The following is a 56,533-nucleotide window of genomic DNA, read 5'->3' on the forward strand; positions in this document are numbered from 1 at the left end:
GCCGCTCGCGGTTGGCGCGTGAGCTTGCTGGAGCGGCACGCCGCGCTGGCCCAGGAAGCCTCGGGCAACCCGCAGGGCGTGCTGTACCTCAAGCTGTCGGCGCATGGCACAGCGCTGTCGCAACTGATACTCAGCGGCTTCGGCCATACCCGGCGCCTGCTGGAGCACTTGCAGCGCGGCGTTGACTGGGACGGTTGCGGCGTCCTGCAACTGGCGTTTGACGCCAAGGAAGCCCAACGCCAGGCGCAACTGGCCGAGGCCTTTGCACCGGATCTGTTGCACGTACTGAACCAGGACCAGGCCCAACAACAGGCCGGCATAGCATTGGCCCAGGGCGGGCTGTTTTTTCCGGAAGGTGGCTGGGTGCATCCACCGGCGCTGTGCCAATGGCAAGCCACGCAGCCGCTTATAAAGGTGCTCACCCATCACGAGGCGCTGGAGCTGCACCGCGTCGACGACCAGTGGCAAGCCCGTGACGGCGACGACGTACTGGCCAGCGCCAGCGTGGTAGTGCTGGCCGGTGCAGCCGAAATCAAGCGCTTCGCGCTCAGTGCGGATTTGCCGCTCAAGCGTATTCGCGGGCAGATCACGCGTTTGGCGCAAACTCCCGCGAGTGCGGCATTGGCCACCGTGGTGTGCGCCGAAGGTTATGTGGCACCGGCGCGCCTTGGCGAACACACCCTGGGCGCCAGTTTTGATTTCAACAATGAAGACCTGACACCCACCGTTGCCGAACACACCGGCAACCTCGCGATGCTGCGCGAGATTTCCGAAGACCTGCTGCTGCGTCTTGGCGCTGACTCACTGAACGCCGAACACTTGGAAGGCCGCGCCGCATTTCGCTGCACCAGCCCTGACTACCTGCCAATCGTCGGCCCCTTGGCCGATAGCGCTGCGTTCCAACAGGCTTACGCCGTACTGCGCAAAGACGCCCGTCAAGTCCCGGATACGCCCTGCCCCTGGTTGCCGGGCCTGTATATCAACAGCGGTCACGGTTCACGCGGGCTGATCACCGCGCCACTGTGCGGCGAACTGCTGGCCGCCTGGTTGAGCGACGAACCGCTGCCGGTACCGGCCAGTGTGGCCGAAGCCTGCCACCCGAACCGGTTTGCGTTGCGCGCGCTGGTGCGAGGAAAACCCGCAACACGCTGATCACCCTGAGGGATGAAATAACGCCGTTACGAGCATCGCGGCTATTTGCCTTATAACTTATCGGTCTAAAACTCCACGCATAGCACTGGGTCAGTTTCTGGGTACGCGCCCCGTCGGGCGTATTGAGTATTGCCCTCCCCAACGGAAAAACCGGTAAGGAATTTATGTGTGGACTAGCTGGCGAGTTACGCTTTGATCATCAACCTGCCGACCTGGCAGCCGTAGAACGCATCACCCATCACCTTGCCCCGCGAGGCCCCGATGCCTGGGGCTTCCATGCCCAAGGGCCGATTGCCCTGGGCCACCGCCGCCTGAAGATCATGGACCTGTCGGACGGCTCCGCCCAACCGATGGTCGACGCCCAGCTTGGGCTGTCGTTGGCATTCAACGGCGCGATTTACAACTTCCCGGAATTACGTGAAGAGCTGGAAGCCCTGGGCTACGCCTTCTATTCCGGCGGTGACACCGAAGTGCTGCTCAAGGGCTATCACGCCTGGGGCGAAGCCTTGCTGCCCAAGCTCAATGGCATGTTTGCCTTTGCCATCTGGGAGCGTGACGCCCAGCGCCTGTTCATCGCCCGTGACCGTCTGGGTGTGAAGCCGCTCTACCTGTCGCGCACCGGCCAGCGCCTGCGTTTTGCCTCAGCGCTGCCGGCGCTGCTCAAGGGCGGCGATATCAACCCGATTCTGGATCCGGTTGCGCTCAACCATTACCTGAACTTCCACGCCGTGGTGCCTGCACCGCGTACCTTGCTGGCGGGTATTGAAAAACTGCCGCCGGCAAGCTGGCTGCGCATCGACGCCAACGGCACCACCGAGCAGAAAACCTGGTGGACCCTGCCCTACGGCCCGCATGAGGATGAAAAAAACCTCAGCCTCGAAGACTGGACCGACCGCGTGCTCGACAGCACCCGCGAAGCTGTGGCGATCCGCCAACGTGCCGCCGTGGATGTCGGCGTGCTGCTCTCCGGCGGTGTCGATTCGAGCATGCTCGTGGGCCTGCTGCGTGAAGTCGGCGTGCAGGACTTGTCGACCTTCTCCATCGGCTTCGAAGATGCCGGCGGCGAGGCTGGCAACGAGTTTCAATACTCGGACCTGATCGCCAAGCACTACGGCACCCGTCACCACCAATTGCGCATCGCCGAAAGCGAAATCATCGAGCAACTGCCGGCAGCCTTCCGCGCCATGAGCGAGCCGATGGTCAGCCATGACTGCATCGCCTTCTACCTGCTGTCGCGGGAAGTGGCCAAGCATTGCAAAGTGGTGCAGAGCGGACAGGGCGCCGACGAGCTGTTCGCCGGCTACCACTGGTACCCGCAAGTCGATGGCGCCAGCGACCCGTATGCCGCCTACCGCGACGCTTTTTTTGACCGCAGCTACGACGACTACGCCGCCACCGTTGCGCCCAAATGGCTGACCGCCAACGACGCCGCCGGCGACTTTGTGCGCGAGCATTTCGCCATGCCCGGCGCCGATGCTGCCGTGGACAAGGCCTTGCGCCTGGACAGCACGGTGATGCTGGTGGACGACCCGGTCAAACGCGTCGACAACATGACCATGGCCTGGGGCCTGGAGGCGCGCACGCCGTTCCTGGACTATCGCCTGGTAGAACTGTCGGCCCGCGTGCCGGGCAAATTCAAATTGCCCGATGGCGGCAAACAGGTGCTCAAAGAAGCCGCGCGCCGAGTCATCCCCAGCGAAGTCATCGACCGCAAGAAGGGCTACTTCCCCGTGCCCGGCCTCAAGCATTTGCAAGGCGACACCTTGAACTGGGTGCGCGATTTGCTGATGGACCCAAGCCAGGATCGCGGCCTGTTCAACCCGGCCATGCTCGACCGCCTGCTGACCGACCCGCAAGGCCAACTGACGCCGCTGCGCGGCTCCAAACTGTGGCAACTGGCGGCGCTGAACCTGTGGCTCAGCGAACAAGGAATCTGATTGATGAAACCTCTTGCAGCGGCTTACAGCCAACGCTTGCTCAAGGGCCAGGCGCCGACTTACGAACGCCTGCAGGCGCGCCTGGCCGAAGACGGCAGCCCACTGGCCGCCGAGCCGATTGCCGTGCATTGCGGCTGGGGCCGATTGTTGATCGGGCACACCTTCCCGGACCCGGCCAGCCTGGCGCAGGAACTGCTCAATGAGCAGGCGGGCGAGCGCGACATTGCGCTGTACGTGGCAGCGCCCCAGCAGATCCTCGGGATTGACCCGCAGCAGTTGTTCCTCGACCCCTCCGACACCTTGCGCCTGTGGTTCAGCGATTACCGCCCCGCTACGCGGGTATTTCGCGGCTTTCGCATTCGCCGTGTGCAGAGCGAGGCCGATTGGCAGGCGGTCAACCAGCTGTATCAAGGCCGCGGCATGCTGCCCGTCGACGCCGAGCGCCTGACACCACGCCACCAAGGCGGCCCGGTGTATTGGCTGGCCGAGGATGAAGACAGCGGCGCGGTGATCGGCAGCGTGATGGGCCTGAACCATCAAAAAGCCTTCCACGACCCGGAAAACGGTTGCAGCCTGTGGTGCCTGGCGGTCGACCCGCAATGCACGCGCCCAGGTGTGGGCGAGGTGCTGGTGCGCCACTTGGTGGAGCACTTTATGAGCCGTGGCCTGAGCTACCTTGACCTGTCGGTGCTGCACGATAACCGTCAGGCCAAGAGCCTCTACGCCAAGCTCGGTTTCCGTGCGCTGACCACCTTTGCGATCAAGCGCAAGAACGGCATCAACCAGCCGCTGTTTCTGGGCCCCGGCCCGCAGGCAGGCTTTAACCCGTATGCACGCATCATCGTCGAAGAAGCCCATCGACGTGGCATTGATGTGCAGGTGGATGACGCCGACGCCGGCCTGTTCACCCTCAGCCACGGCGGGCGCCGTGTGCGTTGCCGCGAGTCGTTGAGCGACCTGACCAGCGCCATCAGCATGACCCTGTGCCAGGACAAGAGTCTGACCCACAAGACGCTCAGCGCAGCCGGGTTGAAATTGCCGTCGCAACAACTGGCCGGCAGTGCCGACGACAACCTGGAGTTTCTCGATGAGCATCAGCGCATTGTGGTCAAGCCGCTGGATGGCGAGCAAGGCCAGGGCGTGGCGGTGGATCTGCAGACCATTGAGGAGGTGCAAAAAGCCATCGAGACTGCGCGTCAATTTGACAGCCGCGTGTTGCTTGAAAGCTTCCACGAAGGCCTCGACCTGCGCATCCTGGTGATCGGCTTTGAAGTGGTCGCCGCCGCCATTCGGCGGCCTGCCGAGGTGACCGGCGATGGCCAGCATTCCATCGGCGCCTTGATCGAGGCCCAGAGCCGTCGCCGCCAGGCGGCCACCGACGGCGAAAGCAAAATCCCGCTGGACGCCGAAACCCAACGCACGCTGCACGCCGCCGGTTACGACTACAGCAGCATCTTGCCCCGTGGCCAAACCTTGGCCGTGCGCCGTACCGCCAACTTGCATACCGGTGGTTGCCTGGAAGATGTCACCGCGATTCTGCACCCGACACTGGTAGACGCCGCCGTGCGCGCAGCCCGTGCACTGGACATTCCCATGGTCGGCCTGGACCTGATGGTGCCCGCCGCCGACCAACCCGAGTACGTGTTTATCGAAGCCAACGAACGCGCCGGGTTGGCTAATCATGAACCGCAACCGACAGCGGAGAAGTTTGTGGATTTGTTGTTTCCGCACAGTCAACCGACTGCCTGACCACTGATCGTTCCCACGCTCCGCGTGGGAATGCAGCCGGTGACGCTCCGCGTCACAAGAGCGGACGCAGAGCGTCCAGTGAGGCATTCCTTTGCTGCGCGTGGGAACGATCGCCCTCAACTCATCAGGAGTTTCCATGACCCGAACCATCCCCGAACCGGATCTCAACTACCTGCAAAAAGTGCTGCTGGAAATGCTCGCCATTCCCAGCCCCACCGGGTTTACCGACACCATCGTGCGCTATGTCGCCGAGCGCCTGGAAGAACTTGGCATTCCCTTTGAAATGACCCGGCGCGGCACCATCCGCGCCACGCTAAAGGGCCAGAAAAACAGCCCCGACCGCGCCGTCTCCGCGCACTTGGACACCATCGGCGCCGCCGTGCGGGCGATCAAGGACAACGGCCGCCTGACGCTCGCGCCGGTGGGCTGCTGGTCCAGCCGGTTTGCCGAAGGCAGCCGCGTCAGCCTGTTTACCGACAACGGCGTGATCCGTGGCAGCGTGCTGCCGTTGATGGCCTCCGGGCACGCGTTCAACACCGCCGTAGATGAAATGCCGGTGAGCTGGGACCACGTGGAACTGCGCCTGGATGCCTACTGCGCGACCCGCGCCGATTGCGACTCGTTAGGCATCAGCATCGGTGACTATGTAGCGTTCGACCCACTGCCCGAGTTCACCGAGAGCGGGCATATCAGCGCCCGCCACCTGGACGATAAAGCCGGTGTGGCCGCTCTGCTCGCCGCACTCAAGGCCATTGTCGACAGCGGCGAACCGTTATTGATCGACTGCCACCCGCTGTTCACCATCACCGAAGAAACCGGCAGTGGTGCGGCCGCCGCCCTGCCGTGGGATGTCAGTGAATTTGTCGGTATCGACATCGCTCCGGTCGCGCCCGGCCAGCATTCCAGCGAACACGCGGTGAGTGTGGCCATGCAGGATTCCGGCGGGCCGTATGACTATCACCTGTCCCGTCACCTGCTGCGCCTGGCCTCGGAGAATGAATTGCCGGTGCGCCGCGATCTGTTTCGCTATTACTTCAGCGACGCCCACTCGGCGGTCACCGCCGGCCATGACATTCGCACCGCGCTGCTGGCGTTCGGCTGCGATGCAACCCATGGCTATGAGCGCACGCACATTGACAGCCTGGCCGCGCTCAGCCGCTTGTTGAGCGCGTACATCCTCAGCCCGCCGGTATTCGCCAGCGACGCACAACCGGCCCAGGGTTCGCTGGACAGGTTCAGTCATCAGATCGAGCACGAAACACAAATGGAGAGCGACACCCGCGTGCCGTCGGTGGACAGCCTGGTCGGTCAGAAGTCCTGACACCGGCAACTACTGGTAACTGATGGTAACTGCTGGTAACAAGGGCCCCCGGCGCAGTAGCATCGCCGGGTTCTTACCTGCGAGGCTTGTATGCTGATTCCCTACGACGCACTTGAAGTCGACACCCTGACCCGCCTCATCGAAGACTTCGTCACCCGCGACGGCACCGACAACGGCGACGACACGCCCCTGGAAACCCGGGTACTGCGCGTGCGCCATGCCTTGACCAAGGGCCAGGCCCTGATTGTGTTCGACCCGGAAAGCGAGCAATGCCAGTTGATGCTCAAGCACGACGTGCCCAAGCATCTGTTTGACTGAGCGGGTGTCAGCGGTTGGTTACGGCGTGGGTGTCTGCGGCCTGGCGTTCGAGGATCTTCTGATACACCTCGGCCCGATGGACATTCACATCCGCCGGGGCGGCGATGCCGAATTTCACTTGAGTACCGTTGAGTTCGAGAATGTGCAGGGCGATGTCATCGCCGATGGAGATGATTTCGCCTACAGCGCGGCTTAAAACCAGCATGGCGTTTGTCCTTTTGGAATGACAGGACCTTGACCATGCGTGATTGGATTTGGCGCAGCAATGGCTTGCGGCAAAATCAGGCAAGGCCTACGCAGCCCGGTAATTTTGCTGACAGACAAGCCCTCGACTCGGTCAAATGTTTGATCGCTAATGCCGCTCCGGACGCTCCGCGTCCCGCTTTCAAGGCGTGACGCGGAGCGTCACCGGATGCATTCCCACGCGGAACGTGGGAACGATCATCCGCTCAGCCCTTGGTGGCCTGCGCCTTGGCGCGCATCTTGTCGGCCATCAGCGTCATCTCGTCATACAGCAACTGCGGGTTCTTTTGCTTCAACGCCCACGCCATCCGCCCCTGCTCGTGGGGCAAAATCATGAACTCCCCTTCGGCCACCCGCTGATAAATGTAATCGGCAATATCCGCCGCTGAAATCGGTGAGCTCTCCAGCAACTTGCCGACCTGCGCCTTCATCGCAGGCGTTGGCCCACGGAATGAGTCCAGCAGGTTGGTCTGGAAAAACGACGGGCATACCACGTGCACGCCGACTTCCTGCTGCTTGAGTTCCACCAGCAAACTCTCCGACAACGCCACCACACCGGCCTTGGCCACGTTGTAGTTGCTCATCGCCGGCCCCTGCATCAGCGCAGCCATGGAGGCGATGTTGATAATTCGGCCCTTGCTCTTTTCCAGCAGCGGCAGGAACGCCTTGCAGCCCTTGACCACGCCCATCAAGTTGATCGCAATTTGCCAGTCCCAATCTTCCAGTGACAACTCGGCAAAGAACCCACCCGAGGCCACACCCGCGTTGTTGACGATCACATCAATGCCGCCCAGCTTGACTTCGCAAGCCTGGGCAAAGGCGGTGAGCTGGCTGTAGTCACGCACGTCGCAGCGCTGGATAAAACCATCGCCACCGGCCTCGCGGACCCGCTTGAGGGTTTCCTGCAAGCCGGGCTCGCTGACGTCCGACAAGGCCAACTGCCAACCCTCGCGCGCCCAGCGCAGCGCGATTTCGCGACCCAGGCCGGACCCGGCACCAGTGATCATCATGCGATTTTGCATAGGTAGTAGCCTTGTAGTTCACGGAAGAAGTGATCGGCAGTGTAGCGAAGGTTTTTCCTGCACCCACGCACCATCCAATTGATGAATGCCTCAGGCAAACCGCCGGCCAGGTAGCAGCCCGGCTTATAGCGTAAGTTCAATCTTTTTCAACTAAGTGCACGTCATTGCGAACGTATTAAAAGAAATAAGCCTGTTTGCGAAATGCTTTAAGAAACGATGGAATTTTCTGCACAACAGCACAGTCGGAGTTATTAAGGCGTCCGTAAATAAACCCACGGGCCTGTCGTTAAACAACCGGTCTTTTCAGAAGGCCCACAAGGAAAAAAACATGAGCCTGATTCTGATCATTATCCTGATCCTGCTGCTGGTCGGCGGCCTGCCGGTGTTCCCGCACTCACGTAACTGGGGCTATGGCCCATCGGGTATTCTCGGTGTGGTGCTGGTGGTGCTGCTGGTGCTGTTGCTGCTCGGCCGGATATAACATCCGGACAAAAAAAGAGGCCTTTTAGAAGGCCTCTTTTTTTATGCCCGGATTATTAGTCCGGCTTGCCGTCAATCACACCGGCGGTGTTATCCAACAGGCTCTTGGTGGCCGTCTGCAGGAACGACTCAAGTTTCTGTTTCAGCGCGGCTTCGTCCGGCGATTCGGGAATCACCTTACCGGTCGGGTTAGCGCCCAGCTCGTATTCCCACAGTTTCGGCGGCATCTCTTTAGGCAGTACCAGGATGCGGTCAGCAGTGACCAGGGCGACGGTCTGGTCGCTGCCCGACGGCTTGATCACGCCAAAGCCCTTGTCGCCTTCCGGCAGGTTCAACAGGTCGCGGCCCCAGCACTGGTGCAAGGTGTCGCCACCCAGACGGCCCATGATGGTCGGCACGATGTCGATCTGGGTGCCCACGGTGTGGTCACGCTCGCCGAACTTCTCCTGCATGCCCGGTGCGATCATCAGCATCGGTACGTTGAAGCGGCCCAGGTCCATCTCGGTGATCTGCTGTTCATTACCAAAACCGTGGTCACCCACGATCACGAACAGGGTTTCCTTGAAGTACGGCTCTTTACGCGCCTTTTCAAAGAACTGGCCCAGAGCCCAGTCGGAGTAACGCATGGCCGTCAAATGCTCGTTGAGGCTGCCACGGTCGGTGACTTTCTCGACCGGCAAGGGCGTCGGCAACGCATACGGCGTGTGGTTGGACAGGGTTTGCAGCAGCGCGTAGAACGGCTTGCCGCCTTCGCGGGCCTTCAACTCTTCCAGGCCACGGTTGAACATGTCCTGGTCGGACACGCCCCAGGTCGGGTCGGAGAACACCGGGTTAACGAAGTCGTTGCGCCCGATAAAGTTGGTCATGCCCTGGTTGCTGAAGAAACCCGACTGGTTGTCCCAGGCGAAATCGCCGTTGTAGACATACACGTCATCAAACTTGCGCGCGCTGAGCAACTGCGGCAGGCCCGACAGCTTGTGGCTGCCTTCCGGGGTCTGCATCAGGTATTCGAAGCCCGGCAGGTTCGGGAAGCATGCCATAGTGGCAAACATGCCCTGGTGGGTGTGGGTGCCGTTGGAGAAGAAACGGTCGAACAGCAAACCTTCCTTGGACAGCTTGTCGAAGTACGGCGTGATGTTGCCCGGGCGACCCAGTGCGCCGACCGAGTGACCGGCGAAGCTTTCCATCAGGATCACCACGACGTTCTTGATCGGCAGGGTTTTCTCGGCCGGTGGCGTGTAGTCACGGCGCACGGCGGCAGTGTCGGTGTCCACCAGTTTCTCTTGCGGCAACACCAGCATGTCGCGCACGGTCTGGGTGGCCAGCGGCTGGTCCAGCGTGGCTTTCCAGATATTCGAGCGCTCTTCGGAGAAGCGCGACTTGGCCGCCGCGATCAACGACAGCGTGCCGTTCAAGCCCAACTGGTTGGCGAAGTTGGATTCGGTGGTGTAGACATCACCCCAACGCAGTGGCGGGCCCTGGCGCAGGGTGCCACGGATGGCGACCACGGCGATCAGCAGGCACACCACAAACACCGCTATGCGGCTGTACCACGGCGCCACCTGGCGAGTGCCGACGGTGCCGCCGCTGAATGGGCCACGTGGGCGCGTCGCGCGGTCGGCGCCCTTGAAGGCGATGCTCAGGATCAGCGTGCCCACGGCCCAGGACAGCAGATAGCGCACCACCGGGAAACCGTACCAGAGCATGCTCATTACGGTTTTCGGGTCTTCCTTCACATACTGGAACACCAGGCCGTTGAGGCGTTGGTGGAATTCGCGGTAGAAGTCCATCTCCATCAGGCCCAGGAACAGGGCAATGCTGGACACCACGGTCAGCCAAAAACGGAAGAACCCACGCGCCGCCATGGCCCGTACGCTGAACAGCGCCAGCAGCAGCGGAACCAGTGCGTACATCACAAAGCGGATGTCGAAGCGCGTGCCGTTGACAAAGGCTTCGAGGAAGGTCGAGGCCGGCGTGTCGAGGATCATCTCGCGGTTGTAGACCAGCAGCGCCAGGCGCAGCAGGGAGAACATCACCATCATGACCAGCGCGCAAAGCAGCGTGTATGCCAGATGGGATTTGACGGTCGGTTGCAGCAAGCGATTAGAAGCTCGCTGCTGACTCAGGGCGTCCGGGTTTGCCATGTCGTTCTAGGACCCATTGGAAGTTTAAGTTTCGAAATAATGCAGTGGCGTCCGACCCTCGCCCAGGCTGGCTGGGGTAGGCGGTTAACGCGGTGGCGCAAATGGTGCCCGATCAACGGCAGCAACGCTATTAATTACTGAACGTGCGCCCGGGACCTGCCTTTAATGGCACCCGAGTTAGAGCCTTGGCAGAGCCGGAAAAGCGCCGAATTGTCTTGGAAAAGATGTGAAAATTGTGTGCAGCGAATAGTTTCGACACACAAAACCTGTGAATGCACCAGAAACTAAATGTGGGAGCGGGCTTGCTCGCGAATGCGGCGTGTCAGTCAAAACATCTGAAACTGATACACCGTATTCGCGAGCAAGCCCGCTCCCACATTGACTGTGCCCACTCTAGATAGAGTGGGTGAACGATCAGATCCGCACGTTACCGCGCGGCCCGGCGATCGCCCAGATGATCAAACCCAATACCGGCAGCAACAGGATCAACAGGATCCACAGCACTTTGGCGCCGGTGCTGGCGCCACTTTTGAACACGTTGATGATCGCCCAGATATCCAGCGCCAGAATGATCAGGCCGATAAGACCGTTGAAAGTGGAACCCATGGTGTCGCTCCTAAGTGAGGGCATGCACTTGTAGGATAGTCAGCCCTGGCAGGGGTTCCGTTTTATTTCAGACGTGGACGGCGACTTTCAAGGCTTCCAGCGACGGCTCGGCCTTGATCCCGACTTCGGCGCACAGTTCCAGCACGCGCGGCAGGTCGTTACCGTACACCAGCACGGCCTGGATCTCGTCATCGAGCAATTGGCTGAAGTCGAGCAACACATAGCCGCCCTCTTCGGGGCTCAACGCGCTCATCTGAATCTGGATGCGGTTCAGCGCGGTGAGGTCTTCGGCCTTGGCCAACTGCTTGGGCTTGAGGTTGAACGCCACGCCGGGGCCGAACGAGGCGACGATCTGTGCGAACAGATCGCCATAAGTATCGGCCTGGAACAGCACCGTGTCCGGCAGGCTGCCAACTACTACCCACTCACCCAACGGGATCGGGAAGGTGTCGTCGTAGTTGATATCCGGGTTCGCCGTCAGAAACGCCGCCGGGTCCGCGTAGGCCTGGGCGGCTTCTGTGGCGATGCGTACCACCTCTTCCTCGCCCATGACGCCGGCGCTGATTTTGCTGATAAGTTCGACGAGGGCGGTGTGCATGGGAAGGTCCTGTGGCGGCTGGTTTTTGAGGGCGCGTAGCCTACACCAGTTTCTGCAACTGCGCCGCCGTATCCGCCGCGCCCATGGTGTGCGCCGCCGCCAGCGCAGTCGCGCCCTGGGCATCGGTGGCCTTGGGGTTGGCGCCTTGAGCGAGCAGGTAGTCGACCATTTCAACGCGGTTGAACATTGCGGCCAGCATCAGCGCCGTACGCCCGTCCGGAGATGCGGCATCCACCGGCACGCCGCCTTCGATCAGCGCCTTAACCACCGCCAAGTCGCCTTTGAACGCGGCGCCGGCAATCGGCAGTTGGTTCTTATCGTTGGCAATCAGCGGATCGGCCTTGAACTCGAGCAACACTTTTACCGCCTCGACATGGCCGTGATAGGCCGCGAGCATCAGCAAGGTGTCACCATTGTGATTACGAAAATTGGCCGGCAAGCCTTTGGCCAGCAGCGCAGCCAGCATCGCCGCATCGCCTTTGCGGGCCACGTCAAAAACCTGTTCGGCGAATTCGGCGGCTTCATCGTCGGTCATTTGTTTGGGCTGGTCTGACATGCAGGGCGCTCCTTGTCTGGGAATGTGTATAAGGCGCCCAGTGTCGCGAGGGAGTTCCCCGCTGTCATGGCTTTTTTGTCAAAAGCACTCATAGCCAGAATCAATAACGGAACTGCCCGCCCTGGATCTGCGCCAGCAATTGCCCGGTGACCGGTACATAACTGTCGGAGCCCGGCAGCCACGCGTACACCGGGTCGTTACCGGCCTTGTCCGGGTCGAAGGCTTCCTCCTTGAGCTTGACCTTCTGGTATTTGAAGGTGCCAGTGGTTTCCATCTTCACCTTGATGCGCAAAAACAACGGCACCGCATAGTGCGGCAACTGGCCGTGGGCAAACTGCAACAGCTCGTGCATGTCCAGGGCCGCCAGAGATTCGCTTGGCGTGATGGCAACCATGCCGGCGCGGCCATTGGTGTTTTCGATCTCGACGCCATAGGCCACCACTTCGGCGATCTGCGGGTGCTGCAACAGCACGTTTTCCACTTCGGTGGTGGAGACGTTTTCGCCCTTCCAACGGTAGGTATCGCCCAGCCGGTCGACAAATTGCGCATGGCCAAAGCCGATACTGCGCAACAAGTCGCCGGTATTGAAGTAGCGGTCGCCCTTCTCGAACACGTCCGTAAGCACCACCTTGCGGTTCTTTTCCGGGTCGGTGTAGCCATCGAACGGCGACTTTTCATCGATCCTGGCCAGCAGCAAGCCCTGCCCGCCGGTTTGCACCTTGCGCAGAAAACCATTGCTGCCCCGCAACGGCTCGCCGGTTTCGTGGGCGTACTCCACCAGCGCCCAATGCTGCAGGCAAAAACCGATGGTGTTGTCGAAATTCAGCACATTGGTAAACCCGATGTTGCCGTCGCTGGCCGCATACAGCTCGCAGATGTGCTCCACGCCATAACGCTGCTTGAACTGCGCCCAGACACCGGGGCGCAGGCCATTGCCGACCATCTTGGTGACTTTATTGTCGCGATCCTGCGCACTGGCCGGCTGATCCAGCAGGTAGCGGCACAGTTCACCGACATACCCCAGGGTGGTTGCGTTGAATCTGCGCGCATCGTCCCAGAACTGGCTGGCGCTGAATTTACGCCGGATGGCGAAGCCCGACGCGCCGATAATCGCCGAGCCCCAGCACACACACAGGCCGGTGGCGTGGTACAGCGGCAAGGTGCAATACAGGACGTCTTGCGGCCCCATGTCCAGGGCGATGCTGCCGAAACTCACCGCCGTCTTGGTCCAGCGCCCATGTTTCATGATGCCGGCCTTGGGCAAACCGGTGGTGCCGGAGGTGTAGATATAGAAGCACGGGTCGTTGAAGAAGATGCGCACGCTGCTGGCAGGGTTGTCCAGCGGGCTGTCGGCGCTGGCGGCCAGCAGGTCGGTGTAGCCCTGCGGCACCGCGGTTGAGGATTGGTCCGCCACACACCAGCTGCGTTCGGCCGCGATCGACACTTGATCGCGCACCGCCGCATAGGCGTCGAGCAATTCCGCGCCTGCCACGATCGCCACCGGGTTCACCAGGTTCAGGCTGTGCACCAGCGCCGCCTGGGTTTGCGCGGTGTTGAGCATGGCGCAGATGCCGCCCAGCTTGGCCACGGCCAGCACGCTGAGGAGCAACTCCGGGCGATTTTCAATAAACAGCGCGACCACATCACCCTTGCCGATGCCCTGCGCGTGCAGGTAATGCGCGATACGATTGGCGCGCTGGTTGGCTTCGCGGTAGCTGAGCACGCTGTCGCCGTACAACAACGCCGCGCCGTCGGGGTTGCGCAACGCAGCCTGTTCAAAGTGCCAACCGAGGCCGCAGGGCTGCGCGGGGTCGGTGACATTCGCGGCGCGCATGCCGCGCACCACGCGTGGCAGGGCGCGAACAATCGCAGGCACCTTACGCAAGAGCTTGCCCCAGGTGATCATGTCGTCTTGTTGATGGCTCATGGCGCAACGTCCTTTTTCTTATTCTTCGTATGATCCAGGGACAGCGGCAGCCCTGTAGGCAGATGCCGAATCCCATGCAGGAAAATACGCCTGCCATTCTTTGACTGTACATGCGGGATTTGAAAAGTTTTGTATCCCGAGCCGGCCTCCACCGAAAAGGAATTTTGCCCGGCCGAGGCGGTCTTTATCCTGGAGGCTGACCTGAAACAGCTGGCGCGAATAACGCAAAATGCAGGATGCACGATGGCCATTCATGCAAATTGCACGAAACCGAAAATCTGTTAAGTTTTTAAATGCTTGATTTATAACGACTTTTTAAGATATCCAATACTGGCACAATCACTGCACCTATCTCTCCATGCTTGCCAACTTGAGCCAACGGAGCTGATAGACATGAGCCTGATCCAAGATAAATTCGCTTCAGTATTCTCCCAATACGACGTCACCACTCAGCCACGTCCCGACGGCGGTATCCTGCTGACCCTGCGCAACAGCGAAGGCAAACAGGTCAAGCGTTCGATCTCGTATCAACAGCTGCACACCGCTGACCAACTGACCTGGGTGATCAGCGCGATCCGCCGCGACCTGGCCGAACAAGCCAGTGAACTGCCACAGATTTCGATGCTGCAAAGCCAGAACCGCTTTGCCTTGCCGACCTACCACTCGGCATAAACCAGCGATAACCAAAAAGGGCCGCGACGCTGACAGGCGTCGCGGCCCTTTTTTGTGTGGCTTCAGCACAAGCCTTGTCGGCTGGCCTCATTCATCGCCTGTACGCGGTTGGTGACTTCCAGCTTGCCGTAGATATTGCGCAGATGGAATTTCACCGTGGCTTCAGAGGTCGCCCGAATCTGACTGATCTCCCAGACGGTCTTGCCTTCCGAGGCCCAGCGCAAAATTTCCAGCTCGGTCGGGGTGAGGGGCTTGCCGCCCAGGCTCAGACGTCTTCTAACGGTCATCGGCGCGTCCACCGGCGTGCGACACGACTGTTCTGGGCCACTCATTGTGCTCTCTCCTTATGTAGTGGATGCCCTATCACCTTTCGGATTCCTGCTATTGACAGGTGATATAAACATCGAGTCCGCAGAGAGTTACATAACGAATGGATTGAAAGCACAGGGCGCAGCAGAAACAGCTACGCCCTACAGATAATCAGGCTTATTCCCACAACAAATTCCAACTTGCCTGGGTTGAACATTTAGATATCTGTGCTTAGTCGTCCAAGCCCGGGAAACCATCGGCAATAGCATCGCCGGTAAGTTGAGGCTCACAGCCTTTAGCTGTGTTGAACAAACGCAAGGTGACAAAGTGCGGGTTCTCGCCCATGTCGAACCAATGCGGCATGCCGGCCGGAATCACCAGCAGGTCATTTTTCTCACAGCGCACGGCATACACATAGTCGCCCACGTGCACGTTAAACAGGCCCTGGCCTGCGACGAAGAAACGCACTTCGTCTTCGCTGTAGCGGCGCTCATCGAGGAACTGTGCGCGCAGTGCAGCATTCTCTAGAGGGTCACCCGCCGCCCTGAGCACTTGCACAGCGGCGTAGCCAAGGGCATCGATCTGCGGTTGGTACGCGGCGATGATGTCTGCGTCGCTGGCGCCCTTCTCTATCGGCGCCGGCTGCCAGCGCGCAAAGCGCACACCGTGGTCAGCCAGCGTCGAGACGATATCGTCGAAATGGGTCAGGACCTTGTTCGGGGTCTCCGGTGTGGCAGCAGCGTAAACAGCGACATAACTCATTGCTCGGTTCCTGTAGTCGGTTCTTGCAATCGAAGGCCAATGATAATGGCGGCGGCCAGGGCGGCGACGCTGGCGATGCTGAAGGTCAGAGTCGGGCCCAACAGGTTCCAGCTGTAGCCGGCGTAAAGAGCACCCAACGCGCCGCCGGTGCCGGCCAGCGCGGCATACAGCGCCTGGCCCTGGCCTTGTTGTCTGGCGCCGAAGCTGCGTTGCACAAAGGCGATGGCGGCCGCATGAAAGCTGGCGAACGTGGCGGCGTGCAGCACTTGCGCCAGCAGCAATACCCAGAAGATTTCCGCGAATGACCCCAGCAGCAACCAGCGGATAGCCGCCAACACAAAACTGGCCAGCAGCACCCGTCGCACCGAAAAACGCGTGAGGATGCGGCTCATGGCCAGGAACATCAGCACTTCCGCGACCACGCCCAGCGCCCACAGCATGCCGATCACGCCACGGCTGTAACCCAAATGTTCAAGGTGCAGGGTCAGGAAGGTGTAATACGGGCCATGGCTCATTTGCATCAAGGCCACGCACGCATAAAACGCCAGTACGCCGGGGCTGCGCAATTGCTTGAGAAAACCGTCCCCGGCCAGGCGGTTGCCCTGCACGGCAGGCTGCGCGTTCGGCACCCACAGGCTGGCGCCAATAATGCCGGCCATGATCACCACGACCACCACCGGGTAAATGTCCAGGCTCAGCCCGTCGAACAGGCGGCCCATGATCACCACGGTGAGGATAAAACCGATGGAGCCCCACAGGCGGATCTGGCTGTAACGTGCGGTCTGCTTTTGCAGGTGCGCAAGCGTGATCACTTCAAACTGCGGCAACACCGCGTGCCAGAAGAACGCATGCAACGCCATCACCAGGGCCAGCCAGGCGTAGGTTTTGCTGAAGAAGATCAGCGAGAAACTCGCCAGGGTGCACACCGCGCCAAAGCGCACGATGGCCAGGCGTCGGCCAGTGTAGTCGCCGAGCCAGCCCCACAGGTTGGGCGCCACGCAGCGCATCAGCATGGGGATGGCCACCAGCTCGCCGATACGCGCGCTGGAGAACCCCAGGTGGTCGAAGTACAGCGCCAGGAACGGCGCCGTCGCCCCGAGCAGGGCGAAGTAGAAGAGGTAGAAGCTGGAGAGGCGCCAGTATGGGAGGGCTGTCACGGTCAGCCCGTCACAGCTGGCCCAACACCGGCGTACTCACCTGCACATCGGCATTTTGCCCACGGTGGCGCAGCAGGTGGTCCATCAACACGATGGCCATCATTGCCTCGGCAATCGGTGTGGCGCGGATGCCCACGCACGGGTCGTGGCGGCCCTTGGTGATTACGTCCACCGGGTTGCCGTGCACATCGATCGAACGGCCCGGCGTGGTGATGCTCGACGTGGCCTTGAGCGCCAGGTGCGCAACAATCGGCTGGCCGGAGGAAATACCGCCGAGGATGCCGCCCGCGTTGTTGCTGAGGAAACCTTGCGGGGTCATCTCATCGCGATGCTCGGTGCCGCGCTGGGCGACGCAGGCAAAACCGGCGCCGATTTCCACGCCCTTGACCGCATTGATGCTCATCAGCGCGTGGGCCAGCTCGGCGTCGAGGCGGTCGAAGATCGGCTCGCCCAGGCCGGGTTTGACGCCTTCGGCGACCACGGTGATCCTGGCACCCACCGAGTCCTGATCACGGCGCAACTGGTCCATATAGGCTTCCAGTTCCGGCACCTTGTCCGGGTCTGGGCTGAAAAAGGCGTTGTCGTCGACGCTGTCCCAGGTCTTGAACGGGATTTCAATCGGGCCCAACTGGCTCATGTAGCCGCGGATCACGATGCCCTGGGTGGCCAGGTATTTCTTGGCGATGGCACCGGCGGCCACGCGCATGGCGGTTTCGCGCGCCGAGCTGCGGCCACCACCACGGTAGTCGCGCTCACCGTATTTGTGGTGGTAGGTGTAGTCGGCGTGGGCCGGGCGGAACAGGTCCTTGATCGCCGAATAGTCCTTGGACTTCTGGTCAGTGTTGCGAATCAACAGGCCGATGGCGCAGCCGGTGGTGCGGCCTTCAAACACGCCGGAAAGGATCTCGACTTCGTCGGGTTCCTGGCGCTGGGTGGTGTGGCGGCTGGTGCCGGGCTTGCGGCGGTCGAGGTCACGCTGCAGGTCTTCCAGAGACAACTCGAGGCCTGGCGGGCAGCCGTCGACAATGGCGACCAACGCCGGGCCATGGCTTTCGCCCGCGGTGGTGACAGTGAACAGCTTGCCGAAGGTATTGCCGGACATGCAGGGCGCTCCGTGAAATCAGTTGAATCAACTCAACCGTAATAACTTAAGGCGGCCAGTATACGCAGGCTAACCGACTAGTTCATCCTCGAAACCTTACCGGTAGACGTTGGTCCAACCGGCACCTTCCTGATGATGGCGCGATGATGCTGCGAGTTTTGCTTTTGACCCTTACCCTGTTTTCCAGCCTTGGCTTCGCCGCCTCCCCTGTTGTGCTGCAACGGCCGATCAGCCTGGACACCGGCAGCGGCGAGTTGTTTGGTTCGCTGCTGCTGCCCAAATCCGACAAACCCGTGCCCGTGGTGCTGATCATCGCCGGCTCCGGCCCTACCGATCGCAACGGCAACAGCGCCGATGGCGCGCGTAACGACAGCCTCAAGCGCCTGGCCTGGGTGCTGGCGCGCAACAACATCGCCAGTGTGCGCTACGACAAACGCGGCGTGGCCGCGAGCCTGGCCGCCACACCCGACGAACGCAACCTCAGCCTGGATGCCTATGTGGCCGATGCCGTGGCCTGGGGCAAGCTGCTCAAGGCCGACAGCCGCATGGGCCAGTTGATCGTGCTGGGCCATAGCGAAGGTGCGCTGGTGGCCGCCCTGGCCGCGCCGCAACTCGACCCGGCCGGGGTTATTTCGCTGTCCGGCAGTGCCCGGCCAGTGGACCAGGTGATCCGCCAGCAACTGGCTAACCACCTGCCGCCGGCCCTGTTGCTGCGCAGTAATGAAATCCTCGACCACCTCAAGGCCGGCCGGGTGGACGCCGACGTGCCGCGCCCGCTCGAAGGGATCTTCCGCCCCAGCGTGCAGCCTTACCTGATCAGCCTGTTTCGCGCCGACCCATCGGCCGCTTTCGCCAAACTGACGATGCCGGCGTTGATCCTCCAGGGCACCAACGATATCCAGGTGGGTGTGGCGGATGCCCAGCAGTTGCAAGCGGCCAAGCCGGACGCACAGCTGAGCGTGATTCAAGGCATGAACCACGTGATGCGCATCGTGCCCAAGGGTGTGAAGGAACAGCTGGAGTCGTACAACGACCCGAAACTGCCCCTCGCCGCCGAACTGGGCCAACGTATCGTGCGCTTTATCGACGGACTTCAACCCCGTTAAGCGACTATTTGCCTCCAGTCCTGAATAAAACGGCCGATAAGCCCAGAGTCGACAGTAAAAAGACTGTCGACTCGCAGGGCTTGGACAGGATCGCGCCGCATGACTACCACCGAAGCAACACCCGACTCTACTGCCGACAACCCGGCTGAAAAAACCGAGGCTGTCGAGGCCGCAGCACTGCCGTGGGCGGGCGTCCAGGCCGAACACTTCAAGATGCTGCGCCTTGCGCCCCTGGCCACCGATCGCGCCACCGGCGCGCGGCCGCTACGGTTTGTGCAGTTCGGCTATACCGAGCGCCATGACAAGAAGCACAGCCTGTTGCGCATGGTGATCCAGCTGCCGGGCCAGCGTGTGCGCCGCGAGCAGAACCACCTGGATATCTGGGTCGACCACGAAACGCACCGTGTGCACTTCGGCCCGGGCAACAGCCTGGAAATCGAACCGGCCAACCGGGGCCTGGGACGCTTTCTGGTCGCACAGGGCGCCGCGTGGGCAAAAAAGAAGTGGTCACATTACCGCGTTGACGGCGTGAACCTCGCCAACAAGGATGCACTCAACGAAGCCACGCGCCTGCGCCGCGATCATTTCCTGCGCATCCAGGGGTTTGATGTGGCCTACGCCGATGTGCAGCACCTCAAAGGCAACGTGCAACCCGGCAAAGTCAGCGAAGTGCTGGACAGCTGGAACACCGAGAAGGTGCAGTACGTAGAAATCCTCGAGGCGGCGCAGATGCTGCAGCAGGCCGAGCACAACCTGGCCGAGCAGGAAGTGAAGCTGCGCAAGGAAGAGGAAAAGGTCACCAAGTTCAAGCGCGAGGACAGTGGGTTGCGCTTTACCATTACGTGCCTGGTGGCGTTTACGGTGTTTCAGGCGGGGTTGTTGATCTGGATTGCCACACACCGCTAGCCGATAGGAATGCAATCAAAAATGTGGGAGCAACTGTCTTAACCCACCGTCCGTCAGCGCCATTCTGTACCGTCTCGCAGCATGGCATTTAGTCTGATCAGCAGTATCCGCATGCAGGCGATGAGCGCGACTTTCGCGCTCTTGCCTCGCTCCCTTAGAGCCTCGTAGCGCGTTTTAAAGTCTGCTTGAAAGCGGATAACAACCCAACTCGACATGTATAACGCATGCCTGACACGGGTTCTTCCTCCGTATATCTGCCGTTTTCCATTGTGGTTTCCGCTGTCGTCGTTGTAAGGGGCTATGCCCGCTAACGCCGCCACTTCTCTGCGATCCAACTCGCCCAACTCCGGCAAGTAAACCAGCAAACTGGCGGCCGCGACTTTGCCAATCCCCTTCACAGACATGAGTCGTCTGGACTTTTCTGCATCCAAATCAAACATGCTCTGAACGAGGTGTTTTTCCAGGGCTTTGATCTGCGCTTGCAGGTAGCGAATATGATCTTTGGTAGCGCTGACAACGGTTGGCAACTGAGCCTGCTGAAGTCGACGCTTATTGTCGTCGCGCTGCTGAACGAAGTGCTCGCGTAATTGGATCAGTTCGCGCAGAGCTTCGCGCTCAGGAGAAATGACCTTTTCGTGAGAACCATGCAGCACCTCGGCAAAATCAGCCAGAACTGCCGCATCAATCGGGTCGGTCTTGGCATTTTTGCCCATGGCCACCGCGAAGGCTCTGGCCCGACGAGGATTGATTCGGAGCACTTGGAGATTCGCCTGTTGCAGTGCCGCCATGACCTGGCGCTCGTAGCCTCCCGTGGCCTCCAGCAATACCCGGCCAACCTCATAGCAGCTCAATCGTTTGATCAGCTCAACAAAGCCTTCAGATGTGTTTGGAATCTCGAAGCCTTCTTTCTGAGGTTGAACCCAGACAACAAGGTTTGATTTAGAGATATCGATGCCGACCCAGGAAATCATGGCAAAACCCTCTTACACTCAGGAGTGAGAGTGCTCTGGCTCTGCCCACGCTTGTGATTCGAGTGGCGCTCGTCCAACTGTTCGGGCTTATCGGCCAGAGTGGAAAGGTGGATGGCAGCTTTGCTCCCACTCGTGCTTCTAGCACCGCGGACTCACAGCTTGCCATCCACCCCTCTCACCTCAGAGTTTATCCCCAGATCAAGACACAAGCGGGCTTGCTCGCGAAAGCGCAGTGTCAGGCAAAAAATCTGCCACTGATACACCGCCTTCGCGAGCAAGCCCGCTCCCACATTTAGACCCTGCCCGCACAGTTGGATCGGCTTAAACCCGCGCAGCAAACACCGCCTGATGCGCCCGGCACTGCTCAGCCGTCAGCATGAACACACCGTGCCCGCCGCGCTGGAAGTCCAGCCAGGCAAAGTCGACTTCCGGGTACAGCGCTTCGACGTGCACCTGGCTGTTGCCGACTTCAACAATCAGCAAGCCCTTCTCTGTCAGGTGGTCGGCGGCCTCGGCCAGCATGCGCCGCACCAGGTTCAAACCATCGTCGCCGCAGGCCAGGCCCAGTTCCGGCTCGTGCTGGTATTCGTCCGGCATGTCGGCGAAGTCTTCGGCGTCCACATACGGCGGGTTAGACACGATCAAGTCAAAACGCTGGCCCGGCAGGCCATCGAAGCCGTCACCCTGCACGGTGTAGACGCGCTCATCAACACCATGACGCTCAATGTTCTGGTTGGCCACTTCCAACGCTTCGAAGGACAAGTCGCCCAGCACCACTTCAGCGTCCTGGAACTCGTAGGCACAGGCGATGCCGATGCAACCGGAGCCGGTGCACAGGTCGAGAATGCGCGCCGGCGGTTGGGCCAGCCACGGCTCGAAGCGGTTTTCGATCAACTCGCCGATCGGTGAACGCGGGATCAACACGCGCTCGTCAACGATAAACGACATGCCGCAGAACCAGGCTTCCTTCAACAGGTAGGCAGTAGGAACACGCTCGTGGATTCGCTTGTGCAGCAAGCGCTGCACGTGGGCGACTTCCTCTTCTTCCAGGTTGCAGTCCAGGTAGCTGTCGGCAATTTCCCACGGCAGGTGCAAGGCGCCGAGCACCAATTGCCGGGCTTCGTCCCAGGCGTTGTCGGTGCCATGCCCGAAAAACAGGTCTTCCCCATGGAAACGGCTGACAGCCCAACGGATGTGGTCGCGCAACGTGCGCAGGCGAGAGGTAATCACGGGGGCAAGCTCCTGGAAAAAACGACTGGCGATTCTAACAGCCTTCGCCTGTACCGACGATGTACGAAACCCCTTCACCATCCGTCGGATTTCATTCAAATTGCCATCATTGTGCTAAACAAGCCCACCTCTTGACATGGCTGCACGTCAACAACGGCGTACCTTACGATGGTAGCGATTCACAGAACCGCTCAGCCAGTGGACAATGTGACAAAAGCCCCACTCACAGGAGCCCCCAGAATGTCCGTTCCAAAGACGATGTTTCAACTCAGCGGTCGCGGTTACGCAGCAGCCAACCTGAACCATGCGACCCTCGTGATCATCGACGCCCAGAAGGAATACCTCAGCGGCCCACTCGCCCTGTCCGGCATGGACGCGGCGGTCGACAATATCAAGCAGTTGGTCGCGGCGGCACGCAACGCCGGGCGACCGATCGTGCATGTGCGTCACCTTGGCACCGTCGGTGGCCTGTTCGACCCGCAAGGCGAGCGCGGTGAATTCATTCCTGGCCTGGAACCCCAAGGCGATGAAACCATCATCGGCAAACTGCTGCCGAGCGCGTTCCACGGCACGGGCCTGGAGAAACACCTGCAAGACCTCGGCTCCCTGGACTTGATCGTCTGCGGTTTCATGAGCCACTCCAGCGTCAGCACTACCGTGCGCGCCGCCAAGAACCTGGGCTTTCGCTGCACCCTGGTGGAAGACGCCTGCGCCACCCGTGACCTGCCTTACAAAGGTGGGATCCTGAGCGCCGAACACGTGCAGCACACCGAAATGGCCATCATGGCTGACAACTTTGCCACCCTCGCGTTGACCAAAGATCTGATCTGATCGCCCTTGAGATGAGCGGCGCATTTATTGCCCCGCTCATCCGCAAAGCCCTCTCATTTGGCGCATTTACCGCTGCTGTCGGAACAACCTGTGTATCTTCCGGTCGAAGGGCCGATACCCTGGAGGAAAGGTCGGAATGAAGATATCCGATGGTTTTGACGCTCGTCGCTTGCGCCCCAAGGGCCCGAGCAATTGGCGTCTGCGCCTGGTAGCCGGCTTTGCCGCGTTGCTGGCCATTGTAGGTTTGCTGTTGGCCGGCGCTGGTGGCGCCGGCCTGTTTGGTCATTCGCCGGCCCTTGGCGAGTTGAATGCCAGCCCCGGTGGCTCGGCTATCCTGTTGGTGATCGGGCTGCTGGTGCTGTGGTTGGGCGTGTGGTTGTGGCGTCGCAGCCGTCGGAAAATGCGTCAACCGCTGTCACTGAACATCGCTTCGCACCTGATGAAAAAGCACGACTGATGGCGCTTGGATAGCGTTTCCTGCGCCCTGGCCGCCGCGATTTAGGTAAACTGCCCGCCCTTCGCGGAGGCTGACATGCAAGACGACGATTTTTCCCTGTTCAAAAACGAGCTGCGCGGCGTCAAGCCGATCAAGCATGATCGTGCCGACACCGGCAAACCCAAGGCCGACCGGGCGCAGATCGCCAAGCTGCGCCAGGCCGCGACCGTGCGCACCGACGCCACCACCGTGGACGGCCTGTCGGACCAGTTCGTGATCGACGTAGGCCCGGAAGATGAGCTGATGTGGGCCCGCGACGGCGTGCAGGAAAGCCAGATGCGCAAGCTCAAGATCGGCCAGATTCCGTTCGAAGGCAGCCTCGACCTGCACGGCATGAACGTGGAAAAAGCCCGCGAAACCCTCTGGGCCTTCCTGGCCGAAGCAACCAAATTCGAAATCCGCTGCGTGCGCGTCACCCACGGCAAGGCTGTACGCCTGGACGGCAAGCGCCCGATGATCAAGAGCCACGTCAACACCTGGCTGCGCCAGCACGCCCAGGTGCTTGGCTTTACCTCCTGCCAGGCCCGCCACGGCGGCGCCGGTGCGGTGTATGTAATGCTCAAGCGCACCATGATGGAAGGGCGCGACGAGTAACAAGTGCCATCGTCAGGCTTGCAGCGATGTGTCCGCCACCGTAACCTTGCGCTTTGCGAAAATCCCACAGGTAGTTTCATGTCCCTGGAACAGAATTACACCGCGATCCTTGGCCAACTCGGCGAGGACGTTTCCCGCGAGGGCCTGCTCGACACGCCAAAGCGTGCCGCCAAGGCGATGCAGTACCTTTGCCGCGGCTATGAACAGACGCTGGAAGAAGTCACCAACGGTGCCTTGTTCAGCTCGGACAACAGCGAAATGGTGTTGGTCAAGGACATCGAGTTGTACTCGCTGTGCGAGCACCACCTGCTGCCGTTTATCGGCAAGGCGCATGTGGCGTATATCCCGAGCGGCAAAGTGCTGGGCCTGTCGAAGGTCGCGCGGATTGTCGACATGTATGCGCGCCGCCTGCAGATCCAGGAAAACCTCAGCCGCCAGATCGCCGACGCGGTGATGCAGGTGACGGGTGCCCTGGGCGTGGCGGTGGTGATCGAAGCCAAGCACATGTGCATGATGATGCGCGGTGTGGAGAAACAGAATTCGTCGATGATCACCTCGGTGATGCTGGGTGAGTTCCGCGAAAACGCGGCCACCCGCAGCGAATTCCTCAGCCTGATCAAGTAACAGGCTGTGTAAGGAAAAGCCGGCGTTCATCGCCGGTTTTTTTTCGCCTGCGAAATTCAGGTAAGCTGCGGCCCCTTCTTCATGGGCAAGAGGTTTCAGCCATGTTCGTCAAAGCACTTCGAGTGGGTCTCGGCCAAATCATCATCGCGGGCGACTTCCTGACCCGCCCGCGCAAAAAGCAGCGCTCTGCCGAGCAACAGGCACAGGTCAACGCGGCAGCCAAGGAGCTGACGCTGTATCAGTTCCACGCCTGCCCGTTTTGCGTGAAGACTCGCCGCACCCTGCACCGCCTGAATGTGCCGGTGGCGCTCAAGGATGCGAAAAACAACGAACAGGATCGCCAGACCCTGCTGGAGCAAGGCGGCAAGATCAAAGTGCCGTGCCTGCGTATTGAAGAGAATGGCCAGACCACCTGGATGTATGACTCCAAGGTGATCATTGATTATCTGGACAAGCGGTTTGCAGCGGTCTGACGGCCACTAAAGAACCCAAGTGGAAGCTGGCTTGTGTGGGAGCTGGCTTGCCTGCGATGCAGGCACCTCGGTGATTCAGGTAGACCGAGTTGATGCTATCGCAGGCAAGCCAGCTCCCACACATGCCCGCACACAGTTAGTTATGTATTACCAATTCCAGATCCAATAAAGCCGAGCCCAGGCACTTGCCGTGGGCGTCCAGCGCCAGCGAGCGGGTTACGCCGCCACGCAGGATCCCCGGCAGCACGAAGTTCAGCGCCTGCACGTGGGGCAATTCATAACGCCGCGCCGGCGCCGCATCCGGCTCACGCAAGCCGGCAAAAAATTCGGCGACGCGCTCGGGCGTGAGCTGTTCGCACAGCAGCGGATAGTCCTCTGTACGGTAGGCGATGATCGAGATGTTCGAGGTGTCGCCCTTATCGCCGGTACGGGAATGGGCCAGTGTGTGCAGTTTCATGCTTCGATCCTCGGGTTGACCGCGCTACGCGGCAGCAGCAAGGAGGCCACCGCCACCACCTGGCGCACGCTTTTACTCGCCCCGCCGCCGCCCGACGGGCCATTGGTGTAGAGGGTTTCCACTTCATTGCCAACCCGCACCGCTTCGCTGCGCTCCTCACACCGAGCGGCCACGCGCAGGCGCACCTCCCAGGGTTCGACGTTACTGCGGGGGCCGTGCAAGGAGTCCATGCCCATCAGCTCGGCGCGCAGGTCTTGCATCTTCACACCCATGAGTGCCAGGCGCTTGAGTACGATATCCCGCGCCAACTCAGCCCGTGCGACAGCGCCCGGGCCGCCGTAGGACATCTGCCCTTCACCGATCCATCCATCGAGGTAACCCACGCTGACCTTCAATTGTTCAGGCCGCGCCCGGCCATCGGCGCCTTGGGCACTGACGCGATCCACGCCCTCCTCCACAAAGCTCACGTGGGAAAAGTCTGCCGTCACGTCCGGCGTCAAGTAAGCCGCCGGGTCGTGCACTTCGTAGATCATCTGTTCGGTGCACGTCGCACGGCTGACCCGCCCGCCTGTGCCTGCGACCTTGGTGATCACAGCCTCGCCATCGGCATCGATTTCGGCCAACGGGAAACCCAGGCGTGCCAGGTCATCCACATCCTTGAAGCCGGGGTCGGCAAAATAGCCACCGCTGACCTGCCCCGCGCATTCCAGCAAATGCCCGACCAACGTCCCGCGCCCCAGGCGCTGCCAGTCGTCCGCAGCCCAGCCGAATTCAAACATCTGCGGCGCCAAAAACAGCGACGGGTCGGCCACGCGCCCGGTGATCACCACGTCGGCATCGGCGCGCAAGGCGTCAAGGATGCCGTCGACGCCCAGGTAGGCGTTCGCGGATATCAACCGCGCGCCCAAAGAACCGACAGTCTGGCCGTTATCCAGGCGTTGCTCGGGCTGTAAAACATCCAGCACGTCATCGCCCACCACCGCCACGACCTTGAGGTCCTGGCCCAATTCGCTGGCAATGCGCCGCACTTCAACGGCCGCCGCTACCGGGTTGGCCGCGCCCATATTGGTGATCACCCGCAGGCGCCGGCCACCGTTCCCGCCAACAAACGGCAACACCCGGCGCATACGCTCGCTCAGCAGCGGGTCGTAACCCCCTTGTGGATCGCTGATACGCGCCTGTTGCGCCAGGGCAATGGTGCGTTCGGCGAGGCATTCGAACACCAGGTAATCCAGGTCGCCCTGTTCGGCCAGTTCCACGGCAGGCTCGATACGGTCACCGGAATAGCCGGCGCCGGCGCCGATGCGCAAGGTCTTCATTTCAAATCACTCCCAGGAGCAATGCGGTCAGGGTCATCAACACTGACGCGGCAAACAGAAACGGAATGGTGAAGCGCTGGTGATCGGCCAGTTCGATCTTGCACAGGCCCACCAGCAGGAAGGTCGCAGGCGTCAGCGGGCTGACCGGGAAACCGGTGGTGTGCACACCCAGCAATGAGGCCTGGGCCACTTGCAGCGGGTCGACGCCCAGGGCTTTACCGACTTCGGCGATCACCGGCATCACGCCGAAATAGTAGGAATCAGGGTCGAACAGCATGCTCAACGGCATGGAAATAAAGCCCACCACTGCCGGGATCAACTTGCCGTGGCCGGCGGGAATCTGCGCCACCGCCACCTCGGCAATCGCCTTGAGCATGCCGGTGCCTTGCATGATGCCGGTGAACACCCCGGCGGCGAGCAGGATACTGGCCATGGTCAGGGCGGTTTTGGCATGGGCATCGATGCGCGCGCGTTGGGCGTCCACATTCGGGTAGTTGATGCACAGCGCCACCACGGTGCCGAGCATAAACATCACCACCGGGTCGACCCAGCCGGCAATCATCACCACCATCACCAGCACGGTCAGCAACAGGTTGACCCAAAATAGCCGTGGGCGCCGCAGCTTGATGTCATCGTCGCTGAGCACCCGTTGCGGCACCGCCTCCACCGAGGAACCGGCGCCCAGGCCCAGGCGTTTTTCTTCACGACGGCCCAGCCACCAGGCGCAGGCAAACACGAAGACCAGGCCGACGATCTGCACCGGAATCAGCGGCTGAAACAGGTCGGCCACCGGCACATGCAGGGCCGCCGACGAGCGCAGCACCGGGCCGGTCCACGGCAGAAAATTGACCCCGGCAGCCATGGCACAGACACACGCAAGGATGCGCTTGTCGATGCCCAGCCGCGTATACAGCGGCAGCATCGCTGGCACCGTCACCAGAAACGTCACCGCCCCGGAGCCGTCCAGGTGCACCAGCAGCGCGAGGGTCGCGGTGCCGACCACAATCCGCGTAGGACGCGTGCCTACGGTGCGCAGGATGCGATCAATGATGGGATCGAGCATGCCGGCGTCGGTCATGATCCCGAAAAACAGAATCGCGAACACGAACATGCCCACCACCGGGGCGACGTTCTTGATTCCGGTGATGATAAAGGCGCTGGTTTGCAGGCCGAAACCGCCGAGCAATGCGGCAATGATCGGCAAGGCGATCAGCGCCACCAGCGGCGACAGGCGTTTGCTCATGACGGCAGCGAGCAGGCACAGGATGGTAATGACACCCAGGGTAGCGAGCATGGGTTACTCCAGAGCGGCCTTGGTGGCCGGTTATTGTTTTCCCTGGAGTATTGGAAGCGGGTTAGTCTTTGTAAATTGGAATATTCGGCCTGGCACGTTCGGAAAAACAAAATGAAGAACAGCATCCAACACATACAAGCCTTTCTCGCCGTAGCCCGCACCGGCAGTTTCACCAAGGCCGCCAATGAGTTGCACTTGTCGCCCTCAGCCTTGACGGTACAGGTGCAACAACTCGAAGACTGGCTTGGCGTCGCGCTGCTCGATCGCAGCCCGCGCCACGTAAGCATCACCGCCGCAGGCGAAGACGCGCGCGGGCCGATGGAAAAACTGCTGCTGGACCTGGACAACATCGTCACCGGCTCCCGTGACCTCGCCGCCCTGCGCCGTGGTGTGGTCAGCATCGCCGCGCTGCCCTCGGTGTGCGCCGGCGCCCTGCCGCCGGCCTTGCGCCTGTTTCGCGAGCGCTTTGCCGGTATTGAAGTGCGCCTGCATGACCTGGTGGCCCATCGAATTCATGCGCAGGTACGTGAAGGCGTGGTGGATTTTGGCATCGGCGTGCGTGCCCGGCTGAGCCACGGCCTGGAGTTTTTGCCGGTGCTCAATGATCGGTTGTGTGCGTTTGTGCCACTGGGCCATCCCCTCGCCCACCGTCGCCGGCTGACCCTGGAGCAATTGGCGGACCAGCCGATCATCCTCACCGGCCGCGACAGCAGTGTGCGTGAGCAGGTGGACGCATTGTTTGATCAGACACGGCTGACAATGAATGCCGGCATGGAAGCCAACTATATGTCGACGGTGCTGGCGCTGGTGCGCCAGGGGTTGGGCATCAGTGTGCTGCCGGAGTCGGCGGCGGACAGCTTGGCGGGGCTGAAGCGCATCAATATTGACCATCCCGGCGTGAACCGCGAGATCGGCTTGATCAGTCGCAGCGGGATGGGCCTCAGTCCGGCGGCGCAGCGTTGCTTTGAATTATTAAATGATGAACTCTCTGACAAAACATCGAGCTAAAAATGGACACCGTGGGAGCTGGCTTGCCTGCGATGCAGACACCTCGGTTTATCTATGAGCCCGAGTTGATGCTATCGCAGGCAAGCCAGCTCCCACATAAACCAGCTCCCACATTTTGACCGCGTAAACTCAGTCCAGCATCGCTACATGTTTTGGATGACTGGCCACCCGCGCCAGCCACGCCTGCACACCCGGATAAGCGTCCAGCTCAAAACCACCCTCCTGGGCCACATGGGTATAGGCATACAACGCCACATCGGCGATGGAGAATTGATCACCCACCAGATACGGGGTCAATTGCAGTTGGCGCTCCATGACCTTAAGCGCCTTGTAGCCACCTTTGTGCAGCTTCTTGTATTCCTCAAGACGGTCTGCGGGCAAGCCCAGGTAAAACTGGATAAACCGCGCCACCGCAATGTACGGCTCGTGGCTGTACTGCTCGAAAAACTGCCACTGCAACACTTGTGTGCGCAGGCGTGGCTCGGCCGGCAAAAACTCGCTGCCATCGGCCAGGAAGTTGAGAATCGCGTTGGACTCCCACAGGCAGGTGCCGTCTTCAAGTTCCAGCACCGGGATCTTGCCATTCGGGTTCTTGGCCAGGAATTCAGCGGTCTGGGTGTCGCCCTTGAGGATGTCGACATCGATCCACTGGTACGGGATGCCCAGCAGGTTGAGCATCAATTTGACCTTGTAGCAGTTGCCCGACTTGTAATCGCCATAAACCTTGTACATGGGGCTCCCCTTATGCCGCTTGCGCGTGCTGTGCTTGACGGACTACCGCGGCCAGGCGCTTGAGACCTTCGTCCAGGCGGGCCGGGTCGATATGGCTGAAATTGAGGCGCAACGAACCCAGGTGTTGGTCGGGCTCGGAAAAGAACGGTTCACCGGGCATGAACGCCACGTCCTGAGCCAATGCTTGCGCCAACAAGGTGCGGGTGTCGAGGGGTTGTTTCAAGGTCAGCCAGAAGAATAATCCACCTTGGGGCACTTGCCAGTCGGCCAAGTCGCCAAAGTGGCGCTCCAGCGCCGACTGGAATGCATCACGACGCTCGCGGTAAAAACTGCGCAATTGCACCAGATGCTGCTGGTATTGCTCGGTGCCGATCCACTGCATGGCCTGCCACTGGCCAATGCGATTGGTGTGCAGGTCGGCCGATTGCTTGAGCTTGAGCAGGTGCGGGAACAAATCCTCGCTGGCGATCAGGTAACCGACGCGCAACCCCGGCAACAGGGTCTTGGAGACGGTGCCGGTGTAAATCCAGCTGGCTTTTTTCAAGCGCCCGGCGATGGGCTGGGCACTGGCGCCGTCGAATGTCAGCTCGCGGTAGGGCTCGTCTTCGATCAGGGTTACGCCGAACTCATCGAGCAAAGCGGCCACGGCTGCGCGCTTGGCCTCGCTGTAGCGCACCGCCGAAGGGTTCTGGAAGGTCGGGATGAGGTAGATGAACGCCGGGCGATGGCGTTCCAGGCTGGCGCGCAGGGCGGCCAGGTTCGGGCCGTCGGCCTCCAGTTGCACGGTGAGGCAATCGGCGCCGAACAGTTGGAAAATCTGCAAGGCGGCCAGGTAGGTCGGGCCTTCCAGCATGACTTGAGTGCCCTTGTCGATGTACAGCTTGGCTGCCAGGTCGAGGGTTTGCTGGGAGCCGCTGACCACCAGTACCTGGCTGGCCTGGCATGGCACGCCCAGGGCGCGGGCCTCGGCGGCGAGCAGTTCACGCAGTTGCGGCTCGCCTTCGCTCATGCCGTATTGGCCGATGTTCAGTGGCAGGTCATCCCAATTCAGGGCCGGCAACATGGCTTCGGCCGGCAGGCCACCGGCGAACGACATCACGTTCGGGCGCTGAGCTGCCGCGAGGATTTCACGGATCAAGGAGCTTTTGAGGCGCGTAACACGTTCAGAGAAGGCCATAGGGTCACCGGTAGCGAAGTCGGGGGCAAATACGTCAAACTGGTTGACCGAAATTACGATGACTTACATGGATACGTCAATATGCTTGACCTTAAAAACCAGGGCAGCCAGCAACAAGCCATGGAAGCCTTCTTCTTCGGCTACCAGGCGTTTACCGCCAAGGCCGACGAAATGCTCGAGCGCCGAGGCCTGAGCCGTGTGCATCAGCGCATCGTGTTTTTCATCGCGCGTTACCCGGCCTTGAGCGTGAAGGAGCTGCTGGAATTGCTTGGGGTGAGCAAGCAGGCGCTGAACATGCCGCTGCGCCAATTGCAGGAAATGCACTTGGTCGACAGCGTTGCGTCTGAGGCCGACAAGCGCAAGCGCCTGCTGGAACTGACTGAAGAAGGCCAACGTTTTGAGCAGTCATTGCGGCGCGAGCAGGTGAAGCTGTTGCAGCGCGCGTTCAGTGAAGCAGGTGAAGCGGCCGTGGCGGGATGGCTAGCCGTGAATCAAGCCCTCGCCGGCCAATGATTGTTCCCACGCTCTGCGTGGTAACACCGCCTAGGACGCTCCGCGTCCCGCCGCCTGACGCGGAGCGTCAGCAGATGCATTCCCACGCAGAGCGTGGGAACGATCAAGAGAAACGGCCCCGCATCCGCCTTTCATCCCCTTCCGCCGACAAAATCGAAAACATTATTTGCTTTATTTGTATACAAAAGCATAATTCGCTTCGTGCGAGTTCCTGACCTATTGGTCAACAAAACCCGCCAGTACCTCAAAGCGCTGCTGCCCACCTCTGTGACCGGCGCTGGAAATAACAATAAAACTCTTGAGGAGTACTTGCTGTGGATAGCCAAAAAACCGAAGCCCCTACGCTGGACCTCGCCCCACCGCAAGGCGGCTGGCTGGAACGCCTGTTCAAACTGCGCTTGCATGGCACCACAGTGAGAACCGAACTGATTGCCGGCCTCACCACCTTCATCACCATGGCCTACATCATCTTCGTCAACCCCAACATCATGGCCGACGCCGGTATCGATCACGGTGCGGCGTTCGTCGCCACCTGCATCGCCGCCGCGCTGGGCTGCCTGTTGATGGGGCTGTACGCCAACTGGCCGGTGGGATTGGCGCCGGGCATGGGCCTGAATGCGTTTTTCACCTACACCGTGGTCGGCACCATGGGCTACCACTGGGAAACCGCGCTGGGCGCAGTGTTTATTTCCGGCGTGCTGTTCATGGGCCTGACGCTGTCACGCGTGCGTGAATGGCTGCTCAACAGCATCCCCGTGAGCCTGCGCCATGCCATGGGCGCAGGCGTCGGCTTGTTCCTCGGCGTGATCGGCCTGAAGACCGCCGGCATCATCGTCGACAGCCCGGCCACCTTGATCAAGCTCGGTTCATTGCACGAACCTGCACCCTTACTGGCGGCCGTGTGCTTCCTGTTGATCGCGATCCTCAGCTACCACCGTGTGTTCGGCGCGATCCTGATCAGCATCATCGCCGTGACGCTCGCCGGTTGGGGCCTGGGCCTGGTGCACTACAACGGCATTCTCTCCACCCCACCGAGCCTGGCGCCGACCTGGATGGCCATGGACATAAAGGGTGTATTCAATGTCAGCATGATCAGCGTGGTATTCGCCTTTCTTTTTGTACACATGTTTGACACTGCAGGTACACTGATGGGCGTCGCGCAACGGGCCGGGCTGGTCAATGCCGATGGCAAGATCGATAACCTGTCCCGCGCGCTGAAGGCCGACAGTGCCTCCAGCGTATTTGGCGCCATGGTCGGTGTGCCGCCGGTGACCAGCTATGTGGAAAGTGCTGCGGGTGTGGCCGCAGGGGGGCGCACCGGGCTGACGGCGGTGACCGTGGGCATACTGTTTGTGGCGGCGATGTTTTTTGCGCCGCTGGCGGGGATGATTCCGGCGTATGCCACCGCCGGCGCGCTGATTTACGTGGCGATGCTGATGATGGCGAGCATGGCGCATATCAATTGGGATGAGGCCACCGACAGCATTCCGGCGATTGTTACCGCGATCATGATGCCGCTGACGTTTTCGGTTGCCGACGGCATCGCCCTGGGCTTTATCACTTACGTGGCGCTCAAGGCCGGCACCGGCAAGTACCGTGAGATTTCTGTCAGCCTGTGGGTGCTGTGCGCGATCTTTATCGCCAAGTTCGTCTTCCTGTAGTACGGGAACGGCTGAAAACCGCCTCACCTTCGGGTGGGGCTTTTTGCATATATAAGGGAGGGATGTAGATGAACCTGGATACCTGGCTGTTGTTCAGTGGTGCGGCACTGGTGGTGATCCTGATCCCCGGGCCGCTGTCGCTGTTAATGATCAGCAATAGCCTCAACTACGGCCTGCGCCGCTCGTACCCGGCGTTTCTGGGCGGCGTGTTTGCGTCGATCTGCCTGCTGAGCGCCTCGGCATTGGGCCTGGGTGCGTTATTGCTGGCCTCCGAGCAGTTGTTCAGCGCCTTGAAAATCGTCGGCGCGCTGTACCTGTTTTACCTTGCCTGGCAGAGCTGGCAGCAATCACGGCAACCTGCCCGCGGCGCCGACGTGCCGCAGACACCGCCAGTGCCGCGCTTTCGCGCGTTGTTCGGCCGCGCTTTTGTGCTGGGCGCCAGCAACCCCAAGGACATCCTGTTTTTTGCGGCCTTCCTGCCGCAATTTCTCAGCAGCCAGCAGCCCTTCCTGCCGCAACTGCTGATCATGATTGCCACCTGGACGGTGCTCGACTTGCTCTGCAAGCTGGCTTACGGCCTGGGCGCCCACGGTGCGGCGCGCTACCTGCGCAGTGGCGCGGGCCAGAGCTGGTTCAACCGCGTCAGTGCCGCACTGTTTGGCGGCGCAGCCACGGCAGCGCTACTCAAGGGCTGAACGGCGCGACTTTGGCAAAATACACGCTGGCGGGGCCTGCATAACGAACTCGCCACTGAATACCGGCAACGAGCCGGACCATACGGTTTTCTGCCATGGCTTGCTCAATGGCAGCAAACTCCGCCGAGTAGGGCGATTGCGAACGGATACGCTCGCGAAACCAGGCATCGGAGAGCTGCGGAGCCACCCTGGAGTTCAGGCTGACGTTGCGACTTTCGATCCAATTATTGAGCACAAAATAAACCGAGTTCGAATGCGCATGGGTGCAGTAAAAGTCACTCATACTGGTCCCGCCATGCCGCCGCGGGATTCCCCTGACCGTAAATCCATAGTGCTCCAGCATGTGCCTGACGGCCGTTTGAACCGCTTCCGAACGAAGTGCACCGTTGCCGCGGCTTCGCCTGAGCAACGTGGGGTCGAGGGCAAAGGGCGGAGTGAAATCCAGCCGCATGCCCCCCGGCGCGCCCCCATCTACCCCGATGTTAATGATGTTGGCGCCCGGCTCATCGGCAGGCCTTAGCATGCTCAGCAGATCGGGCATGCGGTTCGAGGTTTGCGGTTCCAGCCATCGGTCGAGCGTCGCCCGGATATTGAGTAAATGCGTGGCCGTCACCGTGGGTCCGGTGTCGGCCAATTCAGTCAGCCGGTCGGCAACAAACCGCCTGCTGCCCCGGGTCATCGCAGGAAAAATCCGCCCAATCGTGACGTCCAGGCGCTCGGTGAACAGCGGTTGATGGGGCGTCCACAGCCCATTGGCCCCCAGGGTCGCCGGTATCGGCTGCTCGGCAACCGCCACGCCCAGCCAGCGCTCCAGATCCACGGCTGCCCGAACGGAAATATCCTGGTTGCGCATAATAAAGACAATGCTCGAAGACGATGCATTAGTACCCTGGGGCAATAACCGATAGTAATCGGGCCCTAATCGCAAGAGGTCAAAGGCGGCAACACCCGCCGTCGCCGGCACCCGGTATATATGACGGCCCACGGGCGGCACTTCGGTCAGAGGGTCAGCACGCCGAAAGCCCCACGCCTGCCAGGCACTGTTGGCCACGGGCGAGGCGCGCAAAGCCGCTTCCGTGCGCGTGCGCGTGCGCGATGGCGGTGACCAATCCGTTACACCTCGGGTGGGCGCCCATGGTTGCCACACCTCTGAACTCGGCCCGGCCACCGGCGCATCGGCGCCTAACAGCCATTCATGGGGCTGTTCGATGTGCAGGATCAGTTCATCTTGCCCTTCTCCCTGGTTACTTTTCAGGCGCAGCCCCCGCTCGTTATCGCGTCGGTAGACCGGGTAAACCTCGTTACCCTCGCGAATAAACTGCTGGCCATCTTTTACATACCGCCCTTTACCTCCCGGCCCCGCCAATTCAACGGCCCCCTCCAAACCACCCTGGGACTGGAAGTGCTCCAGCAAATGACGGGGTTTGAGCGGTACCGGTTTGAGGCCCGCGCGTGTTCCCCGCATGATCCCCTGATGGTGATGCAAACGCCCCAAAGCGACACGCGAAACGCGCGCGCCCTTCGTGGAAGGACCAAAAGATGTCATCACGTCGAAGAACGCAAGTAGCGTCAAGAACGCCACATCCACAGCGTCGTGGGCAGCCCCGCTGAAATGAAAGCGCCGCGCGGCAAGCAGCATTTCATAAAGGCTGACGCCAACGCCCAACACTGGAACAAAGCCCAGCAGACCGCGAATCGTCGCGTCGTGCTGCTCGCCCAAACGTTGCTCACGGTAGTGCTCCAGCGCCCGGGAAGACTGGGATTGGGCCTGGGCACGACGTTGCAGATCGAACACCTGCGCGTGGGCCAGCAACGCCAATGCATTGCCATAGGTGGTAGGCGCAGCCGCCAACCAATGTCCAGGCTGCGACTCAATCCGCTCTTTTATCAACGCTTCGACGCTTGCCTGGTCCACTGCCGGCGTCTTTGCCGGGGCCAAAAACAACTCCACAACCATGGCAATCAAACGATAGAGGCCGGGTTGTCCTGGCTCAAGCGAGTGAGGCCGGCGAGGTTGCACCTGCAAGTCTTCACCGGGGTAGCCGGCAAGCGCCTGCGCCTCCCAGCCGGGCGCCACCTGGCGCGCCAACGCCTGCTGGTTTTCGGCAAGTGCGCCGACGCGATTCATTGCCTTCTGCGCCTCGTCCAAACTGGCATACGCGACAATCACCCGACTGGCCGCAGCCATGGGCCAATACACCACGCAGAGCTTGGATAACCTGTCATGAATGAACAACAGGCCAGTGATGTGCCGATCATGTTCGGGGCTGGCGTCCATCAGGCGCAGCACCGCCAACTGGATGTCGAACGCGTCTGTTTTCAGGTCACTTGCCGACTCGGCTGCCAACGCCTGGGTAAACAGACGCTGGGCTGTCTCACTCAAGCCCTGCTGCACCGCAGAGTACAGCTGCATCTGGGCACGCTGTCGCAAAGCCCTATAGACCAGGGCCTGGGACAGACCTGAAGACTTGGCTTGAGTCGCCGCCGGAGGATAAAAAGTCCCGAGGATCAGCTTGTCGTACTCGCCACCCATGTCGAGCGAAGACAGGGTGTCGATCAGGTAACGCACACTCAAGCGTTCTTTCCAGGCCGGGTCCAGCCAGCGTGCACGATTCAACCGCCAGCGGGTCCAGGGCGCCTTGGGGTCGAGATTATGCAACGCCAATTGCAGCAGACTGAACGTGGTTCGCTGCGGGCTGACGGTCTTTTTGGTATCACGATCGCCCACTGCGCACTGACTCGACCAGCCGCACAATTGGGAACTGACATCATCGGGCAAATCCACCAGCGGTTTGTCGATATCCAGCTCAGGGTAAAAACCGTCCTGCGTCAACCGCGCCACCAGGGTTTTACGGGCGAATGACTCCAGGCTCGGCAAATCCCGCCAGAGTTTGCTCTCCACCGCAAAGGCATTGATCACATAGCGGCGTGACAACCGTTCGTAGTGTTTTCGCGTGCCGGCTGATGCAATGCCCAACCACGACGGGAGTTTTTGCGCTTGAGTGGCTGCTACCTGCAACAGGTTGATATTCACCAACGCCAGTGTGCGCGCATCATTGGCGGGCACTTGCAGGCACTCGAACAATTCCTGAGCCAGCACCATACGGCTCAACTGCGGATCGCTGATTTCACTGAACAACCTGACACCCTTGCCAATAAGCGTGTCCAACGCGGCGTGATGTCGCATCAGTTTGATGAACAGGTCTTTGAGTGCGGTGCGCTTGATGGCCTCGTAGCTCACCCCCACAGAGGCATTCTTGGGCAACCCATTGATCGTGGCCCGCGCCGCCTCGCGCTGATCACGTCCAATGCAGCGCCACAACACCGATCCGTCGCGGCTTTTCAGGCTGGCTTGAAGGCCCTTGGCAAACGCGTTCAAGTTATCAAAGGGCACCAGCCCGCCATACAGGCCCGTTACGCATAACAACACTGAGTGTGGGCCATTGGGCTGGGCCAAGGCTTCATGGGTGGTCACGAGCAACGCGCCCAGCAACGTGTACAACGGAGCGGGCGCGCTGCCGACGGTTACCTGCAACGCACAGGTATCAGCCGCACTGTCGCCGGGCACCCAGGAATCACTCAATACGGCGTTCAATCGCTCTACGTGCACAGAGGGCAACAGGTTCAACTGCTGCTGCATCCGGGCTTCCAGAAGCAACGCCCGGCGCAGGGCAGTGCCCACCAATGAACCGCGATTAGACGTGCCCAAAGGCTGCTCAAGCCAGAACGCCTTTTGAAACATCCGCTCGTGTGGGCCATGGGCTAATTGAGTCACTGTGCTCACGTGTTTCTGCCATTGCCGCTCAAGGCTCAAAAAGTTTTCATAGGGCGCACTGCTTTGGCTCACATCCGTGTGATCGAGCAGGGCCATCAGGCCTTTTTCGTAACGATTGAGCTGCGCTTCACGGGTCTTGAAGGCGAGATCCGGCGTCAGGCTCGCACACACAATCTCACCGAGGCGGCGCCGGCAATCCCACTCCAGCAAGGTGTCCAGGCTGTTTCCCAACAGGATGCTGCGCGCCAGCCGGCGACGGCCTTTTTCGATAAATTTAAGCAAGCGTTGCACATCCGTAGCGCCGGGCTGCCCTGCACCTTGAACCCCCACAGCAGCAGGATTGATTGACAAGGCACAGGCCACCTCGTTATCCCACTGCGCCTCCAGCAGCTCGGTTGCACTGGCGAGCAGCGCGTCTTCCTGGTGCGCACCGATAAGCTGAAAGGCAAATGCCTGCGGCTTGACGCTTGGCGCGTCACACAGTTCATGCCAACGGCGCAGTGGCAAACACTGCCAAAGCACCTGACTCAAAGGACCGTTGACCAGTGCTGGCAGATCACATTGCAGGCGGTACCAGGAACTGAACTCGTAAAACTCGCGAATCAGACCCGGCAGGTAAATGACATGGAGCGTGTCCCCTGCGACGTCATCACGATAAATATGCAAAGCGCCCGGCACCGGGACCAGGGCGCGATTTGTGCCAGGCCATGCCACCCTGCTCACTTGAATACTCGCCCACTCGCCTGCGGCCTGACGGCGCGCATCGGCGCCAGGGATTTCCATGAGGGCGCGGACCAGCGCAAAGCCGCGGTCCGTCAGTTGATAAACGCGATGGGCCAGCAGTGCATTCTCGGCGAACAACGACTTTCGCAACCGGACCCAATGTTGTTTGCGTGTCAGCCACGATCCATAGGCCAGTTGCTGCCAATATGCTCGTCCAGCCCTCTCGATCTGCCCGAGCAACGCCAAGCCTTTCACACGTGCCAGCGCATCCCAGGCGGTAAACGGCACCGAGCGTGCGGGTTCACCCTTGATACTCAAGGACGTGAACTGGCTAATGTCGAGCGGCACATCGGGTTGAATCAGCAGCCCCAAGGCTTTTTCGGTCAGGTTATTGACCTTCAGGTGAAGGGGCGCCGGCCGGGATTCGGTGAACAGCAGCGTGTCGGGGTCAAGCGCAAAGGCTTTGCGCAATGCGCCACGAATAATGCCCAGCACTCTCGGCGCCCGCCCCATCAAGGTTCTCAGGGATTTTGCCGACGCTCTGGCACTGAGTTGTGCTTCGTGCAGGCGATTGATTTCATGACTGGGCTGCGAGACCTCGTTAAGCCGTCGGGTCACAAGCGTGCGAATCGCCGCATCACGCTCCGCGTCCAGGGTTTGCGGGTCATCAAAATCAAGCGCTTGGGCCGCAGCGAACTCAGCGGCCAACCAGGCGGTGGTGTCGGTAATCATGGCAGACTCTTCCGTACAGAAAAGCCGAGCCTAGGCACCTCGGCCGCCCCAAGTGCGTTACATAGTTGGGCGGCCCGTAAGCCATCGGGAATAAAAAAGCCCGCAGTGTGGGCGGGCAAAAAACCAACGAAGAGCTTTGGGGGTGTGAAGCGAGGTGACGACTCAGCTACCGCGATAGGTGGAGTAGCTGTAAGGCGAAATCAGTAAAGGCACATGGTAGTGGTCCTGTTCGGCGCTGATGCCGAAACGCAGCACCACCACGTCGAGGAAGGCCGGCTCCGGCAATTGCACGCCACGGGCGCGGTAGTAGTCGCCGGCGCTGAATTGCAGTTGGTACACACCGCTGCGGTAGTCGTCGCCTTGCAGCAGCGGCGCATCGCAGCGGCCGTCGCTGTTGGTGGTTGCGGTGGCCACCCGTTCCAGCTGCGCGCCGTTAACGCGATACAGCTCGACCTGAATATGGCTGCCGGGGCAGCCGTGTGCGGCGTCCAAAACGTGTGTGGTCAAACGTCCCATGGCGTCTACGCGCCTCCTTAAGTCAGTAGAAGATAAACCTGCACTTTTTCAGGGCATCAAAAAAGCTGGCGATGGCTGATTAAGACACTTTTTAAAAAAATTGTACACAATAAAAATCACAAAGTTTTGGATCACCCTGTCGGCGTTGCTCGACGGAGCAATTGGCAAGTAAACCTTGCTTTTAAACGACCTTTTGTCCATTAGCTGACCAACCAGGCAAGTTTCTTGCTACACCCTTTTAACCGAGTACTGCAGAAAAAATGCAGAAATGCAGGCTTACAAAGTGGCCGATAAGTTGTATACAATCACTCATCGCTGTGACGCCACCCAGTCTTTTCACTGCCCGGCCGCCACACACACTTGCTACCACGAACAAGAAGGAAGACTGCAGTGAGCGCTGACTACCCACGCGACCTGATCGGTTACGGCAGTAACCCTCCTCACCCCCACTGGCCGGGCAAGGCACGCATTGCGCTGTCGTTCGTACTCAACTACGAAGAAGGCGGTGAGCGCAACATTTTGCACGGTGACAAAGAGTCCGAAGCCTTCCTCTCGGAAATGGTCTCGGCCCAGCCGCTGCAAGGCGCACGCAACATGAGCATGGAGTCGCTGTACGAATACGGCAGCCGTGCCGGTGTGTGGCGCATCCTCAAGCTGTTTAAAGAATTCGATATCCCGCTGACCATCTTCGCCGTGGCCATGGCCGCCCAACGCCACCCGGATGTGATCCGCGCGATGGTCGAGGCCGGCCACGAGATCTGCAGCCACGGCTACCGCTGGATCGACTACCAGTACATGGACGAGGCCCAGGAACGCGAGCATATGCTCGAAGCCATCCGCATCCTCACCGAACTGACCGGCGAGCGTCCATTGGGCTGGTACACCGGCCGCACGGGCCCCAACACCCGTCGACTGGTGATGGAGGAAGGCGGTTTCCTCTATGACTGCGACACCTATGACGACGACCTGCCCTACTGGGAACCCAACAACCCCACCGGCAAGCCGCACCTGGTGATCCCTTACACCCTGGACACCAACGACATGCGCTTCACCCAGGTGCAGGGCTTCAACAAGGGCGATGACTTTTTCGAGTACCTCAAGGACGCGTTTGACGTGCTGTACGCCGAAGGCGCCGAAGCACCGAAGATGCTTTCCATCGGCCTGCACTGCCGCCTGATCGGCCGCCCTGCGCGCCTGGCGTCGTTGAAGCGTTTTATCGAATACGCCAAAGGTCACGAACAGGTGTGGTTCACCCGCCGCGTCGATATTGCCCGGCACTGGCACGAAACCCACCCGTACACGGGAGCGGCGAAATGACTGCGTTCCAGACCCTGAAACCGTCGACCTTAAGCCGCGACGCATTCGTCAACGCCTTTGCCGACATCTACGAACACTCGCCATGGGTGGCCGAAAAGGCCTTCGACCTGGGCCAGGACAGCTCGATCGACCAGATCGAAACCCTGCACCAGCGCATGAGCGATATTTTGTTGAGCGCCGATCATGCCCGCCAACTGGCGCTGATCAATGCTCACCCGGACTTGGCAGGCCGTGCGGCCGTCCAGGGCCAACTCACCCAAGCCAGCACTGATGAGCAAGCTGGCGCGGGGATTCACCAATGCACGGCCGAAGAGTTCTCGCGCTTCACCGAGCTGAACGACGCCTACAAGGCCAAGTTCAAGTTTCCCTTCATCATGGCGGTAAAAGGCAGCAACCGGCACCAGATCCTCGCCGCGTTTGAAACGCGCATTCACAACTCGGCAGACGCCGAGTTCAAATGCGCGCTGGCCGAGATCAACAAGATCGCGTTGTTCCGTTTACTGACCCTCTAAACGACCATCCCCAGCCACTCTATTCAAGGCAGACAAGAAGAATGAAAGCGCAACCCGTACCTTTCGAAAAGTTCGTCAACCTGGCCGACGCCCGCCTGGGCACCAAGATCCTCTCGGTGACCGATGACTGGTTCGCTGACGCCAACCGCCTGTTCCAGCCGACCCCGGCCGTGTGGAAGGAGGGCGTTTTCGATGACAACGGCAAGTGGATGGACGGCTGGGAGTCACGCCGCAAGCGCTTCGAAGGCTACGACAGCGCAGTGATCCGCCTCGGCGTACCCGGCTCGATCAAGGGCGTGGACATCGACACTTCATTCTTCACCGGCAACTTCCCGCCATCGGCCTCTCTGGAAGCCTGCTTCCTGGCCTCGGGCGAGCCGGACGCCGACACCCAGTGGGTGGAAGTGCTGTCGGCGGTGGAGCTGCAAGGCAACAGCCACCACTACCACGAGATCAACAACGACCAGGCCTTCAGCCACCTGCGTTTCAACATCTACCCGGATGGCGGCGTGGCGCGTCTGCGCGTGTACGGCGTGCCGTTCCGCGACTGGTCCTCGGTGGGCGACAACGAACAGGTCGACCTGGCTGCTGCGCTTAACGGCGGTCGTGCGCTGGCGTGCTCCGATGAACACTTCGGCCGCATGAGCAACATCCTCAACCCAGGCCGTGGCATCAACATGGGCGACGGCTGGGAAACCGCCCGTCGTCGCACGCCAGGCAATGACTGGGTGATCGTTGCATTGGGCCACCCCGGCGAAATCGAGAAAATCGTGGTCGACACCCTGCACTTCAAGGGCAACTACCCGGACACTTGCTCGATCCAGGGCGCCTTCGTAAAGGGCGGCACCGACAGCCAGATCGAAACCCAATCGCTGTTCTGGCGCGAACTGCTGCCTGCGCAGAAACTGGAAATGCACGCTGAACATACGTTTGCCGAGCAGATCAAGGCACTCGGCCCGATCACCCACATCCGCCTGAATGTGTTCCCGGATGGGGGTGTGAGCCGCCTGCGGGTGCTGGGCAAGGTTTCGAAGTAACACCCGATCGTTCCCACGCTCCGCGTGGGAATGCTTACCGTGACGCTCTGCGTCACAAGAGCGGACGCAGAGCGTCCGGGGCGGCGTTCCCACGCAGAGCGTGGGAACGATCCACAGAATTCGGATAAGAAGACAGCCATGCGCACACTCGTGATCGAACCTCTGACCAAAGAAGCCTTCGCCCCTTTCGGAGACGTTATCGAAACCGATGGCAGCGACCACTTCATGATCAACAACGGGTCGACCATGCGCTTTCACAAGCTGGCCACGGTAGACACCGCCCAGCCTGAAGACAACGCGATCATCAGCATCTTCCGCGCCGACGCGCAGGACATGCCGCTGACCGTGTGCATGCTGGAGAGACACCCGCTGGGCAGCCAGGCTTTCATTCCGTTGCTCGGCAACCCCTTTCTGATCGTGGTCGCGCCACTTGGCGATGAACCTGTATCGGGCTTGGTCCGCGCCTTCGTCACCAACGGCAGGCAGGGCATTAATTACCATCGCGGCGTCTGGCACCACCCGGTGCTGACGATCGAAAAGCGGGATGACTTCCTGGTGGTTGATCGCAGCGGCACAGGCAATAACTGCGATGAGCATTTTTTCAAAGAGGATGAGCGGTTGATCCTCGCCCCCCACCAATAAGAGAAGGCTTGATCACCCGACAACAAGGGTGACAGGCGAGAGGTAAAGACTGTGGAAGCACATTTGATGGAATGGCTGAACCTTAGCGTGCGCTGGGTTCACATGATCACTGGCGTCGCGTGGATCGGCGCTTCCTTCTATTTTGTCTGGCTGGAAAACAACCTTAATCGCGTCAACCCAAAGGACGGCCTGGCCGGTGACTTATGGGCGATCCACGGTGGCGGTATCTACCACCTGGAAAAATACAAACTGGCCCCGCCGACCATGCCGGACAACCTGCACTGGTTCAAATGGGAAGCCTATTTCACCTGGATGTCGGGCATCGCGCTGCTGTGCGTAGTGTTCTACGCCAACCCGACCTTGTACCTGCTGGCCCCGGGCAGCAGCCTCAGCGGTCCCGAAGGCGTGTTGCTAGGCATTGGCTCACTGTTCGTCGGCTGGTTCATCTACTCCTTCCTGTGCGACTCGGCACTGGGCAAACGCCCTGCCCTGCTCGGCTTTATCCTGTTTGTGCTGCTGATTGCAGCGGCCTACGGCTTCAGCAAGGTGTTCAGCGGCCGTGGCGCCTACCTGCACGTGGGCGCGGTGATCGGCACCATCATGGTCGGCAACGTGTTCCGCATCATCATGCCCGCCCAGCGCGCATTGGTGGCGGCCATCGCCGAGAACCGCACACCTGACCCGGCGCTGCCGGCCAAAGGCTTGCTGCGTTCGCGCCACAACAACTACTTCACCTTGCCGGTGCTGTTCATCATGATCAGCAACCACTTCCCGAGCACCTACGGCAGCCAATACAACTGGCTGATCCTGGCCGGGATCGCGGTGGCGGCGGTGTTGGTGCGTCACTACTTCAACACGCGGCATAACAGCCAGAAGTATGCGTGGACCTTGCCGGTGGGCGCGTTGGCGATGATTTGCCTGGCGTATGTAACCGGTCCCAAACCGGTTTCGACTGCCCCGGATGTGGCCAAGGCGCCCGCGGCCATCGAATACCAACCCTTGCCGGAAACCGCATTGGGCGGTGGTTTGAAACCTGCCGCGCCAGCCGCACCCGCTGCAGAACCTGCTGCGGCACCGGCCCAGGCGACGATTGATTTCGACAAGGTGCATGGCGTGATCCAGGAACGCTGCGCCGTGTGCCACTCGGCCAAGCCCACCAGCCCGCTGTTCAGCACCGCCCCAGCCGGCGTGATGTTCGATACCCCGGCGCAGATCCAGCAGCAGGCGGCGCGCATTCAAGCGCAGGCCGTGGCCAGCCAGATCATGCCGCTGGGCAACATCACCCAGATGACCCAGCAGGAGCGCGATTTGATCGGCACCTGGATCAACCAGGGGGCGCGCACCAACTGACAGCCTGCTGTAGATCTGAATGTGGGAGCGGGCTTGCTCGCGAATGCGGTGGTTCAGTCACCTGAAGTGCTGAATGACACACCGTATTCGCGAGCAAGCCCGCTCCCACAGGGGATATGCAGTGTTTGAGATATACCGTTTCAAATGGCAATTGAATGCCGAACAACACAACAATAAAAGGATCCGAGGTGTTGCATGACCGAGTTAGTCGAACCGCAGATTCCCGCCGCACCCGCCATGGTGCGGCTGCCCCTCTTGCAACTGATTCTGGTAGGCCTGCAACACGTCTTGCTGATGTACGGCGGCGCCGTCGCCGTACCCCTGATCATTGGCCAGGCCGCAGGGCTTAGCCGTGAAGAAATCGCCTTTCTGATCAACGCCGACCTGCTCGTGGCGGGTATCGCCACCGTGGTGCAGTCATTCGGCATCGGCCCGGTGGGCATTCGCATGCCGGTGATGATGGGCGCCAGTTTCGCCGCCGTCGGCAGCATGGTGGCCATGGCCGGCATGCCGGGTATCGGCCTGCAGGGCATCTTCGGCGCGACCATCGCTGCCGGTTTTTTCGGCATGCTGATCGCGCCGTTCATGTCCAAGGTTGTGCGGTTTTTCCCGCCGTTGGTAACCGGCACCGTGATCACTGCCATCGGCCTGTCGCTGTTCCCCGTGGCCGTGAACTGGGCCGGTGGCGGCAGCGCTGCTGCAACGTTTGGCTCGCCGGTTTACCTGGCGATAGCCGCACTGGTACTGGCGACCATCTTGCTGATCAACCGTTTCATGCGCGGCTTCTGGGTGAATATCTCGGTGCTGATCGGCATGGCGCTCGGCTATGGCTTGTGCGGCCTGCTTGGCATGGTCGACCTCGGCGGCCTGGCCCAGGCGCCGTGGGTGCAGGTGGTGACGCCACTGCATTTCGGCATGCCCAAGTTCGAGTTGGCGCCGATCCTGTCGATGTGCCTGGTGGTGGTGATCATCTTCGTCGAGTCCACCGGGATGTTCCTGGCGCTGGGCAAAATCACCGGCCAGGCAGTCACGCCAAAGATGCTGCGCCGTGGCTTGCTGTGTGACGCCGGCGCCTCATTCTTCGCCGGTTTCTTCAACACCTTTACCCACTCCTCGTTCGCCCAGAATATCGGCCTGGTGCAGATGACCGGCGTGCGTTGCCGCTCGGTGACGATCATGGCCGGAGCGTTCCTGATTGTGCTGAGCCTGCTGCCCAAAGCCGCGCTTCTGGTGGCGTCGATTCCACCGGCAGTATTGGGCGGCGCCGCCATTGCCATGTTCGGCATGGTCGCAGCGACCGGCATCAAGATCCTGCAGGAGGCCGACATTGCCGACCGCCGCAACCAGTTGCTGGTGGCGGTGAGCATCGGCATGGGCCTGATCCCGGTGGTGCGCCCGGAGTTCTTCGCGCAGTTGCCCCTGTGGATGAGCCCGATTACCCACAGCGGAATCGCCATGGCCACCCTCAGCGCCTTGTCGCTGAACATCCTGTTCAACATCCTCGGCGGTTCGGAACGCCCCGCCGTCGCCCACACGCATTGATTTGGCCTGTTAGCAAAAAACAACAAAAATAATAACCAACAGGAAATACCCACATGCACCCCATTCACCTGGGGCCGGCCACAAGCCGCGCCCCATTCTCGCCCCCTGCGCTCTCTAACAGCGCACTTGAGCCAAGGCCTGGGAGCCAGTATTCTCCGCGCCCGCTCGAATCGACTCAAAAAAAAACAGCGAATGTAAAAGCTGACTGCAGGGCCAACTTATCCTGGCCCAATGTCTGCGGCCAACGTGCAGAAAAAACCACCGGATTCGACTGCATCAAGTGCAGCCGAAGGCCTTTTATTGGCTTTTTAAACACCTTGGCGCAGCTCTTGCTAAAAGCACTAAAGCTGACCAAACAGACGATTTTTGCAGCGAACCAAAAGGCGCCACACCAGAGCGCCTGCGTAGAAAAACAACCATAAAACTTTGACTCGGGAGCAACCGAATGAAACCTATGTTCAAAGGCCTGATGCTGGCAGGATCCCTGCTGGCCGGCGGCCAAGCTGTGGCAGGCGACTTGTTGCAGTGGCAGAACAACAGCCTGACGTACCTGTGGGGCAAAAACTTCACCGTCAACCCGCAGATCCAGCAAACCGTCACCTTCGAGCACGCCGATGCGTGGAAGTACGGCGACAACTTCCTGTTCGTCGACCGCATCTTTTACAACGGCAAGGAAGACGGCAACGTCGGCCCAAGTACTTACTACGGCGAGTTCAGCCCGCGCTTGTCGTTCGGCAAGATCTTTGACAAAGACCTCTCATTCGGCCCGATCAAAGATGTGCTGCTGGCCTTCACTTACGAGTTCGGCGAAGGCGATAACGAGTCGTACCTGCTGGGCCCGGGCTTTGACTTGAACATCCCTGGCTTCGACTACTTCCAGTTGAACTTCTACCAGCGCCAGACCGAAGGCAATCGCCCGGGTGATGGCGTGTGGCAGATCACCCCGGTGTGGTCGTACACCATTCCCGTGGGCAACTCCAACGTGCTGATCGACGGCTTTATGGACTGGGTGGTGGACAACGACAGGAACGCCCGTGGCACTTACCACGCCAACCTGCACTTCAACCCACAGGTCAAATACGACCTGGGCAAGGCGCTGCATTGGGGCGAGAAGCAGCTGTATGTCGGCTTCGAATATGACTACTGGAAGAACAAGTACGGGATCGAAGATTCCGGCGCGTTCAAGACTAACCAGGACACGGCGAGCTTCCTGGTCAAGTATCACTTCTAAGCATTAGTGAAAATCAAATGTGGGAGCGGGCTTGCTCGCGAATGCGGTGTGTCAGTCACTGAATCTGCTGACTGATCCACCGCATTCGCGAGCAAGCCCGCTCCCGCATTTAGTTCACCGTCAGCCCAAGGAATTTGGACAATTCCTCGCGCTTGGCCAGCGCGTCTTTCCTGCCCAGTTCAATCAACTCGCTGCAATACCCCGCCTCGAACAGCAAGTAACTCAACACCCCCGCGCCACTGGTCTTGGTCGCCCCCGGACCGCGCAAAAACAAACGCAACGCCGCCGGCAACTCCTGCCGATGCCGCGCTGCGATTTCATCGATCGGCTGGCTGGGTGCAATCACCAACACCTCTACCGGCGCCAGCCCAGGTGCAACATGGCTGAATTGGTTCAGACGCTCCAACAGTTCGATATCGCTTTCCAGGCTGTCAATGAACGTGCTGTTGAGCATATGCCCACCAATCTGCGCCAAGGTCGGCTCCTGGCCGGTGTAGGTACGCTGCATCGAAGGTTCATTGCCCCGCGGGTTGCCGCTCACGCCCACCACCAGCACCCGGCTGGCCCCCAAGTGCAGGGCCGGGCTGATGGGCGCGGATTGGCGCACGGCACCGTCACCGAAATATTCCTGATCGAGCTTGACCGGCGCAAACAGCAAGGGGATCGCAGAGCTGGCCAGCAAGTGCTCAACCGTCAGTTGGGTCGGCACACCGATGCGCCGATGACGCAGCCAGGCATCGATCTTGCCGCCGCCCTGATAGAAGGTCACCGCTTGCCCGGACTCATAACCAAAGGCCGTGACCGCGACCGCATGCAGATGCTTGTTGCGGATCGCCTCATCAATGCCGTGCAGGTGCAGTTTGTCGTTGAGCAAGTCGCGCAACGGCGTACTGTTGAGCAACGCCACCGGCACCTGGGCACCCAGGCCCAACAGGCTATGGATAAAAAAACGGCTGGCCTGGTGCACCACGCCCGGCCAATCGCTGCGCAATACCAGATGGCTGCGAAAGCCCTGCCAGAACGCGGTAAGGCGTTGGATGGCCGCCGTGAAATCCGTGGCGCCACTGGCCAGGCTCACCGCGTTGATCGCGCCGGCCGAGGTGCCGACAATCACCGGAAAAGGATTCGGCGCCCCCGGCGGCAGCAACTCGGCAATCGCCGCCAGTACGCCCACCTGATACGCCGCTCGCGCCCCGCCACCGGAAAGAATCAAGCCTGTGACCGGTTCAGCTGGGCGCATTGCGTCACTCCCTGGAAGAAAAGTAGCGGTTACCGGCGGCGCGGTTCGTACAGCTTAGCCTCGCCGGGCGGTCGGCTCTTGAAACGCCGATGCGTCCACAGGTACTGCTCGGGGCATTCGCGCACCGAGGCTTCGACCCACTGGTTGATGCGCAGGCAGTCAACCTCGTCGCTCTCACCGGGGAAGTCGCTCAACGGCGGGTGGATCACCAGGCGGTAACCGCTGCCATCGGCCAGGCGCTCCTGGGTGAACGGCATCACCAGCGCCTTGCCCAGCCGCGCAAACTTGCTGGTGGCAGTCACGGTAGCGGCCTGGATGCCGAACAGCGGTACGAAAATACTTTGCTTGGCGCCGTAGTCCTGATCCGGCGCATACCAGATGGCGCGGCCCGAACGCAGCAGCTTGAGCATGCCGCGCACGTCGTCGCGCTCTACCGCCAGGGAATCGAGGTTATGCCGCTCACGGCCACGGCGCTGGATAAAGTCGAACAGCGGGTTGCCGTGCTCGCGGTACATGCCATCGATGGTGTGCTTCTGCCCGAGCAGGGCCGCGCCGATTTCCAGGGTGGTGAAGTGCAAGGCCATCAGGATCACACCCTTGCCATCCAGATGCGCCTGCTTCAAATGCTCAAGCCCTTCGACATGGGCCAGGCGCGCCAGGCGCGACTTGGGCCACCACCAGCTCATGGCCATCTCGAAGAAAGCGATGCCGGTGGACGCGAAGTTTTCCTTGAGCAGCCGTTTACGTTCCTTGGCGGATTTTTCCGGGAAGCACAGCTCGAGGTTGCGCGCGGCGATGCGGCGGCGATCAGCGGCCACGCGGTACATGCCGGCGCCAAGTAATCGACCAATGGTCAGCAATGCACGGTAGGGCAACAGGGTCATCAGCCACAACAGGCCGAGTCCCAGCCATAACAGCCAAAAGCGCGGGTGAAAAAATACAGCTCGAAAACGCGGGCGATCCATTACAGATTCCGGTAAAGACAAGGGCCGCGCATTCTACAACGTTCGACTCGGCTTGCGGCCCGCGGATGTTCTCGTTATAAGTCTCGACACTTTTCGTGACAAGCCGCTTTTGCCGACCATGAGCCAAACCGAACCGCTAGACCAAGATCCCGTGTTCCAGCTGAAAGGCAGCATGCTCGCCATTACCGTGCTGGAACTGGCCCGCAACGACCTCGACGCCCTGGACCGCCAGCTCGCCGCCAAGGTCGCCCTGGCGCCGAACTTCTTCAACAATGCCCCGCTGGTCCTGGCCCTGGACAAACTCCCGGCCGGTCAGGGCGCGATTGATTTGCCCGGCCTGATGCGCGTCTGCCGCTCCCATGGATTGCGCACCCTGGCGATTCGTGCCAGCCGCATCGAAGACATTGCCGCGGCCATCGCTATTGAACTGCCCGTATTGCCACCTTCCGGTGCCCGCGAGCGCCCGCTCGAACCGCTGGAAGGTGAAGTGAAGAAAAAACCGGAAAAACCACCGGAACCTGCGGTCAAGCCTACAAAGATCATCACCTCCCCCGTACGCGGCGGCCAGCAGATTTACGCCCAGGGTGGCGACTTGGTGGTGATCTCCTCGGTAAGCCCCGGGGCGGAACTTCTGGCCGATGGCAACATCCATGTATACGGCCCCATGCGCGGACGTGCCCTCGCCGGCATCAAGGGCGATACCAAGGCGCGGATTTTTTGCCAGCAGTTGAGCGCTGAGCTAGTGTCCATCGCAGGCCAGTACAAGGTTTCAGAAGATTTGCGCCGTGATCCGCTGTGGGGGGCCGGGGTGCAGGTCAGCCTGTCGGGCGATGTGTTGAACATCATCCGTCTTTAACGGATACTGCCGCATTTTCCAAGCATCTCTAGACTCTGATAGCAAAGCGAAACCGGCAAGACTTGTGTAGGAATTATTGGAAGTTGGCGTTTCCCCGTGGAAACCACATCTTTTTCCTACAAAGGCTGTCCGCCTGCAGCGAGTTCCAAGAGATGTTTTTCAGGGGCTGAAAAGTCCTTTTTCCTTAGGGGTGAAACACCTTGGCCAAGATTCTCGTGGTTACATCCGGCAAGGGTGGTGTGGGTAAGACCACCACCAGCGCCGCTATCGGTACCGGCCTCGCTCTGCGCGGCCATAAAACAGTCATCGTCGACTTCGACGTCGGTTTGCGTAACCTCGACCTGATCATGGGCTGCGAACGCCGCGTGGTGTACGACTTCGTCAACGTGGTGAACGGCGAAGCCAACCTGCAACAGGCCCTGATCAAGGACAAGCGCCTTGAGAACCTGTACGTGCTGGCCGCCAGCCAGACCCGCGACAAAGACGCGCTGACCAAAGAAGGCGTAGGCAAAGTCCTCGCCGAACTGAAAGAAACCTTCGAATACGTGGTGTGCGACTCCCCGGCCGGTATCGAGACCGGTGCTCACCTGGCGATGTACTTCGCCGATGAAGCCATCGTCGTCACCAACCCGGAAGTCTCCTCGGTACGTGACTCGGACCGCATGCTCGGCCTGTTGGCCAGCAAGTCCCAGCGCGCCGAAAAAAATCAAGACCCGATCAAGGAGCACTTGCTGCTCACCCGCTACAACCCTGAGCGCGTCAGCAACGGCGAAATGCTCGGTGTTGAAGACGTGAAGGAAATCCTCGCAGTGACCCTGCTGGGCGTGATTCCGGAATCCCAGGCGGTCCTCAAGGCTTCCAACCAAGGTGTTCCGGTGATTCTCGACGACCAGAGCGACGCCGGCCAGGCGTACAGCGATGCAGTTGATCGCTTGCTGGGCAAGACCGTGGAACATCGCTTCCTCGATGTTAAGAAGAAGGGATTCTTCGAGCGTATCTTTGGAGGCAACTAAACAATGAAATTTCTCGACTTCTTTCGCGCCAACAAAAAGCCAAGTACCGCGTCGGTAGCGAAAGAGCGTCTACAGATCATCGTGGCGCACGAACGCGGCCAACGCAGTACCCCGGACTACCTGCCAGCCTTGCAGAAGGAACTGGTCGAGGTGATCCGCAAGTACGTCAATATCGGCAACGATGACGTGCATGTCGCCCTGGAAAACGACGGCAGCTGCTCGATTCTGGAACTCAATATCACCCTGCCTGATCGTTAATCGAACAGGCGGCCGCCACGGCGGCTCGATCACCTTGATCCCATTCGGGAACCGGGTGGACGAGCCGCCGTTGGCGTTTGTTACGAGGCTGTTTAATGCCGCTGTCCACTATTCATATCCTGCATCAGGACGCCGCCGTCCTGGTGGTGAACAAGCCGACCCTGCTGCTCTCGGTGCCTGGCCGCGCCGATGACAACAAAGACTGCCTGATCACCCGTCTGCAGGAAAACGGCTACCCCGAAGCCCGTATCGTGCATCGCCTGGACTGGGAAACCTCAGGGATCATCCTGCTCGCGCGCGACGCCGACAGTCACCGCGAACTGTCGCGTCAGTTTCACGACCGCGAAACCGAAAAGGCCTACACCGCCCTGGCCTGGGGCCAGCCGGAACTGGACAGCGGCAGCATCGACCTGCCCTTGCGCTACGACCCGCCGACCAAGCCCCGCCACGTGGTCGACCATGAGTTCGGCAAGCATGCGCTGACCTTCTGGAAGGTGCTGGAGCGTTGTGGCGACTGGTGCCGCGTGGAGCTCACACCGATCACCGGGCGTTCGCACCAGTTGCGGGTGCACATGTTGTCGATCGGCCATCCGCTGCTCGGTGATGGTTTGTACGCCCATGAACAAGCCCTGGCCGCCTGGCCACGCCTGTGCCTGCATGCAAGCATGTTGAGCTTTACGCACCCGCAAAGCGGCGAGCGGTTGCGCTTTGAGTGCCCCGCCCCCTTCTAAAGTTGGCAATGCATTAAATGTGGGAGCGGGCTTGCTCGCGAATGCGGTGTATCAGATACACATTCAGTGACTGACACACCGCATTCGCGAGCAAGCCCGCTCCCACATTTGTTATGTGCAGTTCTCGCCACCGAACGGTAAACTCCGCGCATTGCTGTCTGGAGCTATTTATGCGCGAAGCGTTGAATCAAGGCCTGATCGACTTCCTCAAGGCCTCCCCTACTCCTTTTCATGCCACTGCAGCCCTGGCCCAGCGCCTGGAAGCGGCCGGTTACCAGCGTCTCGACGAGCGCGAAACCTGGGCCACCGAGGCCAACGGGCGCTATTACGTCACCCGTAACGACTCCTCGATCATCGCCTTCAAGCTCGGTAAGCATTCGCCGCTGCAAGACGGCATCCGCATGGTCGGCGCCCACACCGACAGCCCGTGCCTGCGGGTCAAGCCCCAGCCGGAGCTGCAACGTCAGGGCTTCTGGCAGCTGGGTGTGGAAGTCTACGGCGGCGCGCTGCTGGCACCGTGGTTTGACCGCGACCTGTCGCTGGCCGGCCGCGTGACCTTCCGCCGCGACGGCAAGGTCGAGAGCCAACTGATCGACTTCAAGTTGCCGATTGCCATCATCCCCAACCTGGCCATTCACCTGAACCGTGAAGCCAACCAGGGTTGGGCGATCAATGCCCAGACCGAGCTGCCGCCGATCCTTGCGCAGTTTGCCGGTGACGAGCGGGTGGACTTCCGCGCCGTGCTCACTGAGCAACTCGCCCGCGAACACGGCCTGAACGCCGATGTGGTGCTCGACTACGAGCTGAGTTTCTACGACACACAAAGTGCTGCGGTGATCGGCCTCAATGGCGACTTCATCGCCGGCGCGCGCCTGGACAACCTGTTGTCGTGCTACGCCGGCCTGCAAGCCTTGCTCACCAGCGAAAACGACGAAACCTGCGTGCTGGTGTGCAACGACCACGAAGAAGTCGGCTCCTGCTCGGCCTGCGGTGCCGATGGCCCGATGCTGGAACAGACCCTGCGCCGTCTTCTACCGGAAGGTGAGGAATTCGTACGCACCATTCAGAAATCTCTGTTGGTGTCGGCAGACAATGCCCACGGCGTGCACCCCAACTACGCCGAGAAGCATGACGCCAACCATGGCCCGAAACTCAACGCCGGCCCGGTGATCAAGGTCAACAGCAACCAGCGCTACGCCACCAACAGCGAAACCGCCGGGTTCTTCCGCCATCTGTGCATGGCCCAGGAAGTGCCGGTGCAAAGCTTTGTGGTGCGCAGCGACATGGGCTGCGGCTCGACCATCGGCCCGATCACCGCCAGCCACCTGGGCGTGCGCACCGTGGATATCGGCTTGCCGACGTTTGCCATGCACTCGATTCGCGAGCTGTGTGGCAGCCATGATCTGGCGCACCTGGTGAAGGTGCTGGGCGCGTTTTATGCGAGTCGCGATTTGCCCTGACATCAGGGGCTGAATGCGGTCAAAACTGTGGGAGCGGGCTTGCTCGCGAAAGCGAAGTGTCAGTCAATTCATCTGTAACTGGCACACCGCATTCGCGAGCAAGCCCGCTCCCACAGTTGGTTATGTATAAACCTGACCCATATCACTCCAACTTTCCACAATCCGACCTAGACTTGTCAGTATTCCCACTCCGACAAGGCCGTCGCCCCATGATCTCCATGTCTTCATTCCACGCCATGCTCATTCCCATCATCATCGGCATGATCCTGCTCGCGACCGGCTTCAACTTTCGCGACAAGCCCGTGGGTGTGTTTGGCATGTGGATCGGCATGCTGTTGATTCTCGGCACGGTGGTTTACAAGATCCTCGCCAAACTCGCGGAATAACAAATGCACTCGCATTGGGCATAGCGGCCTCGTACACTCGGTCAATTCGTCGTTTTCAAGGTTGACTGCCTCGTGCTTTCCCGTCTGTTTGCCCTGCCCTGCTATTTTCTGATCGCCCTGCTCACGCTGCTGCCCCTTGCGCCGGCACACGCCGTGAGCCTGCCCGGCCTGCTGGGCAGCACCAACAAGACCCAGCCCCAGGCCGATGTGCCGCTGGGCCAGTCGCTGGACGAGGTGATCAAGACCCTGGAAAACGACCAGCAGCGCACCCAGCTGCTGAGCGACCTGAAGAAGCTGCGCGAAGCCACGCGAAAAGCCCAGCCCGCGACCGAACAAGGCGTGCTCGGCCTGATCGGCAGCACCCTGGCCGGGCTTGAATCCCAGTTTTCCGGGGCCGACAGCCCGCTGGGGCGCTGGTCCAACGAGGTCGACCTGGCCAAGGATGAACTCACGGCGTTGATGCTGCCGGCCACCGAATGGCTGCCGATCATTTTCGGTTTTGCCGTGATCCTGGCAGTGTGGAGCCTGCTCGCCGCCGCGCTGATCTGGCTCAGCCACCGCGTACGCGAGCGTTTCGGCCTGCCCGAAGAACTGCCGCAACACCCGCGCACCTGGGACATGGTGCGTTTCGCCCTGCGTAAATTAGGGCCATGGATGATTGCGTTGATCATCACCGTTTACCTCAGCTACGCGCTGCCTTCGTCCCTGGGCAAGTCCCTGGCGATGGTGCTGGCCTATGCGCTGGTGGTCGGCACCTGTTTCTCGGCCATCTGCGTGATTGCCTTCTCGGTGCTCGATGGCCCGCACCGCCACCGGGCGCTGTATATCCTGCGTCATCAGGCCTTTCGCCCGCTGTGGTGGATCGGCAGTTTTGCCGCCTTCGGTGAAGCCTTGAGCGACCCAAGGCTGGTTGCGGCGCTTGGCCAGCATCTGGCCCACACCGCCGCGACCGTCGCCAATGTGATGGCCGCGCTGTCCACCGGCGTGTTTATCCTGCGCTTCCGCCGCCCGATTGCGCATCTGATCCGCAACCAGCCGCTGTCGCGCCGCCTTACACGCCGCGCCCTCACCGACACGCTCTCGATTATCGGCTCCTTCTGGTACATCCCGGCGCTGTTGCTGGTGGGTATCTCGCTGTTCGCCACCTTCCTGTCGGCCGGCGACACCAGCACCGCACTGCGCCAATCGCTGCTGTGCACGGTGTTGCTGGTGTTGTGCATGGTGATCAACGGGCTGGTGCGCCGCCATGCGCTCAAACCGCAACGCGGGCACAAACGCCACGCGCTGTACTCCGACCGCCTGAAAAGCTTCGTCTATACCCTGGCCCATCTGGTGGTGTGGCTGGTATTCATCGAGCTGGGCCTGCGCGTGTGGGGCCTGTCGATGATTCGCTTCACCGAAGGTGACGGCCATGAAGTCAGCGTCAAGCTGTTCGGCCTGGGCGGCACGCTGCTGTTTGCCTGGCTGATCTGGATCCTCAGCGACACCGCGATCCACCATGCCCTCACCCGCTCGCGCAAAGGCCTGGCCAATGCACGTGCGCAGACCATGATGCCGCTGATCCGCAACGTGCTGTTCGTGACCATTTTTATCATCGCCGCCATCGTCGCCCTGGCGAACATGGGCATGAACGTCACGCCGCTGCTGGCCGGTGCCGGTGTGATCGGTATCGCCATCGGTTTCGGCGCACAGTCGCTGGTCGCCGACTTGATCACCGGCCTGTTCATCATCATCGAAGACTCCCTGGCGATTGATGACTACGTGGATGTCGGCGGCCACCTCGGCACCGTCGAAGGCCTGACCATCCGCACCGTGCGCCTGCGCGACATCGACGGCATCGTGCACACCATCCCGTTCAGCGAAATCAAGAGCATCAAGAACTACTCGCGGGAGTTCGGCTACGCGATCTTCCGGGTGGCGATCCCCTTCAACATGGAAATCGACGACGCCATCAAACTGATGCGTGATGTTGGCCAGAAAATGCGCAACGACCCACTGCAACGCCGCAACATCTGGTCGCCGCTGGAGATTCAGGGCGTGGAAAGCTTTGAGTCCGGCAGCGCGATCCTGCGGGCGCGCTTCAAGACCGCGCCGATCAAGCAGTG

55 protein-coding genes (1 of these 55 cut by a window edge) are annotated in these 56,533 nt (G+C 60.7%); 33 read left to right on the plus strand and 22 right to left on the minus strand.

Features of this window, described 5'->3' with window-relative positions; all coding sequences use genetic code 11:
- From mnmC to BFP92_RS02130, 5 genes are all read left to right on the plus strand, one after another.
- Positions 1-1,152: FAD-dependent 5-carboxymethylaminomethyl-2-thiouridine(34) oxidoreductase MnmC1 (mnmC, locus tag BFP92_RS02110; protein WP_083221683.1), on the plus strand; the 1,152-nt coding region annotated here is incomplete at its 5' end.
- A gap of 164 nt (positions 1,153-1,316) precedes the next feature.
- On the plus strand, positions 1,317-3,089 hold the full coding sequence (locus BFP92_RS02115; RefSeq protein ID WP_065911445.1) for an N-acetylglutaminylglutamine amidotransferase: 1,773 nt from the start codon (positions 1,317-1,319) through the stop codon (positions 3,087-3,089).
- Positions 3,090-3,092: 3 nt separating this feature from the next.
- Positions 3,093-4,838 carry an N-acetylglutaminylglutamine synthetase gene (gene ngg / locus BFP92_RS02120; RefSeq protein ID WP_065911446.1) on the plus strand — a complete coding sequence of 582 codons (1,746 nt, stop codon included), beginning with the start codon at positions 3,093-3,095 and terminating at the stop codon, positions 4,836-4,838.
- Positions 4,839-4,974: 136 nt separating this feature from the next.
- Positions 4,975-6,159, plus strand: a complete 1,185-nt coding sequence (locus tag BFP92_RS02125; RefSeq protein ID WP_056861133.1) for an osmoprotectant NAGGN system M42 family peptidase — start codon at positions 4,975-4,977, stop codon at positions 6,157-6,159.
- A gap of 90 nt (positions 6,160-6,249) precedes the next feature.
- Complete coding sequence (locus tag BFP92_RS02130; RefSeq protein WP_056861132.1) at positions 6,250-6,477, plus strand: YheU family protein; 228 nt, start codon at positions 6,250-6,252, stop codon at positions 6,475-6,477.
- A 7-nt stretch (positions 6,478-6,484) separates the two neighbouring features.
- On the opposite strand, the gene csrA is transcribed toward BFP92_RS02130, so the two are convergent.
- Together csrA and BFP92_RS02140 are read right to left on the minus strand one after the other, a co-directional pair.
- Positions 6,485-6,682: a carbon storage regulator CsrA gene (gene csrA, locus BFP92_RS02135; protein WP_065911447.1), complete on the minus strand. Its 198-nt coding sequence runs from the start codon at positions 6,680-6,682 to the stop codon at positions 6,485-6,487.
- A gap of 244 nt (positions 6,683-6,926) precedes the next feature.
- The gene (locus tag BFP92_RS02140) at positions 6,927-7,742 is read right to left on the minus strand and encodes an SDR family oxidoreductase (protein WP_065911448.1); all 816 of its coding nucleotides are present in this window, start codon (positions 7,740-7,742) and stop codon (positions 6,927-6,929) included.
- A gap of 328 nt (positions 7,743-8,070) precedes the next feature.
- On the opposite strand from BFP92_RS02140, the gene BFP92_RS02145 reads away from it, so the two are divergent.
- Positions 8,071-8,223 (plus strand): DUF3309 family protein, encoded by a 153-nt coding sequence (locus tag BFP92_RS02145; RefSeq protein ID WP_015885095.1) that lies wholly within the window; start codon positions 8,071-8,073, stop codon positions 8,221-8,223.
- Between the two features lie 55 nt (positions 8,224-8,278).
- On the opposite strand, the gene BFP92_RS02150 is transcribed toward BFP92_RS02145, so the two are convergent.
- The 5 genes from BFP92_RS02150 to BFP92_RS02170 form a co-directional block, all read right to left on the minus strand.
- A complete protein-coding gene (locus tag BFP92_RS02150) occupies positions 8,279-10,366 on the minus strand; it encodes an LTA synthase family protein (RefSeq protein ID WP_056861129.1) in 2,088 nt (695 codons plus the stop codon).
- A gap of 414 nt (positions 10,367-10,780) precedes the next feature.
- Positions 10,781-10,972, minus strand: a complete 192-nt coding sequence (locus tag BFP92_RS02155) for a PLDc N-terminal domain-containing protein (protein WP_003172956.1) — start codon at positions 10,970-10,972, stop codon at positions 10,781-10,783.
- A gap of 67 nt (positions 10,973-11,039) precedes the next feature.
- Positions 11,040-11,570 (minus strand): hypothetical protein, encoded by a 531-nt coding sequence (locus BFP92_RS02160; RefSeq protein WP_065911450.1) that lies wholly within the window; start codon positions 11,568-11,570, stop codon positions 11,040-11,042.
- 40 nt (positions 11,571-11,610) lie between these two features.
- A complete protein-coding gene (locus BFP92_RS02165; protein ID WP_065911452.1) occupies positions 11,611-12,126 on the minus strand; it encodes an ankyrin repeat domain-containing protein in 516 nt (171 codons plus the stop codon).
- Between the two features lie 100 nt (positions 12,127-12,226).
- A complete protein-coding gene (locus BFP92_RS02170; protein WP_065911454.1) occupies positions 12,227-14,053 on the minus strand; it encodes a long-chain-acyl-CoA synthetase in 1,827 nt (608 codons plus the stop codon).
- Between the two features lie 393 nt (positions 14,054-14,446).
- Between BFP92_RS02170 and BFP92_RS02175 the strand changes: the two genes are divergently transcribed.
- A complete protein-coding gene (locus BFP92_RS02175) occupies positions 14,447-14,725 on the plus strand; it encodes a DUF3509 domain-containing protein (RefSeq protein WP_016970113.1) in 279 nt (92 codons plus the stop codon).
- Positions 14,726-14,787: 62 nt separating this feature from the next.
- On the opposite strand, the gene BFP92_RS02180 is transcribed toward BFP92_RS02175, so the two are convergent.
- The 4 genes from BFP92_RS02180 to aroC form a co-directional block, all read right to left on the minus strand.
- Entirely contained in the window at positions 14,788-15,057 is a 270-nt protein-coding gene (locus tag BFP92_RS02180) for a response regulator transcription factor (RefSeq protein WP_017137824.1), read from the minus strand.
- Between the two features lie 208 nt (positions 15,058-15,265).
- Positions 15,266-15,796, minus strand: a complete 531-nt coding sequence (locus BFP92_RS02185; RefSeq protein ID WP_065911456.1) for an acireductone dioxygenase — start codon at positions 15,794-15,796, stop codon at positions 15,266-15,268.
- Complete coding sequence (locus BFP92_RS02190) at positions 15,793-16,953, minus strand: MFS transporter (RefSeq protein ID WP_056861124.1); 1,161 nt, start codon at positions 16,951-16,953, stop codon at positions 15,793-15,795. The genes BFP92_RS02185 and BFP92_RS02190 overlap by 4 nt, the downstream gene beginning before the upstream one ends.
- A 10-nt stretch (positions 16,954-16,963) precedes the next feature.
- Complete coding sequence (gene aroC, locus BFP92_RS02195) at positions 16,964-18,055, minus strand: chorismate synthase (protein ID WP_056861123.1); 1,092 nt, start codon at positions 18,053-18,055, stop codon at positions 16,964-16,966.
- Positions 18,056-18,198: 143 nt separating this feature from the next.
- Between aroC and BFP92_RS02200 the strand changes: the two genes are divergently transcribed.
- Together BFP92_RS02200 and BFP92_RS02205 are read left to right on the plus strand one after the other, a co-directional pair.
- The gene (locus BFP92_RS02200) at positions 18,199-19,161 is read left to right on the plus strand and encodes an alpha/beta hydrolase (RefSeq protein WP_065911458.1); all 963 of its coding nucleotides are present in this window, start codon (positions 18,199-18,201) and stop codon (positions 19,159-19,161) included.
- A 99-nt stretch (positions 19,162-19,260) separates the two neighbouring features.
- Complete coding sequence (locus tag BFP92_RS02205) at positions 19,261-20,067, plus strand: hypothetical protein (protein WP_065911460.1); 807 nt, start codon at positions 19,261-19,263, stop codon at positions 20,065-20,067.
- A gap of 53 nt (positions 20,068-20,120) precedes the next feature.
- On the opposite strand, the gene BFP92_RS02210 is transcribed toward BFP92_RS02205, so the two are convergent.
- Together BFP92_RS02210 and prmB are read right to left on the minus strand one after the other, a co-directional pair.
- Positions 20,121-21,038, minus strand: a complete 918-nt coding sequence (locus BFP92_RS02210) for an IS110 family RNA-guided transposase (protein ID WP_056857630.1) — start codon at positions 21,036-21,038, stop codon at positions 20,121-20,123.
- Between the two features lie 321 nt (positions 21,039-21,359).
- Complete coding sequence (gene prmB, locus BFP92_RS02220; protein WP_058420625.1) at positions 21,360-22,268, minus strand: 50S ribosomal protein L3 N(5)-glutamine methyltransferase; 909 nt, start codon at positions 22,266-22,268, stop codon at positions 21,360-21,362.
- 240 nt (positions 22,269-22,508) lie between these two features.
- On the opposite strand from prmB, the gene BFP92_RS02225 reads away from it, so the two are divergent.
- The 5 genes from BFP92_RS02225 (at position 22,509) to BFP92_RS02245 (ending at position 25,286) form a co-directional block, all read left to right on the plus strand.
- The gene (locus tag BFP92_RS02225) at positions 22,509-23,099 is read left to right on the plus strand and encodes a cysteine hydrolase family protein (protein WP_058420624.1); all 591 of its coding nucleotides are present in this window, start codon (positions 22,509-22,511) and stop codon (positions 23,097-23,099) included.
- A 136-nt stretch (positions 23,100-23,235) separates the two neighbouring features.
- Complete coding sequence (locus BFP92_RS02230) at positions 23,236-23,556, plus strand: hypothetical protein (protein ID WP_056861118.1); 321 nt, start codon at positions 23,236-23,238, stop codon at positions 23,554-23,556.
- A gap of 75 nt (positions 23,557-23,631) precedes the next feature.
- Complete coding sequence (locus BFP92_RS02235) at positions 23,632-24,189, plus strand: Smr/MutS family protein (protein ID WP_017137833.1); 558 nt, start codon at positions 23,632-23,634, stop codon at positions 24,187-24,189.
- 78 nt (positions 24,190-24,267) lie between these two features.
- Positions 24,268-24,813 (plus strand): GTP cyclohydrolase I FolE, encoded by a 546-nt coding sequence (gene folE / locus BFP92_RS02240; protein ID WP_003442011.1) that lies wholly within the window; start codon positions 24,268-24,270, stop codon positions 24,811-24,813.
- A gap of 101 nt (positions 24,814-24,914) precedes the next feature.
- The gene (locus BFP92_RS02245) at positions 24,915-25,286 is read left to right on the plus strand and encodes a glutathione S-transferase N-terminal domain-containing protein (protein WP_017137834.1); all 372 of its coding nucleotides are present in this window, start codon (positions 24,915-24,917) and stop codon (positions 25,284-25,286) included.
- A gap of 136 nt (positions 25,287-25,422) precedes the next feature.
- On the opposite strand, the gene BFP92_RS02250 is transcribed toward BFP92_RS02245, so the two are convergent.
- From BFP92_RS02250 to BFP92_RS02260, 3 genes are read right to left on the minus strand one after another with little or no spacing between them, the layout of a single operon-like run.
- On the minus strand, positions 25,423-25,743 hold the full coding sequence (locus BFP92_RS02250; protein ID WP_065911464.1) for an AtuA-related protein: 321 nt from the start codon (positions 25,741-25,743) through the stop codon (positions 25,423-25,425).
- Positions 25,740-27,062, minus strand: a complete 1,323-nt coding sequence (locus BFP92_RS02255; protein WP_065911466.1) for an acyclic terpene utilization AtuA family protein — start codon at positions 27,060-27,062, stop codon at positions 25,740-25,742. Before BFP92_RS02255 ends, BFP92_RS02250 begins: the two co-directional genes overlap by 4 nt.
- 1 nt (position 27,063) lies before the next feature.
- Positions 27,064-28,356, minus strand: a complete 1,293-nt coding sequence (locus BFP92_RS02260; protein ID WP_065911468.1) for a CitMHS family transporter — start codon at positions 28,354-28,356, stop codon at positions 27,064-27,066.
- Between the two features lie 111 nt (positions 28,357-28,467).
- Here BFP92_RS02260 and BFP92_RS02265 point away from each other — a divergent pair, with 111 nt between their 5' ends.
- Entirely contained in the window at positions 28,468-29,364 is an 897-nt protein-coding gene (locus BFP92_RS02265) for a LysR family transcriptional regulator (protein WP_065911470.1), read from the plus strand.
- 129 nt (positions 29,365-29,493) lie between these two features.
- On the opposite strand, the gene BFP92_RS02270 is transcribed toward BFP92_RS02265, so the two are convergent.
- On the minus strand, positions 29,494-30,096 hold the full coding sequence (locus BFP92_RS02270) for a glutathione S-transferase family protein (protein WP_056861112.1): 603 nt from the start codon (positions 30,094-30,096) through the stop codon (positions 29,494-29,496).
- 10 nt (positions 30,097-30,106) lie between these two features.
- Positions 30,107-31,273 (minus strand): aminotransferase-like domain-containing protein, encoded by a 1,167-nt coding sequence (locus tag BFP92_RS02275; protein ID WP_065911472.1) that lies wholly within the window; start codon positions 31,271-31,273, stop codon positions 30,107-30,109.
- An 81-nt stretch (positions 31,274-31,354) separates the two neighbouring features.
- On the opposite strand from BFP92_RS02275, the gene BFP92_RS02280 reads away from it, so the two are divergent.
- The 3 genes from BFP92_RS02280 (at position 31,355) to BFP92_RS02290 (ending at position 34,142) form a co-directional block, all read left to right on the plus strand.
- Positions 31,355-31,786 (plus strand): MarR family winged helix-turn-helix transcriptional regulator, encoded by a 432-nt coding sequence (locus BFP92_RS02280; protein WP_065911474.1) that lies wholly within the window; start codon positions 31,355-31,357, stop codon positions 31,784-31,786.
- A 314-nt stretch (positions 31,787-32,100) separates the two neighbouring features.
- Positions 32,101-33,447 (plus strand): NCS2 family permease, encoded by a 1,347-nt coding sequence (locus BFP92_RS02285; protein WP_065911476.1) that lies wholly within the window; start codon positions 32,101-32,103, stop codon positions 33,445-33,447.
- Between the two features lie 68 nt (positions 33,448-33,515).
- Positions 33,516-34,142, plus strand: coding sequence for a LysE family translocator (locus BFP92_RS02290; RefSeq protein ID WP_065911478.1), 627 nt, complete (start codon positions 33,516-33,518; stop codon positions 34,140-34,142).
- Here the strand turns inward: BFP92_RS02290 and BFP92_RS02295 are convergent.
- The gene (locus BFP92_RS02295) at positions 34,132-39,372 is read right to left on the minus strand and encodes a dermonecrotic toxin domain-containing protein (RefSeq protein ID WP_083221684.1); all 5,241 of its coding nucleotides are present in this window, start codon (positions 39,370-39,372) and stop codon (positions 34,132-34,134) included. The two genes, BFP92_RS02290 and BFP92_RS02295, sit on opposite strands and share 11 nt — an antisense overlap.
- 162 nt (positions 39,373-39,534) lie before the next feature.
- Positions 39,535-39,888, minus strand: coding sequence for a hydroxyisourate hydrolase (uraH, locus tag BFP92_RS02300; protein WP_065911480.1), 354 nt, complete (start codon positions 39,886-39,888; stop codon positions 39,535-39,537).
- A gap of 390 nt (positions 39,889-40,278) precedes the next feature.
- Between uraH and puuE the strand changes: the two genes are divergently transcribed.
- From puuE to BFP92_RS02335, 8 genes are all read left to right on the plus strand, one after another.
- On the plus strand, positions 40,279-41,205 hold the full coding sequence (gene puuE, locus BFP92_RS02305; RefSeq protein WP_065911482.1) for an allantoinase PuuE: 927 nt from the start codon (positions 40,279-40,281) through the stop codon (positions 41,203-41,205).
- A complete protein-coding gene (gene uraD / locus BFP92_RS02310; RefSeq protein ID WP_065911483.1) occupies positions 41,202-41,717 on the plus strand; it encodes a 2-oxo-4-hydroxy-4-carboxy-5-ureidoimidazoline decarboxylase in 516 nt (171 codons plus the stop codon). The genes puuE and uraD overlap by 4 nt, the downstream gene beginning before the upstream one ends.
- Positions 41,718-41,758: 41 nt before the next feature.
- Entirely contained in the window at positions 41,759-42,754 is a 996-nt protein-coding gene (gene alc / locus BFP92_RS02315; RefSeq protein WP_065911485.1) for an allantoicase, read from the plus strand.
- Positions 42,755-42,892: 138 nt separating this feature from the next.
- Complete coding sequence (locus BFP92_RS02320; protein ID WP_065911489.1) at positions 42,893-43,396, plus strand: ureidoglycolate lyase; 504 nt, start codon at positions 42,893-42,895, stop codon at positions 43,394-43,396.
- A 51-nt stretch (positions 43,397-43,447) separates the two neighbouring features.
- On the plus strand, positions 43,448-44,746 hold the full coding sequence (locus BFP92_RS02325; RefSeq protein WP_017137850.1) for a urate hydroxylase PuuD: 1,299 nt from the start codon (positions 43,448-43,450) through the stop codon (positions 44,744-44,746).
- A 195-nt stretch (positions 44,747-44,941) separates the two neighbouring features.
- Complete coding sequence (locus BFP92_RS02330; RefSeq protein ID WP_065911491.1) at positions 44,942-46,288, plus strand: nucleobase:cation symporter-2 family protein; 1,347 nt, start codon at positions 44,942-44,944, stop codon at positions 46,286-46,288.
- A gap of 53 nt (positions 46,289-46,341) precedes the next feature.
- Positions 46,342-46,710: a hypothetical protein gene (locus BFP92_RS30995; protein WP_139114023.1), complete on the plus strand. Its 369-nt coding sequence runs from the start codon at positions 46,342-46,344 to the stop codon at positions 46,708-46,710.
- Positions 46,711-46,733: 23 nt separating this feature from the next.
- On the plus strand, positions 46,734-47,519 hold the full coding sequence (locus BFP92_RS02335; RefSeq protein WP_017137852.1) for an outer membrane protein OmpK: 786 nt from the start codon (positions 46,734-46,736) through the stop codon (positions 47,517-47,519).
- A gap of 109 nt (positions 47,520-47,628) precedes the next feature.
- Here BFP92_RS02335 and BFP92_RS02340 read toward each other — a convergent pair whose 3' ends face one another.
- Positions 47,629-48,759 (minus strand): patatin-like phospholipase family protein, encoded by a 1,131-nt coding sequence (locus BFP92_RS02340; protein WP_056861100.1) that lies wholly within the window; start codon positions 48,757-48,759, stop codon positions 47,629-47,631.
- A 29-nt stretch (positions 48,760-48,788) separates the two neighbouring features.
- Positions 48,789-49,724, minus strand: coding sequence for a lipid A biosynthesis lauroyl acyltransferase (locus BFP92_RS02345; protein WP_065911492.1), 936 nt, complete (start codon positions 49,722-49,724; stop codon positions 48,789-48,791).
- Positions 49,725-49,842: 118 nt separating this feature from the next.
- Between BFP92_RS02345 and minC the strand changes: the two genes are divergently transcribed.
- From minC to BFP92_RS02375, 7 genes are all read left to right on the plus strand, one after another.
- Entirely contained in the window at positions 49,843-50,580 is a 738-nt protein-coding gene (gene minC / locus BFP92_RS02350; protein ID WP_017137855.1) for a septum site-determining protein MinC, read from the plus strand.
- 200 nt (positions 50,581-50,780) lie between these two features.
- Positions 50,781-51,593: a septum site-determining protein MinD gene (gene minD / locus BFP92_RS02355; protein ID WP_056861097.1), complete on the plus strand. Its 813-nt coding sequence runs from the start codon at positions 50,781-50,783 to the stop codon at positions 51,591-51,593.
- Between the two features lie 3 nt (positions 51,594-51,596).
- A complete protein-coding gene (gene minE / locus BFP92_RS02360; RefSeq protein WP_003175252.1) occupies positions 51,597-51,851 on the plus strand; it encodes a cell division topological specificity factor MinE in 255 nt (84 codons plus the stop codon).
- Positions 51,852-51,946: 95 nt separating this feature from the next.
- Entirely contained in the window at positions 51,947-52,582 is a 636-nt protein-coding gene (locus BFP92_RS02365; RefSeq protein WP_056861096.1) for an RluA family pseudouridine synthase, read from the plus strand.
- 170 nt (positions 52,583-52,752) lie between these two features.
- A complete protein-coding gene (locus tag BFP92_RS02370; protein WP_017137857.1) occupies positions 52,753-54,042 on the plus strand; it encodes a M18 family aminopeptidase in 1,290 nt (429 codons plus the stop codon).
- 218 nt (positions 54,043-54,260) lie between these two features.
- Positions 54,261-54,428, plus strand: coding sequence for a hypothetical protein (locus tag BFP92_RS31645; RefSeq protein ID WP_163005562.1), 168 nt, complete (start codon positions 54,261-54,263; stop codon positions 54,426-54,428).
- Between the two features lie 72 nt (positions 54,429-54,500).
- Positions 54,501-56,533, plus strand: the 5' portion of a protein-coding gene (locus BFP92_RS02375) for a mechanosensitive ion channel family protein (protein ID WP_065911494.1). Its footprint extends 133 nt past the window's final position; 2,033 of the gene's 2,166 nt are visible here — the first part of the coding sequence; the start codon lies at positions 54,501-54,503; its stop codon lies off the right edge, out of view.

It is taken from the genome of Pseudomonas sp. 58 R 3 (assembly GCF_900006605.1).
In the GTDB taxonomy this organism is placed as follows: Bacteria; Pseudomonadota; Gammaproteobacteria; order Pseudomonadales; family Pseudomonadaceae; genus Aquipseudomonas; species Aquipseudomonas salomonii.

Bases quoted from the DNA above. Each gene is read 5' to 3' on its own strand.
- BFP92_RS02180 (WP_017137824.1), bottom strand. From the start codon at position 15,057: ATGAGTGGCCCAGAACAGTCGTGTCGCACGCCGGTGGACGCGCCGATG.
- ngg (WP_065911446.1), top strand. From the start codon at position 3,093: ATGAAACCTCTTGCAGCGGCTTACAGCCAACGCTTGCTCAAGGGCCAG.
- BFP92_RS02155 (WP_003172956.1), bottom strand. From the start codon at position 10,972: ATGGGTTCCACTTTCAACGGTCTTATCGGCCTGATCATTCTGGCGCTG.
- folE (WP_003442011.1), top strand. From the start codon at position 24,268: ATGTCCCTGGAACAGAATTACACCGCGATCCTTGGCCAACTCGGCGAG.
- uraH (WP_065911480.1), bottom strand. From the start codon at position 39,888: ATGGGACGTTTGACCACACACGTTTTGGACGCCGCACACGGCTGCCCC.
- BFP92_RS02250 (WP_065911464.1), bottom strand. From the start codon at position 25,743: ATGAAACTGCACACACTGGCCCATTCCCGTACCGGCGATAAGGGCGAC.
- BFP92_RS02370 (WP_017137857.1), top strand. From the start codon at position 52,753: ATGCGCGAAGCGTTGAATCAAGGCCTGATCGACTTCCTCAAGGCCTCC.
- BFP92_RS02345 (WP_065911492.1), bottom strand. From the start codon at position 49,724: ATGGATCGCCCGCGTTTTCGAGCTGTATTTTTTCACCCGCGCTTTTGG.
- BFP92_RS02280 (WP_065911474.1), top strand. From the start codon at position 31,355: ATGCTTGACCTTAAAAACCAGGGCAGCCAGCAACAAGCCATGGAAGCC.
- BFP92_RS02245 (WP_017137834.1), top strand. From the start codon at position 24,915: ATGTTCGTCAAAGCACTTCGAGTGGGTCTCGGCCAAATCATCATCGCG.
- BFP92_RS02125 (WP_056861133.1), top strand. From the start codon at position 4,975: ATGACCCGAACCATCCCCGAACCGGATCTCAACTACCTGCAAAAAGTG.
- BFP92_RS02145 (WP_015885095.1), top strand. From the start codon at position 8,071: ATGAGCCTGATTCTGATCATTATCCTGATCCTGCTGCTGGTCGGCGGC.
- BFP92_RS02150 (WP_056861129.1), bottom strand. From the start codon at position 10,366: ATGGCAAACCCGGACGCCCTGAGTCAGCAGCGAGCTTCTAATCGCTTG.
- aroC (WP_056861123.1), bottom strand. From the start codon at position 18,055: ATGTCCGGCAATACCTTCGGCAAGCTGTTCACTGTCACCACCGCGGGC.
- BFP92_RS30995 (WP_139114023.1), top strand. From the start codon at position 46,342: ATGCACCCCATTCACCTGGGGCCGGCCACAAGCCGCGCCCCATTCTCG.
- BFP92_RS02230 (WP_056861118.1), top strand. From the start codon at position 23,236: ATGAAGATATCCGATGGTTTTGACGCTCGTCGCTTGCGCCCCAAGGGC.
- BFP92_RS02320 (WP_065911489.1), top strand. From the start codon at position 42,893: ATGCGCACACTCGTGATCGAACCTCTGACCAAAGAAGCCTTCGCCCCT.
- BFP92_RS02175 (WP_016970113.1), top strand. From the start codon at position 14,447: ATGAGCCTGATCCAAGATAAATTCGCTTCAGTATTCTCCCAATACGAC.
- BFP92_RS02365 (WP_056861096.1), top strand. From the start codon at position 51,947: ATGCCGCTGTCCACTATTCATATCCTGCATCAGGACGCCGCCGTCCTG.
- BFP92_RS02200 (WP_065911458.1), top strand. From the start codon at position 18,199: ATGATGCTGCGAGTTTTGCTTTTGACCCTTACCCTGTTTTCCAGCCTT.
- csrA (WP_065911447.1), bottom strand. From the start codon at position 6,682: ATGCTGGTTTTAAGCCGCGCTGTAGGCGAAATCATCTCCATCGGCGAT.
- BFP92_RS02170 (WP_065911454.1), bottom strand. From the start codon at position 14,053: ATGAGCCATCAACAAGACGACATGATCACCTGGGGCAAGCTCTTGCGT.
- BFP92_RS02210 (WP_056857630.1), bottom strand. From the start codon at position 21,038: ATGATTTCCTGGGTCGGCATCGATATCTCTAAATCAAACCTTGTTGTC.
- BFP92_RS02165 (WP_065911452.1), bottom strand. From the start codon at position 12,126: ATGTCAGACCAGCCCAAACAAATGACCGACGATGAAGCCGCCGAATTC.
- BFP92_RS02235 (WP_017137833.1), top strand. From the start codon at position 23,632: ATGCAAGACGACGATTTTTCCCTGTTCAAAAACGAGCTGCGCGGCGTC.
- BFP92_RS02295 (WP_083221684.1), bottom strand. From the start codon at position 39,372: ATGATTACCGACACCACCGCCTGGTTGGCCGCTGAGTTCGCTGCGGCC.
- BFP92_RS02265 (WP_065911470.1), top strand. From the start codon at position 28,468: ATGAAGAACAGCATCCAACACATACAAGCCTTTCTCGCCGTAGCCCGC.
- BFP92_RS02270 (WP_056861112.1), bottom strand. From the start codon at position 30,096: ATGTACAAGGTTTATGGCGATTACAAGTCGGGCAACTGCTACAAGGTC.
- BFP92_RS02130 (WP_056861132.1), top strand. From the start codon at position 6,250: ATGCTGATTCCCTACGACGCACTTGAAGTCGACACCCTGACCCGCCTC.
- BFP92_RS02115 (WP_065911445.1), top strand. From the start codon at position 1,317: ATGTGTGGACTAGCTGGCGAGTTACGCTTTGATCATCAACCTGCCGAC.
- BFP92_RS02335 (WP_017137852.1), top strand. From the start codon at position 46,734: ATGAAACCTATGTTCAAAGGCCTGATGCTGGCAGGATCCCTGCTGGCC.
- BFP92_RS02275 (WP_065911472.1), bottom strand. From the start codon at position 31,273: ATGGCCTTCTCTGAACGTGTTACGCGCCTCAAAAGCTCCTTGATCCGT.
- BFP92_RS02290 (WP_065911478.1), top strand. From the start codon at position 33,516: ATGAACCTGGATACCTGGCTGTTGTTCAGTGGTGCGGCACTGGTGGTG.
- BFP92_RS02185 (WP_065911456.1), bottom strand. From the start codon at position 15,796: ATGAGTTATGTCGCTGTTTACGCTGCTGCCACACCGGAGACCCCGAAC.
- BFP92_RS31645 (WP_163005562.1), top strand. From the start codon at position 54,261: ATGTCTTCATTCCACGCCATGCTCATTCCCATCATCATCGGCATGATC.
- BFP92_RS02260 (WP_065911468.1), bottom strand. From the start codon at position 28,356: ATGCTCGCTACCCTGGGTGTCATTACCATCCTGTGCCTGCTCGCTGCC.
- BFP92_RS02140 (WP_065911448.1), bottom strand. From the start codon at position 7,742: ATGCAAAATCGCATGATGATCACTGGTGCCGGGTCCGGCCTGGGTCGC.
- uraD (WP_065911483.1), top strand. From the start codon at position 41,202: ATGACTGCGTTCCAGACCCTGAAACCGTCGACCTTAAGCCGCGACGCA.
- BFP92_RS02330 (WP_065911491.1), top strand. From the start codon at position 44,942: ATGACCGAGTTAGTCGAACCGCAGATTCCCGCCGCACCCGCCATGGTG.
- BFP92_RS02255 (WP_065911466.1), bottom strand. From the start codon at position 27,062: ATGAAGACCTTGCGCATCGGCGCCGGCGCCGGCTATTCCGGTGACCGT.
- alc (WP_065911485.1), top strand. From the start codon at position 41,759: ATGAAAGCGCAACCCGTACCTTTCGAAAAGTTCGTCAACCTGGCCGAC.
- BFP92_RS02225 (WP_058420624.1), top strand. From the start codon at position 22,509: ATGTCCGTTCCAAAGACGATGTTTCAACTCAGCGGTCGCGGTTACGCA.
- minE (WP_003175252.1), top strand. From the start codon at position 51,597: ATGAAATTTCTCGACTTCTTTCGCGCCAACAAAAAGCCAAGTACCGCG.
- minC (WP_017137855.1), top strand. From the start codon at position 49,843: ATGAGCCAAACCGAACCGCTAGACCAAGATCCCGTGTTCCAGCTGAAA.
- BFP92_RS02160 (WP_065911450.1), bottom strand. From the start codon at position 11,570: ATGCACACCGCCCTCGTCGAACTTATCAGCAAAATCAGCGCCGGCGTC.
- BFP92_RS02205 (WP_065911460.1), top strand. From the start codon at position 19,261: ATGACTACCACCGAAGCAACACCCGACTCTACTGCCGACAACCCGGCT.
- BFP92_RS02340 (WP_056861100.1), bottom strand. From the start codon at position 48,759: ATGCGCCCAGCTGAACCGGTCACAGGCTTGATTCTTTCCGGTGGCGGG.